Source organism: Delftia sp. NA_296.1, assembly GCF_052692095.1.
This window is the reverse complement of sequence record NZ_JBQZGF010000011.1, coordinates 1-56,255: the sequence shown is the minus strand read 5'-3', so window position 1 is coordinate 56,255 and position 56,255 is coordinate 1. Positions and strand designations below refer to the sequence as shown.

The following is a 56,255-nucleotide window of genomic DNA, read 5'->3' as shown; positions in this document are numbered from 1 at the left end:
CGATGTCCCAGCCGCCTTCCGGGTCCCGGGCCAGGTCGGGCACCTGGCCTGCCACCTGGCCCGGCACATCGGGCGCCAGATCCTCGGGCAGCCGGCCCAGGCCAGATGCGCCGGACAGCAGCCGCCGCCAGGCCAATTCAGTGCCCCGCCCCAGCGGCGAGACCATGCCCATGCCCGTGATGACCACGCGGCGAGGCAGGTGGGCCGCCGTATGGACCGTATGGGCCGTATTCATGAGCCGCTCCTGGCACACCGTGCGGAGGTCGGAGCGGTCCCAGGCAGCAGGCTGCGCAGAAGTGAACAGGCATTCATCGGTTCTTCCCTGTAGAGTGCACAGCCCCTGCAGAACATGGCGCACAGGCCATGGCAGGGGCTGATTTATGATGATGGCCGTCATCATAAACGTGTTTTGATAACGACCACAATCATTGGACAGCGCACATGAAAGTCACGAAAGCCCAGGCCGCGCAGAACCGGCAGGACATCCTCGAAGCCGCCGCGCGGCTGTACCGCGAGCACGGGCTGGACGGCGTCGGCGTGGCCGAGGTGACGCGCGGCGCGGGGCTCACGCACGGCGGGCTCTATCGCCACTTCGAATCCAAGGATGCGCTGGTGCGCGAGGCCTGCGCACGCGCCTTCGACTGGTCCATCGCGCCGCTGGACGGCCTGCAGGGTGAACAGGCCGGCAGCCTTGCCGCGCGCGTGCAGTCCTATCTGTCGCCGCAGCACCGCGACAGCCCCGGCGAGGGCTGCCCCGCTGCCGCGCTGGCCGTGGACGTGGCCCGGGCAGGCGGCGATCTTTCAGCGGTGTTCGCCGAAGGGGTGGAACGCAACATCGGCAGATTTGCGCGCGTGATCGGCACACTTGGCGACGATCAGGCACCCGATGCCACACAGCGCGCCCAGGCCATGGCCATGCTCAGCAGCATGGTGGGCGCCCTGGTCCTGGCACGCGCCACGGTCGCAGCCAATCCAGCCTTGTCCAACGAGATTCTGAAAACGGTGCAAGCCCACCTTCTTGCGCCCGAGGGCCAGGCCCGTTGACCCGCTCCGCCTGCGCTATACGTCCTGCGAATGCAGCGGCATGGCCTGCTCGATCAGGCTGGCGTGCAGGGCAGCGCCCAGCGGCAGCACTTCGTCGTTGAAGTCATACCGGCTGCTGTGCAGCGGCACCCCGGGCTGGGCGCCCGTGGATTGCCCCAGGCGCAGGTAGGCACCGGGCTTGTGCTGCAGCATGAACGAAAAGTCCTCGGCCCCCATGCTGGGCTCCAGCTGCCGGTCCAGGTTCTCCACCCCCACCAGCGACTGGGCCACATCGGCAGCAAAGGCGGCCTCCGTGGGGGAGTTGATGGTGGCGGGATAGATGCGCTCGTAGTTGACCTTGGCCGTGGCACCCAGCCCCAGCGCCACCGCGCTGCACAACTCCTGCAGGCGCTGCTCGACACGGTCCTGCACGGCGGGGTCGAAGGTCCGCACGGTTCCCACCAGCGTTGCCGTGCCCGGCATCACGCTGAAGGCGCCCAGGTCCCCGGCCTGCACGGCGCACAGGCTGATGACGGCACTGTCGATGGCGCGTACATTGCGCGAGACGATGCTCTGCACCGCCGTGGTGATGTGCGCGGCCGCCAGCACCACGTCCACCGTCTGGTAGGGATGCGCACCATGGCCGCCGCGCCCCGTGATCTCGATGGTGATGCGGTCGGCAGCCGCCATCATCGCGCCCATGTTGATGCCCACCGTGCCCGCACGCATGGCGGGCCAGTTGTGCATGGCATACACGGCCTGCATCGGAAAGCGGTCGAAAAGGCCATCGGCAATCATGGCCCGCGCGCCGCCGCGCCCTTCCTCGGCAGGCTGAAAGACCAGCACGGCCGAGCCGTCGAAGCGCCGCGTCGCGGCCAGGTAGCGGGCGGCGCCCACCAGCATGGTCGTATGGCCGTCATGCCCGCAGCCGTGCATCAGCCCCTGCTTGCCGGACTTCCAGGGAAATTCGTTGTGCTCGACCATGGGCAGTGCGTCCATGTCGGCACGCAGGCCCACCATGGCGCCCGAACTGTGGCCCTGCCCGCGGATCACGGCCACCAGGCCCGTGGTGCCCAGGCCTTCATGGATCTCGTCCACACCACACTGGCGCAAGGCCTCCTTGACGCGCGCCGCCGTGAAGCGCTCCTCGAATCCCAGCTCCGGATGCGCATGCAGCTCGCGGCGCAGCGCCGTCAGCTCCGGGTGGTACTGGGCGATCTGGGCAAAGGCCCGACCGCCTGCCTTGTATCGAGTGGCTTCCATAGCCTTGGTTCTTTCGCTTCGTTGGCCTGCGCATTACCTTAACGCAGGAAATCGCGCCCGCCCACCGTCAGCCCATCGACAGGAAACAAAAAGGCCTCCCGAAGGAGGCCTTTCGTTGCGCAGACGCCGCGTGCTCAGAAGCGATGGCGCAGGCCGACGGTGAAGCCCGTGCGCTTGGTGGCGCCATTGGCGTCCAGCATCACGCCCGAGCCACCGCTGGTCTTGGTGTGGTCCAGGGCCACATAGGCATCGGTACGCTTGGAGAAGGCGTAGTCGACCACCGCCACCAGGAAGTCTGCCTTGCCATTGAAATTGCCCGTGCCCGAGCCCGACTGCTTGGCATGGTAGTAATGCGCGCCCACATTGATCTGGGGCGTGATCTGGTAGCCGAAGCCCATCTTGTACATCTGGCGCTTGTTGGCGTCGCCGGCCACGAAGCCGCCGTTGGACGAGCCTGTCCAGAAGGAGTTGAGGATGGCCTGGTCGAATCCACCGCCTGCGGTTGCCGCCGGGAACGCGTCCTTGCGCTTGTTCAGGCCGTAGCCCAGGTTGACGTACCAGGGACCCACACGGTACGAGCCGCCCAGGGTATAGGCATCGACCTTGGTGCCGGCCGGCAGCGTGGTGCCCAGGTAGCCGGCGCCTGCGGAGATGCCGCTTTGCGAATAACGCAGATAGCCGCCGGCCGTCTTGATGGCGCCACCAGGGGCCACGCCGGTGCCGACCTTGTCGAAGGTGTTGTTCTCGTCGAACGAATACTGCAGGGCGCCGCGCACGGGGCCGAACTCGGCCAGGTACTTGACCATGTTGCTGGCGCGCGCGCCCATGGACATGCCGATTTCAGGCTTGTAGGCCTCCATGTACGGCGAGTACGGGAAGGAGGCATAGGTGGAGGTCACCAGGTCGAACAGCATGTTGTACTGACGACCCAGGGTGATCTGGCCGAAGCTCTTGCTGCGCAGGCCCACCCAGGATTGCTGGAAGTAGCTGGCTGCAGCCTGCTCGCCGGTGTCGGTGAGGAAACGGGCTTCCAGGTTGGCAATGGCTGCCAGACCGCCGCCCAGGTCCTCGGTGATGTTGATGCCCCAGCGGCTTTGCGACATGCCGCCGCCGATCATCTGGGTCTTGCCGCTCTTGGTCGGGCCTTCATTGGTGGTGTGGCGCACGCCGGCATCGACGATGCCGTACAGCTGCACGCTGCTTTGCTGGGCGAATGCTGCCAAGGGTGCCGTTGCTGCCAACACCGCCAGTGCCACGCTCTTTTTCACGAATGAAGAATTCATTGTGTTGTCTCTCTCTTGTTAACGATTGGTTGGTGGAAATTTCATTCTAGAAACGCTTTTCCCGCCTCGTCACCGTTGGCACAAGCACAACACAGGTCTTTCCCTAGCACAAAACAAAAGAGCCAGTCCGAAGACTGGCTCTTTTTTGCTTCAAATGGCAACTGGCTTACGCCAGCCGTTCATTAGAAAGCGTGGCGAATGCCGACTTGCACGCCAGTCTGGCTTTCGCCAGCTTGCACGCCACCAGCGTACACGCCCTTGGCTTGCAGGCCCAGGGTCGAAGCATCCTTGTTCTTCAGGAATGCCAGGTTGCCGTACAGAGCGGTGCGCTTGGACAGGTTGTGGACGTAGCCCAGAGTGATCTGGTGAGCCTTGGAGTCGATGGCCTTTTGGTCGTACAGAGCGTATTGCAGCTTGACTTCGCCCACGCCGCCGACGGGAGCCGAAGCGCCCAGCATGTAGGAGTTGGTCTTGATGTCGCCGCCGATGTCACGCTTGAACTTGGTCTGTTGCAGCAGGCCGCTCAGCTTGGCAACGCCGAAGTTGTACGAAGCACCCAGGGTGATTTCGTCACGGTCGGTAGCCAGGCCGCCAACGGCAGTCTTTTGCTGGGCCAGGCCCAGGCTGGCGCTCAGGGGGCCGTTGTCGTATGCAACGTAACCGCCGATGTAACGGCCGACGCTGTCAGCAGTACCGATGGTTTGCTTTTCGTCGAAAGCGTAGCCAAAGCCGGCGTTGAAACCGCCGAAGTTGGGGGTGTAGTACGAGATCAGGTTGTTAGCGCGGATGCCGTTGTCGTCGGCGCCTTGGCCAGCTGCCCAGTTACGGAAGCCCATGAATTGGCCGATACCGGTGGCGCTGAACAGGTCGTAGGAGGTCAGCTTTTGGAAGGTCGGGACTTGGTCACGGCCCAGGCGCACTTCACCGAAGTTGCCCGACAGGCTCACGGTGGAACGACGCTTGAAGTTGAAGCCGCTGGCGTTGCCATCGTCACCGAAGATTTCGCCTTCCAGCCAGAAGCCAGCCTTCAGACCACCACCCAGGTCTTCCGTGCCGCGCAGGCCCAGACGGCTCGTGGAAGCGCCGCTGGTGCCCAGGCCGTAACGGCTGTCGCCAGCTGCGTCCTTGTTCACGTAGGCAACGTTGGTGTCCACGATACCGAACAGGGTCACGGAGGATTGAGCCATTGCGGCGCCGGAAGCAGCCAGCACTGCCAGGGCAATCAGAGATTTTTTCATTACGAGTTACTCCAAGGTTTAGAAGGGCGCCGGTCGTGAGGAAGAGAGGCTTGGCCTGATGCTCCACCGGTTTCCCGCGCCAACCTCCTGGTGGGGAAGTTAGGGCCTATTGCACCAGACCACCGCTGCCCATGCAAAGAAATTCACCCACAAACGGGCATTACCCCCCGTTTTTCGTTGCACTGCCGCAACAAACCTGCAAGCCAACACAATCAGGCCCAACCCGAACATCGCGCCGGCCTTGTTGCGCTTGCACAAAGAGAGGGCATGGCGTCCTGGTGTACCGTTCAGACCCTGAATTTGCCAAGATTTTCCGCTCTAGGGACCGCCCATGGACAAGATACTGACTGCCGCCGATGCGGCGCTTCGCACCCTGTTTGCACAGCCTTCCGCCGCCGAACGCTCCCCGGCCGCCGGCATCGCGGAGGGAGAGCTGACCGAGGCACAGCGTCGGCTGTCGGGCGCCTTGATGCGCGTCAATCACGTCGGAGAGGTCTGCGCCCAGGCGCTGTACAACGCCCAGGCCATGGTGACGCGGGACATGGTGCTGCGCGAGCACCTGCTGGAGGCAGCGCGCGAGGAGACCGACCACCTGGCATGGACCCGCGACCGGCTCAACGCCCTGGGCGACCGGCCCAGCCTGCTGAACCCGCTGTGGTTTGCCGGCGCCTTCGCCATTGGCGTGGTGGCGGCCAAGATCAGCGACGCGGCCAGCCTGGGGTTTGTGGTGGAGACGGAGGCGCAGGTGTCCGCCCATCTGGAAAGCCACCTGGACCTGCTGCCCGAGGAAGACCGCGCCTCGCTGGCCGTGGTGGCCCGCATGAAGGATGACGAGGAACGCCATGCCGCCGCTGCGCGCGAAGCCGGTGCCCTGGAATTGCCGCCCCCCGCCCGCGCCCTGATGCGCCTGGCAGCCAAGGTGATGACGACAACAGCCCACCGCATCTAAACCTTCAGAAACATCTGAAACAGCATTCCATCCAAAAAAAGCGGGCCTTGCCCGCTTTCTTCATTTCAGGAGGGGCGCCGAGGCGCAAGCCCAGCCATCTGCGGCATCAGGCCTCGACGATGTCGAATCCCGTGGTGATCTCGGCCGTCTTGCCCAGCATGATGGTGGCCGAGCAGTATTTGTCATGGCTCATGGCGATGGCACGTTCCACCGCACCCGTGGGCAGACCCGTACCGCTGACGGTGAACTGCATGTGGATCTTGGTGAACACCTTGGGGTCCGCATCGGCGCGCTCCGAGGTGAGCTTGACGCTGCAGCCTTTGACGGCATGCCTGCCGCGCTTGAGGATCAGCACCACGTCATAGGCCGTGCAGCCACCGGCGCCGGCCAGCAGCATCTCCATGGGGCGGGGTGCCTGGTTCTGCCCCCCGTTGGCGGGGTTGGCCGCATCCGGCGCCCCATCCATATTGACCACATGGCCGCTGCCCGTTTCCGCCACGAAGCCCATGCCCGAGCGCATGCCGGTCGTGCCGCCTGTCCAACTCACTGTGCATTCCATTGTTGCGCCCTCAAAAAACTGTTGCTATTTTGCATCAACTACACAAAAACCCTGATTTTGTTGCAACGCAGCACCTGTCGTGCATACAATGCACCCAAGCGTTATCTGAAGGGTTAACCCGGACACCCCTCCAGATGGACTGCAGATTGTGAACCAACTTCGCTCTGCATCGCACCAGTTGTCTCCTCCACCTCCTCTATTGGTGGATTCAGCCCCCGGCTTTACAGCCTGGGGCTTTTTTTTGGTTTCGTCGCTCCCGGCCTGTGCAGGACGCTGCACTGCAGCATGATTCACAAGCGCCTATGATGGCCGCCTGACACCGACGGGCCGCCTCCCGGCCTGCTGCTCTCCAGCCTTTCGCCGACGATGAACCACCCCCTGACCCCTGCCGACTACCTGACCAAGATCCTTACCGCGCGCGTCTATGACGTGGCCGTGGAGTCGGACCTGGAGCCCGCCAAGGCGCTGAGCCGCCGCCTGCACAACAAGGTGCTGCTCAAGCGCGAGGACCAGCAGCCGGTATTCAGCTTCAAACTGCGCGGCGCCTATAACAAGATGGCGCACCTGTCGGCCGAGCAGCTGGAAAAGGGCGTGATCTGCGCCTCGGCCGGCAACCATGCGCAAGGCGTGGCCCTGGGCGCACGCAAGCTCGGCTGCCGTGCCGTGATCGTGATGCCGACCACCACGCCCCAGGTCAAGATCGATGCGGTGCAGGCGCTGGGCGGCGAGGTGGAACTGGCCGGCGAAAGCTATTCCGACGCCTACAAGCACGCCGTCAAGCTGCAAAAGGAAAAGGGCCTGACCTTTGTGCACCCCTTCGACGATCCCTACGTGATCGCCGGCCAGGGCACGATTGCCATGGAAATGCTGAGCCAGCTCCAAAAGCTGGGCAGCCCGCGCCTGGACGCGGTCTTTGTCGCCATCGGCGGCGGTGGCCTGATCTCGGGCGTGGCCAACTACATCAAGGCCGTGCGCCCCGACGTGAAGGTCATCGGCGTGCACACCAAGGATTCGGACGCCATGCTGCAGTCCGTGCGCGCCGGCCACCGCGTGGAGCTGGCCGACGTGGGCCTGTTCGCCGACGGCACGGCCGTCAAGCTGGTAGGCGAAGAAACCTTCCGCATCGCCCAGGGCCTGGTGGACGACTACGTGGTGGTCGATACCGATGCCGTCTGCGCCGCGATCAAGGACATCTTCGTGGACACGCGCTCCATCGTCGAGCCGTCCGGCGCCCTGGCCGTGGCGGCCATCAAGCAGTACGTTGCCAAGCACAAGACCAAGGGCGAGACCTATGCCGCCATCCTGTGCGGCGCCAACATGAACTTCGACCGGCTGCGCTTCGTGGCCGAGCGGGCCGAGGTGGGCGAGGAGCGCGAGGCCCTGTTCGCCGTGACCATCCCCGAGGAGCGCGGCAGCTTCAAGCGCTTTTGCGAAGCGGTGGGCAAGCTGCCCGGCGGCCCGCGCAACGTGACCGAATTCAACTACCGCATCAGCCACGAGAACAAGGCCCATGTCTTCGTGGGCCTGACCACGGCGGCACGCGGCGAGTCCGAGAAGATCGCCAGGAACTTCGAGAAGCAGGGCTTCGAGGCGCTGGACCTGACCTTCGACGACATGGCCAAGGAGCATCTGCGCCACATGGTCGGCGGCCATTCGCCGCTGGCGCAGGAAGAGCGCCTGCTGCGCTTCGTCTTCCCCGAACGCCCCGGCGCACTGTTCAAGTTCCTCAGCCTGATGGCGCCGACCTGGAACATCTCGCTGTTCCACTACCGCAACCAGGGCGCCGACTACGGCCGCATCCTGGTCGGCATGCAGGTGCCCGCCAAGGATGGCAAGAAATTCGACGCCTTCCTGAGCAATCTTGGCTACCCCTGGGTCGAGGAAACCGCCAACCCGGCCTACCAGCTTTTCCTCAAGTGACGGACCTGGCGGGCCGGCACTGACACGCCCATGCAGCCGCTTCGCCACTTTGTCCTGGCCGTCCAGTTCTTCAGCCGCATCCCGGTCACGGGGCGGCTGGCCGCCTGGGCTGGCTGGAGCCCCCAGCTGCAGCACGCCAGCGTTGCCCATCTGCCCGGCGTCGGCTGGCTGGTGGGCGCATGGGGCGCAGCGTGCCTGATGGCAACGGGCTGGCTGCTGGCGCCCAGCCCCTGGATGCCGCTGGTTGCCGCCGTTCTTTCCACCGTGGCCACGCTGTGGCTGACCGGGGGACTGCACGAAGACGGATTGGCCGATGTGGCCGACGGCCTGGGCGGCTTTGTCCCGCCCGAGCGCGCGCTGGAAATCATGAAGGATTCGCGCCTGGGCGCCTACGGCGCCATGGCGCTGGTGATGGCGCTGCTGGCCAAGCTATCCCTGGTCGCGCTGCTGGTCGACATCCGCGTGCAATGGGCGGCCTTGCTGCTGTGCAGCATCCATGTGCTGTCGCGCATGGCGCCGCTGGCCCTCATGCAATGCCTTCCCTATGTGGGCCAGGCCGCCCACTCCAAGGCCTTGCACGCCGCGGGTCGGCCATTGGCTGCCAGGGGCCTGGTCGCGGCAATCCTCTGGTGCCTGCCCGCCCTGGCGCTGACAGGCTGGCTGGGGGGCCTGCCGCTCGTCATCGGCCTGGTCCTGCCCGGCGCCCTGGCCACGGCCGCCATGGTGCGCTGGCTGCGCCGCCGGCTGGGCGGCATGACGGGGGATTGCCTGGGCGCTGCCCAGCAGGTTTGTGAACTGGCCATGCTGCTGGGAGCCGCCGCCGTACTGGTGCGCGTGCCATGAACTCCGTCTGCGCCAACCCGGCGCCACGCCTTTGGCTGGTACGCCATGCCCGCCCCCTGGTGGCGCCCGGCATCTGCTATGGCCGACTCGACATGCAAGCCGACGCCCAGGCCACGGCCGATGCGGCGCAGGCCCTGCACCTCGCCCTGCCTGCGGATTGCCGGCTGGTGCATTCGCCCCTGCGCCGATGCCGTCAATTGGCACAGGCCCTGCAGGCACTGCGGCCCGGCCTGGCATCGGCAGCGGACAGCCGCCTGCTGGAGATGGACTTCGGCGAGTGGGAAGGCCAGCCCTGGGATGCGTTGGACCGCGGCGCCATCGATGCCTGGGCGGCAGACCTTGCCGGGCACGCGCCGGGCCGGGGAGAGTCCCTGGCGACCATGCTGCGCAGGGTGGATGAGGCCTTGCAGCAGGCGAGCAGGGGTTCGGTGGGCGATGGCGCCGCACGCGACACCGTCTGGATCACCCATGCCGGCGTGGCGCGCTGCGTGCAATGGCTGATGCGCGAAGGCAGCGCCCTGCCCCAGGCGGCCCAATGGACGCTGCCCGCGCCTGACTTTGGCGGCTGGCTGGCGCTGGACCTGCCGTTGCCGCGTTGACCGGGATCAGCGCTTGTCGGGCAGGGGAATCTGCAGCGTGATGGAAGCCGGGCCATCGACCCTGGGGCCCAGGCGCGCCTCGCGGCCCGACACCGACTGCAGCACCACGCCGTCTTCCACGGCGCGCCCCACGCGGAAGGGCTTGGCCGGCTGGTTGCCCACGGCGATGACCGCCGCTCCGCCGCCGCTGTCGCGCCCGGCCAGCACACCGACCAGCGCATAGCGCGAGACCACAGGCGCTGCAGCGGGGGCAACGGCGCCCTGCGCGGCCGCCACGCCTCCCAGCGCCTGCGCCAGCGCGGGCGCATCGACCTGCAAGGGCTCGGCGGGCGCGGGTGGCACGGGCGCTCCCGCGCCGCCGTTGCCCAGGCGCATGGCCCAGAAAGCCACGACGCCGGCAGCCAGCAGCCAGAGCACGAATGTGGCCGCCTTGACATGCCAGGTCCGGGCCTGGCCGCGGTTCAATGAAAGTGTCACCATCGCGCGATTATGATGGAGCGATATGTCCAATTTGCTGCACCGTTCCATGACCAGCCTTCCCCGCCGTCCGTTGCCTGCCCTGCGCACTGCCGTCCAGCGCGGCTTCACGCTGATCGAGCTGATGGTGGTCCTGGTCATCATCGGCGTGCTGGCGGCCCTGATCGTGCCCAATGTGCTGGACCGCGCCGACGATGCCCGCGTCACGGCTGCACGCACCGACATCACCAACATCTCCCAGGCGCTCAAGCTCTATCGCCTGGACAACCAGCGCTACCCCACGGCCGAGCAAGGCCTGCAGGCCCTGATCGTCCGCCCCACGAGCGGACCGCTGCCCAACAACTGGAAGCCCTACCTGGAAAAGCTGCCCAACGATCCTTGGGGCCGCCCCTACCAGTACCTGAATCCTGGCATCAAGGGCCCCATCGACATCATGTCCTTTGGCGCCGACGGCCAGGCCGGCGGAGAGGGCAAGGATGCCGACATCGGCAGCTGGCAATAAGTCGATGGCCCGGGCGACGGCCCGCAGGGGCCGCGCCGCACCGCACCACAGGCCCGCACTCCCAGCGGGCCTGCCTGCTCTCATGCCCCGCCAGACCGCTCCCTCCTCCCTGTCCACCCCTTCGCGCGGCTTCACCCTGCTGGAGCTGATGGTCGTCATCAGCATCATGGCGATTGCCGCCGCAGGCGTGAGCCTGTCGCTGCGCGACAGCGGACAGGCGCAGCTGGAGCGCGAGGCCGAACGCCTGGCCGCGCTGCTGGAGTCGGCCCGCGCCCAGGCCCGTGCCAACGGCGTGCCCGTGCGCTGGCGGCCCATGCCGCAGGGCTTTCGCTTCGAGGGACTGCCGGCCAGCGCACAACTGCCTTCCCAGTGGCTGCAGCCCGGTGTGCAGGCGCAGCCGGCCACGCCGCTGGTGCTGGGCCCCGAGCCGCTGATTCCACCCCAGTCCGTCACGCTGACGCTGCGCGACTCCACCAGCCCGCCGCTGCGCGTGACCACGGATGGACTGCGCCCCTTTGCCGTGCAGTCCCTGCCATGACAGCCCTCCACGGACCGCGCCGAAAGCACGGTGTCCCCAGGCGCCCGGCACGCGGCTTCACGCTGATCGAGGTGCTGGTGGCCCTGGGCATCGTGGGCATTGCGCTCATGGCCGGTCTGCAGGCCACATCGGCCCTGACACTCAATGCCGAGCGCCAGTCCGAGGTGCTGCTGGCCCAGTTGTGTGCGCAAAACGAGCTGGTGCGCATGCGCCTGTCGCGCCAGATGCCGCCCGTGGGCGACAACAGCCTCACCTGCGAGCAGGGCGGCCGGCAACTGCAGGTCAGGCTCAGCGTGCGGCCCACGCCCAATCCCAGCTTCCGCCGTGTCGATGCCCTGGTGGTCACGGCAGAGCATCCCGTGCTGCGCGTATCCACCATCGTGGGACGCTTCTGAATGCGCTTGCGCCACCCTTCCCGCACGCACGGCTTCACCCTGGTGGAGCTGATGGTGGCCATCGCCGTCATGGCCCTGCTGGCCCTGGTGAGCTGGCGCGGACTGGACAGCATGGTGCGCTCGCAGGAGACCATTCGTGCCCGCAACGAGCAGCAGATGGTGCTGCAGACCGTCATAGCCCAATGGAATGCCGACCTCGAAGCGCTGATGCCGCTTGAAAACACACAGGTCATCGACTGGGACGGCCAGGTGCTGCGCATGACCCGCAAGAGCAGCGCCGCCGTGGACGACGGCGCCGTGGTCGTCGCCTGGGCGCGCCGCCAGACGGCCGGACGCGACCAGTGGCTGCGCTGGCAGTCGCCGCCGCTGCGCACGCGCGCACAGTGGCGCGATGCCTGGAACCAGGGATCGCAATGGGGGCGCAACCCCTCGGACGACCAGCGCCGGCGCGAAACCGTGCTGATGCCCCTGGACCAATGGCGCCTGTACTACTACCGCGACAACGCCTGGAGCAATCCGCAGTCCAGCGGCTCGGACAACGGCACGGGCACGGTCAACCCGCCGTCCGGCGGCACCAACAGCAGCGCGCAGCTGCCCACGATTCCCGACGGCATCCGCGTCGAACTGACCCTGCCGCCCGACAGTGCCATTCCTGGCCGCGTCACCATGGACTGGGTCAACCCCTTGCGCTCCAACAGCCGATCATGATGCGCGCACCCCGCCCCCTGCCCGGCCGCCGCCGCCACCGTGGCGTGGCCCTGCTGGCCGCCATGCTCACGGTGACCCTGGTGGCCACGTTCGCCGCCACCGCGCTGTGGCAGCAGTGGCGCAGCGTGGAGGTCGAGACCGCCGAGCGCAACCGCATGCAGGCCGCCTGGATCCTGCTGGGTGCGCTGGACTGGTCGCGCGTGGTGCTGGCCGAGGATGCGCGCACCAGCCTGCAGGTGGACCATCTGGCCGAACCCTGGGCCGTGCCGCTGCAGGAGGCGCGCCTGTCCACCTTTCTGGCGGCGCAGAACAACGTCAGCCAGGTCGATGACGGCATGGCCGACATGCAGGACGCCTTTCTCTCGGGCCAGATCATCGACCTGCAGTCGCGCCTGAACCTGCGCAACCTGCTGAGCGCCCCCGACAAGCCCGAAACCCTGCGCCCGCTGTCCCGCCTGCTGGAGCGCCTGAACCTGCCCCCTGCCTATGCCACGCAGATCGTCCAGGCCCTGCGCGCAGCCGCCACCCCTGGCGAGGGCGCGCAATTGCTGATGCCGCGCACGCTGCGCCAGTTCGGCTGGCTGGGCCTGCCGCCCGAGGTCGTCGCGCGCCTGGAGCCCTACATCACCCTGCTGCCCGAGAACACGCCCGTCAACCTCAACACCGCCAGCGCCGAAGTCATCTGGGCCAGCGTGGAGGACCTGACCTGGTCCCAGGCCAGCCAGCTGGTGCAGTTGCGCGCATCGCGCCCGCTGCGCAGCCTGGCCGATGCCTCCAACGCGCTGGGCCTGCCGCAGAAATTCGAAGGACAGAACCTGTCGGTGGCCACCAGCTTCTTCGAGGCGCGTGGCCGCATGCGCCTGGGCGAGATCGTGGCCAGCGAACGCTCCATGTTGCGTCGCAACAACATGACAGTCACTACCATCTGGCGTGAGAGGGGGGACTGGGGATTGCCCGAAGCTCCCGCGCCATGACAGATGGCTGTCACACTCGCCCCCTACAATGCCCGCTTCCGCCCATGAGCACCTTGATTCTTCATCTGCCTGCGGGCCCCGCTGGCGAATACGCCTACGCACTCAGCAGTGACGGCCTGCGCGCCGACCGGCATGGCCACGCCGCCGCAGGCCTGCTGCCCGATCCTGGCCGCACCGGCCAGACGGTTGCCGTGGTGCCGCACCAGGCCTTGTCCTGGCATCTGGTCAGCCTCCCCCATGGCGTGCCTACGGGAAGCCGGCGCGGACATGTGCGCCTGCGCGCCGTGCTCGACGGGCTGCTGGAAGAGCGCCTGCTCGACGAGCCCTCCCAATTGCACCTGGCCCTGCAGCCGCAGGCACGCGCAGGCGAGCCCTGCTGGGTTGCCGCCTGCAACAAGGCCTGGCTCCATGCCCACCTTCAGGCCCTGGAATCCGCAGGGCGGCCCGTGGGCCGCATCGTGCCGGAATGCCCGCCCCAGGCCACGCCCCAGCTCTGGGCCGTGGGCTCACCCGAATCGGCCTGGCTGCTGGCCACCGGCCTGAGCACCGCCGCGCAGGGCATGGACTCGCTGGCCTGCCTGCCGCTGCGCACCGACAGTGCCGACCCCGCCATGCTGGCCGCCCTGCTTCAGGCCCTGCCTCCCGACACCCCGATCCAGGCCGACCCGGCGCTGGCCCGCGCCGCCGAGGCCCTGCAGCGCCCCGTCAGCCTGCTGACGGACGCCCAGCGCGGCCTGGCGGCCCGCGCACAAAGCTGGGATCTGGCGCAGTTCGACCTGGATCTGGGCGGCGGCAGCCGCACACGCCGGCGCATGCTCGACGGCTGGCAAAGCTTTCTGCGCGCGCCGCAATGGAAGGCCGCGCGCTGGGGCGCCGTGCTCGCCCTGCTGGCCCAGGTAGTGGGCCTCAATGCCTGGGCCTGGACCGAGAACCGCGCCATCGCAGCCAAGCAGGTCCAGGTGCGCTCCACGCTGGCCACCAGCTTCCCCCGCGTGCCCGTCATCGTCGACGCGCCCGTTCAAATGCAGCGCGAAGTCGCCACGCTGCGCCAGACCGCCGGCGCGCTGACTCAGGGCGACCTGGAGCCCCTGCTGGCCGCCGCATCCCGGGCCCTGCCCGCTGGACAGTTGCCCCAGGCCATGGACTACCAGGACCGGCAGCTGCGCCTCAAGGGCGTCTCCCTGGAGGCCGAGGCACTGGAGCAGGCACAACAACATCTGGCCGGCAGCGGCCTGCGACTGCAGCGCGACGGCGCCGACCTGCTGCTTGCCCAGGAGGCCCGGCCATGAACATGCGCGCATCCCGCCAAAGCCTGGCACCCCTGCGCGCGCGCTGGAATGCCATGGCGCCGCGTGAACAGAACATGACCCTGCTGGCCGGTGGCGTGGTGGCACTGGCCCTGCTGTGGTGGGTGGCACTGGCCCCCGCCCTGCACAGCCTGCGCACCGCGCCCGAACGCCATGCCCAGGCCGACCGCCAGTTGCGCCAGATGCAGCTGCTGCAGGCCGAGGCCGAGCAGCTGCGCGGCAACGCACGCCCCGTGGTCGGCGATGCCAAGGCGCTGCTGCAAAGCTCGCTGTCCGCCGAACTGGGCGCCTCCGCCCAATTGAACTGGATGGGCGACCGCGCACAGATCACGCTCAAGGCCGCACCCGCCGCCGCGCTGGCGCGCTGGCTGGCCCAGGTCCGCAGCAACACCCATGCCGTTCCGGCCGAGATGAAGCTGGCCCGCAGTGCCTCTGCAAGCACTGCCGCCGCCTCCGGCGCAGCAGGCGCAGGCGCTGCCGATGCCGTGCGCTGGGATGGCAGCCTGGTGCTGGACCTGCCCGTCGATCCGTCGCGGGCGCCTTGAGCATGCAACGCAAGCCCCGCTCCCAGCCAGCCCTGCGCGCACCGCGCGGCTGGGCGCTGGCCGGTGCCCTGTGCGGCCTGGTGGCCACCACCGTCGTCTGGGCGCCCGCCGCCTGGCTGGCGCGCGGCGTGGATTCGGCCACGCAGGGCCAGGTGCTGCTGCAGCAGCCGCGCGGCACGCTGTGGAATGGCTCGGCCTCCCTGGTCTTCACCGGAGGCGCCGGCAGCCGCGACCGCACGGCCCTGCCCACACGGCTGGAATGGACGCTGCGCCCGCGCCTGGACGGAGCCCGCATACAACTGCGCAGCGAATGCTGCACACCCACTCCCGTGGTGCTGGACCTGCTGCCCCGCTGGCAGGGCCTGAGCGCCGTGGTGCATGACAGCGACACGCGCTGGCCTGCCTCCCTGCTGTCCGGTCTGGGCACGCCATGGAACACGGTGGACCTGCAAGGCCAGCTGCGGCTGGCCACGCAGGCCCTGCAACTGCAGCTGCTGTGGCAATCGGGCCGCTGGCGCAGCGAAGGCAGCACGCGCCTGGAGGCGCTGGCCGTATCCTCACGCCTGTCACCGCTGCGCCCGCTGGGCAGCTACCGGCTGGACATCCTCGGGGGCGACAGCCCGCAGCTGCAGCTCAGTACCCTGACCGGCGACCTGCGCCTGAGCGGCCAGGGCCAATGGGTGGGCCAGCGGCTGCATTTCCAGGGCGAGGCCTCGGCCAGCCCGGAGCGCGAAACCGCGCTGTCCAACCTGCTCAACATTCTGGGACGGCGCCAGGGGCCCCGGTCCATCATTTCCTTTGGTTGATCCATGACTCAGCAGCACACGACCCCGTTCTGGCGCAACACCCTGCACACGCTGGCCGTCAGCGCCATGCTGGCCTGCACCGCTGGCACCGCCCAGGCCCAGCAGACCAATGCACCGGCCGGCGCCACGCCCAGCCTGCGCCCCGGCGAGCCTGTGACACTGAATTTCTCGGGCGCCGACATCGAGGCCGTCTCGCGCGCCATCGGCGCCATCACCAACCGCAACGTGGTGGTCGACCCCCGCGTCAAGGGCCAGATCACGCTGCTGACCGACAGGCCCGTGCCGCCTGCCACCGCCTACCAGCAGTTCCTGGCCGCGCTGCGCCTGCAGGGCTTCACCATTGTCGAATCGGCCGGCCTGTACAAGGTCATCCCTGAAGCCGACGCCAAGCTGCAGGCCAGCGAAGTGGCCGTGGGCGCGAGCCGCAGCAGCGCGGGCAGCCAGATCGTCACCCAGATCTTCAAGCTCAACTACGAGAACGCGGCCAACCTGGTGCCCGTGCTGCGCCCGCTGATCAGCCCCAACAACACCATCAACGTCAACCCGGGCAACAACTCGCTGGTCATCACCGACTACGCCGACAACCTGCAGCGCATCTCGCGCATCGTGGCGACCATGGATGTGTCCAACGCCACCGATGTCGAAATCATCCCGCTGCGCCATGCCGTGGCCACCGACATGGTGGCCCTGGTCTCGCGCCTGATCGAAGGCGGCACGGCCAGCCCCGGCGGCCTCACCGTGACCGCCGGCGGCGCCAATATTCCGGGCCAGAGCGACAACGCCTTCAAGACCTCGCTGATGGCCGAGCCGCGCAGCAACTCCATCGTGCTGCGCGCGGCCAACCCCGCACGCCTGGCCCAGGTGCGCTCGCTGATCGCGCGGCTGGACCAGCCCGCCATGAACGGCGGCGGCGACCAGGGCAACATCCATGTGGTCTATCTGAAGAACGCCGACGCCGTGGCGCTGGCCGCCACCTTGCGCGCGGCCATAGGCGCCCAGGCCACGGCCGCGGGCACGGCCAGCGGCCAGCCCGGTGCGGGCGGCACCACGCCGCAGGGCGGCGGCATGTCCTCCATTCCCACCTCGCAGCCCGTGGTCTCGCGCGACTCCAGCGGCACGGCATCCATGGGCATGGGCTCGTCCTCGGGCCTGGGCAGCGGCGGTGGCGGCGGCGCCCTGGGCGTGGCCCAGCAACCCTCCACGGGCGGCATGATCCAGGCCGATCCTTCGACCAACTCGCTGATCATCACGGCCCCGCCGCCCGTCTATCGCCAACTGCGCGCCGTGATCGACAAGCTCGACGGCCGCCGCGCCCAGGTGCTGATCGAAAGCCTGATCGTCGAAATCAAGGACAACCGGCTGGCCCAGTTCGGCATCCAGTGGCAGGCCATGCTCAGCAACAACGGCCGCGTGATTGGCACCCTGGGCACGAACTCCAATGTGGCGGGCGCCAACATCCTGAACCTGCTCGGCCTGGTCAAGGATGGAGGCCTCGACGGCAGTGCCATCACGGGCGACACGCTGACCAGCCTGAGGGGCACCAACCTCGGCTTCACGCAGCGCGTCAACGGCAAGGACACTCTGGGCTTTCTGGCCAACTTCCTGCAAAACAGCGGTGACGCCAACATCCTGTCCACGCCCAACCTGATGACGCTGGACAACGAGGAGGCGCGCATCATCGTGGGCCAGAACGTGCCCATGGTCACGGGCTCCTACGCCAGCAATTCCACGGGCGGCACGGTCAACCCGTTCACCACTGTGGAGCGCAAGGACGTGGGCCTGATGCTGCGCGTGCGCCCGCAGATCAACGAGAACGGCACGGTGAAGCTGGCCGTGTTCCAGGAGGTCTCCTCGGTGGACGAGTCCACGCGCAAGGACACCAACGGCCTGACCACCAACAAGCGCTCCATCGAGTCCAACGTGCTGGTCGAGGACGGCAACATCGTCGTGCTCGGCGGCCTGATCGACGACAACTACTCCCAGGCCGAGGACCGGGTGCCTCTGCTGGGCGACATCCCCGTGGTCGGCAACCTGTTCCGCAACACCAACCGCAAGCGCAACAAGACCAACCTGATGGTCTTCCTGCGCCCCGTGGTGATGCGCGATGCGACTGCGACCAACCAGGTCTCTTCCGAGCGCTACGAAGCCATCCGCGCGCAGCAACAGAGCCTGCAGCCCGAGCCCAGCGCCCTGCTGCGCTCGGTCAATGCCGCGCCCGTGCTGCCCACGCTGACGCCGCAGCCGGACCCCGGCTCGTTCACCAACCCGGCCGCCATCGTCAACGTGCCGGGCGCAAAGCCCGAGCTGATCGACTTCACCCAGCCGCAGCCCGCCGCTCCCGCCGTGCCGGCAGCCCCCGGCGCGCTCTGAGGCAGGAAGGCCCCATGCGCTATCCCCTGCCCTATTCGTTTGCGCGCACCAGCCAGCTGCTGATCGAGGACGACGGCCACGAGCCCCTGCTCTGGCACGGCCCCTCGCCCGACTGGCAGGCCCTGTCCGAAGTCCAGCGCAAGCATGCGGTGCAGCGCTGGCAGATGCTGGATGCGGGCACGCTGGCGCACCGCATCAGCGCCGCCTATTCGCAGGGCGAGTCCAGCGCGGCCCTGGTGGTCAGCGAGGTCGAGTCCGACGCCGACCTCTCGCGCATGATGCAGGAGCTGCCCGCCGTCGAGGACTTGCTGGAGACTGCGGACGACGCGCCCATCATCCGCATGCTCAACGCCCTGCTCACGCAGGCCGCGCGCGACGGCGCCAGCGATATCCACATCGAGCCCTATGAGCGCCACTCCAGCGTGCGCTTTCGCGTGGACGGCGACCTGCGCGAGGTCGTGCAGCCCAACCGGGCCCTGCACGCGGCGCTGATCTCGCGCCTGAAGATCATGGCCGACCTGGACATCGCCGAAAAGCGGCTGCCCCAGGACGGCCGCATCAGCCTGCGCCTGGGCACGCGCGCCATCGACGTGCGCGTCTCCACCCTGCCCAGCGCCCACGGCGAGCGCGCCGTGCTGCGCCTGCTGGACAAGAGCGAGAGCAAGCTCAGTCTGGAGGCCGTTGGCATGCAGGGCGAGACGCTGAGGCGATTCACCCACATGACGGCCCAGCCCCACGGCATCGTGCTGGTCACCGGCCCCACGGGCTCGGGCAAGACCACCACGCTGTACGCGGCGCTGTCGCGCATGGACGCCAGCCACAGCAACATCATGACGGTGGAAGACCCCATCGAGTACGAGCTGGCCGGCGTGGGGCAGACGCAGGTGAACGCCAAGATCGAGCTGACCTTCGCCAAGGCCCTGCGCGCCATCCTGCGCCAGGACCCGGACGTGATCATGATCGGTGAAATCCGCGACTTCGAGACCGCGCAGATCGCCATCCAGGCCTCGCTGACGGGCCACCTGGTGCTGGCCACGCTGCACACCAACGACGCATCCAGCGCCGTCACCCGCCTGATCGACATGGGCGTGGAGCCGTTCCTGCTGTCGTCCTCCCTGCTGGGCGTGCTGGCACAGCGCCTGGTGCGCAAGATCGACACCACCGAGCCCAGCGGCTACCGGGGGCGCACCGGCATCTTCGAGATGCTGGTGGTGGACGACACCATCCGCGCGCAGATCCACCGCCAGGCCAGCGAGGCCGAGATCCGCGACACCGCGCTGGCCTCGGGCATGCGCCTGATGCGCGACGACGGCGAGCGCCTGGTGCGCGAGGGCATCACCACGCCCGAGGAAGTGCTGCGCGTCACGCGCGACTAGGCGCAGGCGGCCACGCCCGACCCTGCGCAGCACGGGGCATCCCCGTTTGCCACAATGGTCGGCATGTTGGAATCCCTACGCGCCTGGAGCGCTCCCTATGGCGGCGACCTGTTCCTGTGGGTCGCCACGCTGAGCCTGATCAGCTATATCGCCCTGTGGTGGTTCAAGTCCCGGCTGTCCACCAGCCAGCTGCGCCGCGTCATCCGCCTGTCGGCGCTGGTGGCGCTGCCGCTGTCCTGGCTGGCCATCCAGCAGGGCGAGAACCATCTGGCGGCTGCCATCCTCCCCCTGGTCTGGTGCGTGGTGCTGGGCATCACCTGCGCACGGGAAATGTCCAGAAGAAACTGAGTGCGCGAACGCGCACCAGGAATGCCCTGGCGCGGCAAGGCCCGCGCCGCCCACACCCACCGTGAACTGGAAGTTGGAACCTGCCATGACATCATTCAATGAAGTCCGTCTGTCCATGCTCGACCTCGTGGCCGTGCGCGAAGGCGGCACCGTCGCCGAGGCCCTGGACATTGCGCTGGCCACGGCCCGCAAGGCCGAGGCACTGGGATTCGAGCGCTACTGGCTGGCCGAGCACCACAACATGCCCGGCATCGCCAGCTCGGCCACGGCCGTGCTGATCGGCCACATCGCAGGCGGCACCTCGAAGATCCGCGTGGGCTCGGGCGGCATCATGCTGCCCAACCATGCCCCGCTGGTGGTGGCCGAAGCCTTCGGCACGCTGGCCGAGCTGTACCCGGGCCGCATCGACCTGGGCCTGGGCCGTGCGCCCGGCACCGATGGCGCCACCATGCGCGCCCTGCGCCGCGACCGCGTCGAGACCGAGGAAGACTTCCCCCGCGACGTGATGGAGCTGCAGCGCCTGCTGGGCCCGGCCACGCCCGAGCAAAAGCTGGTGGCCACGCCGGGCGCGGGCACCAACGTGCCGATCTGGCTGCTGGGCTCCAGCCTGTTCTCGGCCCAGCTGGCCGCCCACCTGGGCCTGCCCTACGCCTTTGCCTCGCACTTCGCGCCGCGCATGCTCTACCAGGCCGTGCAGCTGTACCGCAGCCTGTTCAAGCCGTCGGCCCAACTGGCCAAGCCCTACGTGATCGTCGGCGCCCCCGTGATCGCCGCGCCCACCGATGACGAGGCCGAGTACCTGGCCAGCAGCACCTACCAGCGCGTGCTGGGCATCATCACGGGCCGGCGCGGACTGCTGCCGCGCCCCATCGAGAACTATGCGACCCAGCTCGGCGAGCAGGAGCGCCGCGCCATCGGCGACTTCCTGGCCGTGGCCTCCATCGGCGGCCCGGACAAGGTGCGTACGCGCCTGCAGAAGCTGCAGGCCGACACCGAGGCCGACGAGCTGATCCTGGTCAGCGACGTGTATGACCGCGACCTGCGCCTGCGCTCGCTGGAGATCACGGCCGGCGTCATGGGCCGCTGAAGGCATGAGCCGCTCCGCCCGGCTGCTGCAGCTGATCGACCTGCTGCGCCGCGCGCGCCTGCCACAGGCCGGGCCGGTGCTGGCCCGGCAGCTGGACGTGAGCCTGCGCACCCTGTACCGCGACATTGCCACCCTGCGCGAACAGGGTGCAGCGATTGCGGGCGACCCGGGCGTGGGCTATGAGATGCGGCCCGGCTTTCTGCTGCCGCCGCTGATGTTCACGCCCGATGAGCTGGAAGCCCTGCTGCTGGGCGCGCGCTGGGCCAGCCGCCAGGCCGACCCCGAGCTCGCCCAGGCCGCCACCGCCGCGCTGGACCGCATACGCAGCGCGCTGCCGCTGGAGCTGCGCATCGAGGTGGACACCAGCGGCCTGCTGGTGCCGCCCATCTGCCACGAATCCGTGACCGAGCCCTGGCAGACCGCGCTGCGCCTGGCGATACGGCGCCAGCACCGGGTGCTGCTGCACTACACGGATGAGAAGGGCCAGCCGACCGAGCGCCAGATCTGGCCTTTTGCCATGGCTTTCTTCGATCAGCGGCGCATTCTTGCGGCTTGGTGCGAACTGCGCCAGGACTTCCGCCATTTCCGCGCCGACCGCGTGCGCTCCGTCACCGATCTGCAGGAACGCTATCCCGACCACCGCAGCGGCCTGATCGAACGCTGGTCGCGGCAACTGGGCTACACGGTCCGCTGACACCACTGCTGACAAAAACTGTCAGCATGGCCTCCTACAGTCGCTCCCATGGCCTTCTCGCCATGCATTCGAACCACTGGGAGCCTTCATGAACGACTCGATCAAGCCGCTGCGCTTTTACTTCCACCCCCGCTCGCGCGCCGTCATCGCGCGCTGGATGCTGGAGGAATGCGGCGCCCGCTATGAGCCCGTGCGGCTGGAATACGGCAGCACCATGAAGGCTGCCGACTACCTGGCCATCAATCCCATGGGCAAGGTCCCCGCCCTGGTGCACGGCGAGACCGTGATCACCGAACAGGCCGCCATCCTTGCCTATCTGGCCGACATCTTCCCCGAACGAAGGCTCGCACCGGCCGTGGACAGCCCGCTGCGCGGCGTCTACCAACGCTGGATGTTCTTCCTGGCCGGCCCCGTCGACGCCTTGATAACTGCCAAGAGCCAGGGCCACCTGGAGCAGCAGACGGCCGACCAGGCCATGTCCGCCGGCTATGGCCGCTATGACGACGTGGTGCAGACGCTGCGCCAGGCCGTGGCCGGCAGGCGCTACCTGTGCGGCGACCAGTTCACCGCGGCCGACGTGCTCATGGCCAGCTACCTGCGCTGGGGCACGATGATGAAGCTGCTGCCCGCGCTGCCCGAATTCAGCGACTACGGCCAGCCGCTGATGGAACGCCCGGCCTCGCTGCGCTCCATCCAGCTCAACGAAGCGGACCTCGCGGCCCAGCCGGCATAAGGACCAGGCAGGGGCTGCCGCCGACTGCGGCGGCGGCCTCGCCATCCAGCCGTCACCGGCAGCGGCTACCATCGGGGGTTGGATCGCCGCCTGGCGTTTCCTGAACGCCATCCCTTTCCCAGCCCTTCCCGACTCCCGCCGCGCATGCCTGCCTTTTCCTTCGAAGCCCTGGATGCACAAGGTCAGACCCGCAAGGGCACGATCGAAGCCGACAACGCGCGCGCCGCGCGCAGCCAGCTGCGGGCCCAGGCCCTGGTGCCCATGGCCGTGGAGATCGTGGCCTCGGGTTCTGCGTCCGGCCCGCAGGGCGGCGCCTCGCGCTGGCTGACCCGCCCCGTCCTTGGCTCCACGGGGCTGACCGTTTGGACGCGCCAGATGGCGGGGCTGGTCGGGTCAGGCCTGCCCATAGAGCGCGCCCTGGCCGCGCTGTCCGAAGAAGCCGACGACCCGCGCCAGCACCACCTCGTGGCCGCGCTGCGCGCCGAGGTCAACGCAGGCTCCACCTTTGCCCGCGCCCTGGCCCAGCACCCGCGCGAGTTCTCCGACATCTACTGCGCCGTGATCGGCGCCGGCGAGGCCAGCGGCAGCCTGGGCCCGGTGCTGGAGCGGCTGGCCGACGACCTGGAATCGCGCCAGGCCCTGCAGTCCAAGCTCATTGGCGCAGCCCTGTACCCGGCCATCGTGACCCTGGTGGCCATTGTCATCGTGCTGTTCCTGGTCAGCTACGTGGTGCCCCAGGTGGCCAGCGTGTTCGCCGGCACCAAGCGAGCCCTGCCCTGGCTCACCGTGGCCATGCTGGCGCTCAGCGACTTCGTGCGCAGCTATGGCTGGGCCGCGCTGATCGCCCTGGTGCTGGGCGCCGTGGGATTCCGGCTGTCCATGAAGAACCCCGCGCTGCGCGAGCGCTTCGACGCCTGGTGGCTGCGCCTGCCGCTGATCGGCCGGCTGGCGCGCAACTACAACGCGGCACGCTTTGCCGGCACGCTGGCCATGCTGGCGGGCGCAGGCGTGCCCATTCTCAAGGCCTTGCAGGCCGCAGCCGAAACGCTGGGCAACCGCGCGCTGCGTGCCGATGCCATGGACGCGCTGGCCCTGGTGCGCGAGGGCGCGCCGCTGGCCTCGGCCCTGGCGCAGAAAAAGCGCTTCCCGGGCCTGATCTCCATGTTTGCCCGCCTGGGCGAGCAGACCGGCCAGCTGCCCGTGATGCTGCAGCGCGCGGCCAACCAGCTGTCCACCGAGGTGCAGCGCCGCGCCATGCACCTGGCCACCATCCTGGAGCCGCTGCTGATCGTGGCCATGGGCATGGTCGTGGCCCTGATCGTGCTGGCCGTGCTCATGCCCATCATCCAGCTCAACCAGTTCGTCAAATAGCGAAAAGCGCCAAGCCATGTCCGTGACCCTGCAAGACAAGCTGGTCGTCGCCATCTCCTCGCGGGCGCTGTTCGACTTCGAGGAGGAGAACCGGCTGTTCGACGCCGGTGACGAGCAGGCCTACATGCGCCGCCAGCTGGACTTGGTGCACCAGCCCGCACGCCCGGGCATCGCCTTCCCGCTGGTGCGCAAGCTGCTGGCCTTCAATACGCCCGAGGTGCAGCGCGTGGAGGTGATGATGCTGTCGCGCAACGACCCGGCCAGCGGCATGCGGGTCTTCGCCTCGGCCAAGGCGGCCGACATGCACATAGAGCGCGGCGTGTTCACGCGCGGGCGCGATCCGTTTTCCTACCTGCGGCCACTGGGCGCCCACCTGTTTCTTTCGGCCAACGAGGTCGATGTGCGCAGGGCGCTGTCCATCGGCTTTCCTGCCGCGCGCGTGATGGTCGATTCCACGCCCGCAGGCGACCGCTACCCGCAGGAGGTGCGCATTGCCTTCGACGGCGATGCCGTGCTGTTCTCCGACGAGGCCGAACGCGTCTACCAGCAAGGCGGGCTGCCGGCCTTTCTGCGCCACGAGGTCTCCCATGCCGCCACGCCGCTGGCGGAAGGGCCGTTCAAGCCGCTGCTGGTGGCGCTGCACCGGCTGCAGCAGCAGGCGGACTCGTCCCAGACCATGCGCATTCGCACGGCCCTGGTGACGGCGCGCAGCGCACCGGCGCACGAGCGTGCCATCCGCACGCTGCTGGAATGGGGCATTGCGGTGGACGAGGCCATGTTCCTCGGCGGCCTGGAAAAGGGCCCGTTCCTGCGCGAGTTCGAGCCGGACTTCTTCTTCGACGACCAGACCGGCCACGTCAACTCGGCCGCGCGCCATGTGCCGGCAGGCCATGTGAGCAGCGGCATCTCCAATCCGGACACCGATCCGCCGAAGTAAACAATTGCAAAGGGCGGGCCAGCCGTGCTTGCAAATGCCGGTTCCGTGCCCAAATAAAGCCCATGCATTTTCCCCTCATGAACCGCTCTGCCCTGCTGCGCCGGCCACCGCTGCTGCAGGCCGCCGTCGTCGTGCTGCTGACCAGCGCTTTCATGCTGCCCGCGCGCGCGCAGGCGGCAGAAAACGCAGCCACCGAGCAGGCAACGGCCAGCCCGGCGCCGCTGACCAAGGGGGAGATCAAGGCCCAGCGCGAATTCAAGATGCTGGACTTCAACAAGGACGGCAAGCTCAGCCGTGCTGAAGTGGCGCTGTTCCCGCGCCTGTCGGCGGCCTTCGACGAGGCCGACACCGACAAGGACGGCTACGTCTCCTATGCGGAAGTGCAGGCCTTTGCCGTCAAGTACCGCGCCGAACGCGACAAGGCAAAGGCCAAGGCGCAGGCCGAAGAGGCAAAGGCCGCCGAGCGTGCGGCAGCCGAGCATGCTGCAGCCGCACCCGCTGCCAGGGACAAGAAGGAAGGCGAAGGCTCAAAGGACTGAACCTTCTTGCCGCGCCCCTGACACTCAAAGACCGCCGGTACGCTTGACCTTGGGTTCCGAATAGGTCAAAGGCTCATCGCGCACCTGCATCTTGTTGCGGGCCACATCGTCGGCCTTGCTGACCTCCTGGGCCTGCTCCACCGCCATGGCGCTGGCACGCCACATGGACTGGATGAACTCGATGAGCTGCTTGGAGATCGGCTCCTTGGGCGGCTCCTCGACCTCTTCCTTCTGCTTGATCTCCTCGGCCAGCGTCCAGTCGCGGTTTTCCTGGTCCACCACGGACGGCTTTTCAGGATCGCGCACCACCCGGCCTTCGCCGATGCGGTCCGTGGATTCGACGGCGTTGGTGGCGTTCACAGGACGCACGGGCACCGCGCCCGACGCACCGGTGGAGTACAGATCGGCGCTTTGCGGGCGCCACGGTATGGGTGATCGGTCAACAGGTGGAATTGGCATGGCTCGACCCTCTTGCTGGATGTGTGCTGTGGGCGGGAATTTCCCGCCGTCGCCTCATCATCGACAGAAGCTGAAAGAACTGAAGCGCTTTTTTTGAAAGACGCTTCGGCCTGCCTCAAACCAAGGGTAAACCCCTTATTCACCCCGACCAGGCGCTAGAGGAAGCGCTCCAGCAGCTTGCGCGAGGTGCGGTCCAGCGCCGTGCTGTCGGGCACGCTGAACTGCACGCCGTCCTGGCTGGTGATCATCAGGTGCGTGCGGCCCGACAGGCGCCGGATGTCCTCTTCGGCCTTGAGCACGAGCTGCACGGGGCCCCGGTCGGTCTCCAGGTCCCAGGTGCTGGGCGTGGAAAAGCCGGACACCTTGTGGATGCGCTGGATGACGGGCACGAACTCGCGCACGGCCAGGTCTTCCTCGATCAGCGTGCGGGCCTGCGCCGGCAGGTGGTCCATGTGGTCCACCCACAGCGCCTCCTTTCCATCGACGGAGACCAGGGACAGGCCTTCCAGCGGCGCGGCAATGGGAAAGGCGCGCACGGGCACCACGGATTCGTGGCGCGTGCCGTCGGCCAGGATCAGCACCAGGCGGCCATGGGCGTTGCGCTCCATGCGCACACCGCTCAGATCGGCGCCGGCAGCGGAATGTTGGGCGTTGGACATGGCTTACTCCTCGATGGTGGTTGCGGCCAGGGTCAGGCCTGCGGCCTGGGCATCCTCTTCGGCGCGCCGAGCCTGGGCCTGGTACAGGCGCCAGTAGGCGCCCTGCTTTTCCATCAGCTCGTCGTGCGGACCCACTTCCACGATCTCGCCCCGGTCCATGACCACGAGGCGGTCGGCCTTGCGCAGTGTGGACAGGCGGTGGGCAATGGCAATCGTCGTGCGGCCCTGCACCAGGTTGTCCAGCGCCTTCTGGATTTCCTTCTCGGTCTCGGTGTCCACAGCCGAGGTGGCCTCGTCCAGGATCAGGATGCGCGGGTCGATCAGCAGTGCGCGCGCGATGGAGATGCGCTGGCGCTCGCCGCCCGACAGGCCCTGGCCGCGCTCGCCCACCAGGGAGTCGTAGCCGTGCGGCAGGCGCAGGATGAATTCATGGGCGTGGGCCGCACGGGCCGCCGCCACGATTTCCTCGCGCGTGGCATCGGGCTTGCCGTAGGCGATGTTCTCGGCAATGGTGCCGAAGAACAGGAAGGGCTCCTGCAGCACCAGGCCGATGTTGCTGCGGAAGTCCGAGACCTTGAGCCTGCGGATGTCCACGCCGTCGAGCTGGATGGAGCCCTCGCTCACGTCATAGAAACGGCTGATCAGGTTGACCAGGGTGCTCTTGCCCGAGCCGCTGTGACCCACCAGGCCGATCATTTCACCCGGGCGAATCTGCAGATCCAGGTTCTTGATCACGGCGCGGCTGCCGTAGCGGAAGCTCAGGTTGTCCAGCGTGATGGCGCCCTGCACGCGCGGCAGCTTGACCGGGTTGACCGGGTCGGGCACGTTGCTCACGTGGTCGAGGATGTCGAAGATGCGCTTGGCGCCGGCCGCCGCCTTCTGCGTGACCGAGACGATGCGGCTCATCGAGTCCAGGCGGCTATAGAAGCGGCCGATGTAGGCGATGAAGGCCGTCAGGATACCGACCGTGATCTGGCCGCCAGCCACCAGCCAGATGCCGAAGCCCCAGACCACCAGCAGGCCGATCTCGGTCAGCAGCGTCACCGTGGGCGTGAACAGCGACCAGGTCTTGTTGACCTTGTCGTTGGCCTGCAGGTTGACCAGATTGGCCTGGGCGAAGCGGTCGGCCTCGCGCTTTTCCTGGGCGAAGGCCTTGACCACGCGGATGCCGGGGATGGTGTCGGCCAGCACATTGGTCACTTCGGACCAGACGCGGTCGATCTTCTCGAAGCCCGTGCGCAGGCGGTCGCGCACCAGGTGGATCATCCAGGCGATGAAGGGCAGCGGCACCAGGGTGACCAGGGCCAGCCACGGATTGATGGAGAACAGGATGACCGAGGTCATCACGATCATCAGCACGTCGGTGGCGAAATCCAGCGCATTCAAGGATAGAAACAAATTGATGCGATCTGTTTCCGCCCCGATGCGTGCCATCAGGTCGCCCGTGCGCTTGCTGCCGTAGTAGTCCAGCGACAGCGTCAACAGGTGGTTGTAGGTGGTGGTGCGCAGATCCGAGCCAATGCGCTCGGAGACCTTGGCCAGCACGAAGGTGCGCGCCCAGCCCAGGCCCCAGGCCACCAGCGCCGCCGCCAGCAGGCCGCTCAGGTAGAAGACCACCAGGCTGCTGTCGATCTGCTGCCCGTTCTGGAACGGGATCAGGATCTTGTCCACGATGGGAATCGTCAGGTAGGGCGCCACCAGGGTGGCGCCCGTGGAGGCCAGCGTCAGCAAAAAGCCCAGCAGCAGCTGGTGCCGGTAGGGATGGGCAAAGCGCCACAGGCGCAGCAGCACCCAGGTGGAGGTCTGCGGACCCTGCTGGCGCGCGCAGGCCGGGCATTCGTCGGCCTCGGGCGGCAGCTCGGCCTGGCAGGCCGGGCAGCGGGGCACGTCGTCCTCGGGCTCGGCGAAGTCCTCGCCGCGTGCCAGGCGCTCGCGCTCATGGTCGAACTGCTGCAGCAGGCGCAGCACGGCCGCCTGGTGGCGCAGCGTGAAGCGCCACAGCGCCAGCCGCGCCGCAGGGCCGTGCAGTTCGAGGTTGCCAACGCCGCCGTGGTCCAGCGTGCGCAGATTCTGATCAATGGATAGTGCCCACTCACTCCACTGCTGATCTGCAGGATCACAGGCGAGGAGCCGCTGGTTGGTCAGCACAACCCAGCCTTCGCCGAAGCGCATATCGAGGGTCAGGTCAACCGGGACGAGGGCCAGCACGTTTTCATTGGAAGCGAGCCTGGCTCGCAGCCCAGCCCCGCGGGGGCTGGCAAGGAAGGCCGAAACGTCCACAGAATGGTGTTCTTGCATGTTGAGTTGTTTTTCCCGCCCCTGGCGGCTCCTGGTGTCATGCGGGCAACCGCAGCTCCCCGGTGGATATCCCGCGCTTTGCACGGCATACCCTGCTCAACGCGCCAACCCTGGTTTAGGCTGACAGCACTGCGCATGGGCTTTCTGAGCGCACAATCCTCTCCCATTCTCCGGCGATCCGCACCCGGGTCGTCGCTCACGCTTACCCGTTGATCGACATGGCGAAATTCAAAGACATCCAACTCTTGCGCACCACCTACCTGCGTGGACCCAGCGTCTGGACCTACCGTCCCGTGCTGGAGGTCTGGCTGGATCTTGGTGAGCTGGAGGACTATCCCTCGAACAAGCTTGACGGTTTCAACGAGCGCCTGACGGCCTGGCTGCCCGACCTGATCGAGCATCACTGCGGCGTGGGCGAGCGCGGCGGCTTCATCCAGCGCCTGGAAGGCGGCACCTGGTGCGGCCATGTGCTGGAGCACATCATCATCGAGCTGCTGAACCTGGCGGGCATGCCGGCCGAGTTCGGCCAGACGCGCGAGATTTCCCAGCGCGGCATCTACCGCATGGTCTTCCGCTGCCCCGAGGAAACCGTGGCGCGCACGGCCCTGGCCTACGGCCATCGGCTGATCATGGCCGCCATCAACGACGAGCCCTTCGACCTGAAGGCCGCCGTCAAGGCCATCAAGACCGAGATCAACGACCGCTACCTGGGCCCGAGCACGGGCTGCATCGTCGATGCTGCAGGCGAGCGCCGCATTCCCCACATCCGCCTCAATGACGGCAACCTCGTGCAGCTCGGCTATGGCGCCGCGCAGCGCCGCATCTGGACCGCCGAGAGCGACCAGACCAGCGCCATTGCCGAAGGCATTGCCCAGGACAAGGACTTCACCAAGCGCCTGCTGGCCGCCTGCGGCGTGCCCGTGCCCGAAGGCCAGATCGTCAACAGCCCCGAGGAAGCCTGGGAAGTGGCGCAGGACATCGGCTTTCCCGTCACCGTCAAGCCCTCGGACGGCAACCACGCGCGCGGCGTGACGCTGGACCTGCGCGACGAGGCCGACATCAAGACCGCCTTCGCGCTGGCCCAGCCCGAAGGCTCGGACGTGATCGTCGAGCGCTTCATCGACGGCACCGAGCACCGCATCCTGGTCGTGGGCGGCAAGGTCGTGGCGGCCTGCCGTGGCGAGACCGTGAGCGTGGCCGGCAACGGCAAGTCCACGCTGCGCGAACTGGTCGCCGTGGTCAACCAGGACCCGCGCCGCGGCCCCGAGCAGGAATACCCGCTGGACTGGATCAACCTCGAAGCCCCGGCCGTGAAGCTGGAACTCAAGCGCCAGAACGTCACGCCCGACACCATTCCCGCCCAGGGCACCAGTGTGCTGCTGCAGCGCAACGGCAACATGGCCATCGACTGCACGGATGAGGTCCATCCCGAAGTGGCCTACATGGCCACGCTGGCCGCCAAGATCGTGGGTCTGGACATCGCGGGCATGGACATGATCCTGCAGGACGTCTCGCGCCCCATGAAGGAGCAGGGCGGCGCCATCCTCGAAGTCAACGCCGGCCCCGGCCTGCTGATGCACCTGAAGCCCACCAGCGGCGCGCCGCGTCCCGTGGGCATGGCCATCGCCGACCACCTGTTCCCGCGCACCGAAGAGGGCACGGGCGCAGGCCGCATCCCCCTGGTGGGCATTGCCGGCACGCGCAACAACGGTTTCACGGCCCGCCTGGTGGGCTGGCTGCTGCAGCTGTCGGGCAAGCTCACGGGCGTGGCCAGCAGCGAGGGCATGTTCCTGTCCAACCGCCAGACCCAGAAGACCAACACCGCCAACTGGGCCGGTGCCCACCGCCTGCTGACCAACCGCCTGGCCCAGGCCGCCGTCATCCAGACCACGGCCCGCTCCATCCTGGAGGAAGGCCTGGCGTACGACCGCTGCCTGGTCGGCGTGGTCACCGACATGGACGGCTTCGAGCAGTTGCCCGACCATGACGTGCACGAGCAGTCGCAGATGACGCGCGTGATGCGCACCCAGATCGACGTGGTGCTGGACGAAGGCGCGGGCGTCCTCAATGCCGACATCGAACAGGTGGCCGACCTGGCCCGCCTGTGCGACGGCGAGGTGCTGTTCTATTCGATGCAGGCAGACAGCCCCGTGGTCGCGGCCCACCGTTCCGAGAGCGAAGGCCGCGCCGTCTTCGTGCGCGGCAACCAGGTGATCCTGGCCACGGGCGCTGCCGAGCGCGTGCTGGGCACGCTGGACGCACTGAGCCTGCCCGGCGGCCTGCGCCCGGACACGCCGGCCCTGCTGGCCGCCATTGCCGCCGCGTGGTCCATGGACATTGCCCCCGACCTCATCGTCGCCGGCATCAAGACCTTCGACTACACGCCGGCCGCCGCAGCCACCGCCGCCTGAGCCCGACCACACGATGACATGCAGGCAGGCCCGGCGACGCGGGCCTGCCCTCCGAAAGAAGACACTATGCAGATCACCCGCATCCGAGCCCTGCGCGGCCCCAATCTCTGGACCCGCAGCACCGCCATCGAAGCCATCGTGCAATGCGAGCCCGGCGAGTGCGACTACTCGGCCCTGCCCGGCTTCGAGGACCGGCTGCGCGCGCGCTTTCCCAAGATCGGCACGCTGCAGCCGCACGGCGCCGACCAGCGCCTGTCGCTGGCCCAAGTGCTGGAAGTCGCGGCCCTGTCGCTGCAGGCCCAGGCCGGCTGCCCGGTGACCTTCAGCCGCACGCATGAAACCGTGGAGACCGGCACCTACCAGGTGGTGGTGGAGTACACCGAAGAGGCCGTCGGCCGCCTGGCCATGGAACAGGCCGGCGAACTGCTGCAGTCGGCACTGGCCGATACGCCCTTCGACGCCGACAAGGTGGTGGCCCAGCTGCGCGAACTCGACGAGGACGAGCGCATCGGTCCCTCCACCGGCTCCATCGTCGATGCGGCCGTGGCGCGTGGCATTCCCATCCGCCGCCTGACCTCGGGCTCGCTGGTACAGCTGGGCTGGGGCTCCAAGGCGCGCCGCATCCAGGCCGCCGAGCTGGAGCAGACCAGCGCCGTGGCCGAGTCCATCGCCCAGGACAAGGACCTGACCAAGCGCCTGCTGCACGCCGCCGGCGTGCCCGTGCCGCTGGGCCGCCCCGTCAAGGATGTGGAAGAAGCCTGGCTCGTGGCCCAGGAGGTGGGCCTGCCCGTGGTGGTCAAGCCCCAGGACGGCAACCAGGGCAAGGGCGTGGTGGTCAACATCACCACGCACGAACAGCTCAAGGCCGCCTTCGCCACCGCCTCGGAATTCGGCGACGACATCATGGTCGAGCGCTTCCTGCCCGGCCATGACTTCCGCCTGCTGGTGGTCGGCGGCCAGCTGGTGGCCGCTGCGCGCCGCGAGCCGCCCCAGGTGCTGGGCGACGGCCAGCACACCATCCGCGAGCTGGTGGACATCGTCAACCAGGACCCGCGCCGCGGCTCGGGCCACGGCACGGCGCTGACCAAGATCCGCCTGGACGACATCGCCATCGCGCGCATCGCCACCGAAGGGCTCACGCCCGAATCCGTGCCGGCCCAGGGCCAGCGCGTGGTGCTGCGCAACAACGCCAACCTGTCCACGGGCGGCAGCGCCACCGATGTGACGGACGACGTGCACCCCGACATCGCCGCGCGCGCCGTGGAGGCCGCCCAGACCATCGGCCTGCACATCTGCGGCGTGGATGTGGTCTGCGAGACCATGCTGCGCCCGCTGGAAGAGCAAAACGGCGGCATCGTCGAAGTCAACGCCGCACCGGGCCTGCGCATGCACCTGGCGCCGTCCTTCGGCAAGCCCCGCAACGTGGGTGTGCCCATGGTCGATGAACTGTTCGCGCCGGGCCAGGACGGCCGCATCCCGCTGGTGGCCGTCACCGGCACCAACGGCAAGACCACGACCACGCGCCTGATCGCCCACCTGTTCACCTCGCATGGCTGGCGCACGGCCATGACGAACACGGACGGCGTCTACGTCAACGGCCGCCAGATCGACAGCGGCGACTGCTCGGGCCCGCGCAGCGCGCGCAACGCCCTGGCCCACCCCGAGACCGATGCGGCCGTGCTCGAATGCGCACGCGGCGGCATCCTGCGCGAAGGACTGGGCTTCGACCGCTGCCAGGTGGCCGTGGTCACCAACGTGGGCGCGGGCGACCACCTGGGCCTGAACTACATCACCACGGTGGAAGACGTGGCCGTGCTCAAGCGCGTCATCGTGCAGAACGTGGCCACCGACGGCTATGCCGTGCTCAACGCGGCCGATCCGCTGGTCGCCGCCATGGCCTCCACCTCGCCGGGCAAGGTCATCTATTTCGCGGCCGACCGCCACCACCCCGTGATGGCCACGCACCGTGCCCAGGGCAACCGCGTGGTCTACGTGGACGGCGACAGCATCGTCGCGGCCGAAAGCTCGTGGCGCGAGACCATCGCGCTGCGCGAGATCCCCATCACGCGCAACGGCACCATCAGCTTCCAGGTGGAGAACGTCATGGCCTCCATCGCCGCCGCCTGGGGCGTGGGCATGCCCTGGCAGACCATCCGCCGCGGCCTGGCCGGCTTCGTCAACGACAGCGACAACGCGCCGGGCCGCTTCAACGTCATGGACTACCGTGGCGCCACGCTGATCGCCGACTACGGCCACAACCCCGACGCCATCCGCGCCCTGGTCCAGGCCGTGGATGCCATGCCGGCCCAGCGCCGCAGCGTGGTCATCAGCGGCGCGGGCGACCGCCGCGACCAGGACATCACCGAGCAGACCCAGATCCTGGGCAAGGCCTTCGACGACGTCATCCTCTACCAGGATGCCTGCCAGCGCGGCCGCGCCGACGGTGAAGTCCTGGCCCTGCTGCAGCAAGGCCTGCAAGGCGCACCGCGCACCGACTACGTGACCCAGATCCAGGGAGAGTTCAACGCCATCGACCATGCGCTGGCGCGGCTGACGCCCGGCGACCTGTGCCTGGTGCTGGTGGACCAGGTGGAAGAAGCCCTCGAACACCTGCGCCGCCATGTGGCGGGCGAGGCCTGACATGAACGGCCGGGCCTTGCTCACGGCCGCCCTGGCCACGCTGCTGCTGGGCGCCTGCGGTGCGCGCGCCGAGCAGGTGGGCGCGGTGGACACGGTGTTCAAGTTCATAGGCCCGGACCACAAGATCGTGGTCGATGCCTATGACGATCCCAAGGTGGCGGGCGTGACCTGCTACGTCTCGCGCGCCAAGACCGGCGGCATCAAGGGCGGCCTGGGCCTGGCCGAGGACCGCGCCGAAGCCTCGATCAGCTGCGTGCAGACCGGGCCCATCCAGATCCCTGCGCCGCTCAAGCAGCAGGACGAGGTGTTCACCGAACGCATCTCGCTGCTGTTCAAGCGCCTGCGCGTGGTGCGCATGGTCGATGCGCAGCGCAACACCCTGGTCTACATGACCTACTCGGACCGCGTGATCGAAGGCTCGCCGCAAAACAGCGTCACGGCCGTGCCCGTGCCGCGCAGCACGCCGATTCCGATGGGCAAATAACCCGCCTCAGTCCTGGGCCTGTTGGCGGCAGGCCTGCACAAAGGCCGCCAGCGCCGGCGAGCGGCGCTTGCCCGCCCGCTGCACCAGCGAGAAATCCCGCCACATGCGCGGCAGCGTGGTCGGCAGCACGGCCAGCTCTCCCGAGGCGACCAGGGCCTGCACCAGCACGCGCGACAGGCAGCTGACGCCCAGGCCCTGGGCCACGCAGCGCGCAATCGCCTCCGAACTGCCCAGCGTGGCGGCGGCCGGCAACTGGTGCAGATGCGGCAGCAAGGCATGCTCCACCATCTCGCGCGTGCCCGAGCCCGGCTCGCGCAGCAGCCAGCGCGCACCGCGCAAGGCGGCCACGCCCAGCGGGCGCTGGCCTGCGGCCTGCACCAGCGGGTCCTGTGCTGCAGCCACGATGACGAGTTCGTCGCGCATCCAGGGCTCGACCTCCAGCCCGGGCCAGTGGCTGGTGCCCTCGATCAGGCCCAGGTCCACGTCCAGCGATTCCACGGCCTGGCCCACCTCGCGCGTGTTGGCGATCTGCAGGTCCACGCTCAGGTGCGGATGGCTGCGCGCCAGGTGCGCGAGCACGGCTGGCAGCGCATAGGTGCCTATGGTGGTGCTGGCTGCCACGCGCAGACGCACGGGCAGGCTGGCGGCCCGCACCGAAAACGCCTGCTCTATGCCCCTGGCCTGCTCCAGCAGCGCCAGTGCCTCGGGCAGCAGGGCGCGCCCCGCGTCGTTGAGCGCCAGCCGCCGGCCCACGCGCTCGAACAGCTGGGCGCCCATGGCCTGCTCCAGCTGCTGCAGCGCGGCGCTGGTGGCCGACTGCGACAGGGCCACGGCGTCGGCCGCGGCCACGGTGGAGCCCGCCTGGGCGACGGCGCAGAAGATTTCAAGTTGGCGCAGGGTGAGGTGCAGCATGGCGTGCAGTCTGGACGAGGCATCAACCTGTTTCCCCGGTTGGTGCTACAAAAACTATTCGTTATACGAATATAGCCAAGAAATCTAAAGTGCCTCCCATGCACCGCGCTCCTGACGCGGCGCGCAGGCACCATGAACACCACATCCCTCCCACGCCCCTCCCATCCGTCCGGCTGGCTGCGCCAGTTGACCGAGCTTGCGCCCGGCCTGCTGCTGGCCGGCGCCATTGCCGCAGCCGCCACCTGGGGCGCACGCCAGCCCCTGCTGGCCGGCTCGGGCCTGAGTGCGCTGACGCTGGCCATCTGCATCGGCCTGGTCATCGGCAACACCGTCTATCCGCGCCTGGCGCCCAGCTGCCATGCCGGCGTGGGCCTGGCCAAGCAGCGCCTGCTGCGCGCGGGCATCGTGCTCTACGGCCTGCGGCTGACCTTCCAGGACATAGGCCATGTGGGCATGGCCGGCGTGGTGGTCGATGCCCTGGTGCTGGGCAGCACCTTCTTGCTGGCGCAGTGGTTGGGTCGCCGCGTCTTCGGGCTGGATGCGCGCACCACGGTGCTGATCGGCGCGGGCAGCTCCATCTGCGGCGCCGCTGCCGTGCTGGCCACCGAACCCGTGATCAAGGGCCGCGCCGAAGACGTGGCCGTGGCCGTGGCCACCGTGGTGGTCTTCGGCACCGTGGGCACCTTCCTCTATCCCGCGCTGTTCCACTGGAACGCCGCCCACGGCTGGCTGGACATGTCGCCTGCGCAGTACGGCCTGTACGTGGGCTCCACCGTGCACGAGGTGGCCCAGGTCGTGGCTGCCGGCGAAGCCATTGCCCCCGAAGCCGCCGACGTGGCCGTGATCTCCAAGATGGTGCGCGTGATGATGCTGGCCCCCTTCCTGCTGCTGCTGTCCATGGCGGTGGCGCGCGGCAACCGCAGCAGCCAGGTGAGCGACGGCCAGCCGCGCCGCATCACCATCCCGTGGTTCGCGCTGGGCTTCGTCGCCATGGCCGGCGTGAACTCGCTGGGCGTGCTGCCTGCTGCCGTGGTGCAGGTGGGCGTGCAGCTGGACAACGCGCTGCTGGCCGTGGCCATGGCGGCCCTGGGCCTGACCACCCATGTCCGCGCCGTGCGTGCCGCAGGCACGAAGCCCCTGCTGCTGGCCGCCTTGCTGTTCGCATGGCTTCTGGTGGCGGGCCTGCTCTTCAACCGCTGGGTGCCGGGCCTGCTCTGAAGCCGTCCGCATCCATCGACCGGCCCTGCAAAGCATCGTCTTGCAGGGCCTTTTTCATGGACTGCCCGCCCCTGAACAAGGGGATACCCTTGAATCAACTGCAGGCACAATTAATTTGCAATGCAAATTAATTGCATTGCAAAGATAATCGAGGCATGTCCTTTGCCTCTGCCCCTCCCCGCGCCCGTCTCGGCTTTCTCATGGTCACCCTGGTACGCCAGTGGCGCCGCCAGGTCGAGGAGCAACTGCTGGCCGACGGCCTGACCGATGCCACCTGGGCACCGCTGATCCACCTGCGCGCCTGGGGCGACGGCGTCACGCAAAAGGAACTGGCCGAGCGTGTGGGACTGGACGGCTCCAGCCTGGTGCGCCTGCTCGACATTCTGGAAGGCCACGGCTGGGTGGAACGCCGCGCCGACCCCGGCGACCGGCGCAGCAAGCGCATCTTCCTGACGGACGAAGGCAACGGCGCCGTGGACCGCGTGCGCGCCACCATGCTGCAGGCCGAGCTGGCCATGCTGCAGGACCTGGACGATGCCGAGGTCGAGGCCATGCTGGCCGGCATGGCCAAGATCCAGGCGCGCATGGCCGCGCTGCGCACGGAAGGCGCGCCATGAGCGCCCTCCACGATGCCTATGGCCGCCTGCTGCAGGCCTCGGTCCGCTGGGGCTTCGACCCGGTGCGCCTGCGCCAGCATCTGCGCACGGCCTTTGCCGCCTGCCTGGCGCTGCTGGCTGCCTGGCAGCTGGGGCTGGAGCATCCGCAGTGGGCTGCCATGGCCACCTGGGCCGCATCCCAGCCGCTGCGCGGGCAACTGCTCGAAAAAAGCTTTTTCCGGGTCGCAGGCACCGTGGCCGGCACGGCCGTGGGCGTGGGCCTGGTGCTGCTGGCCCAGGGAAACCTGCTGTGGCTGGTGTTGGGCCTGGCCGTGTGGCTGGGCCTGTGCGCGGGCGTGGGCAATCTGCAGCGCAGCTTCGTGGCCTACGGCACCATGCTGTCCGGCTATTCGGCGGCCATGGTCGCGCTGCTGGACTTCGCCCATCCCGACCAGGTCTTCGCCCTGGGCTGGGACCGGCTGTTCACGGCGCTGACCGGCGTATTCGCAGCCCTGCTCGTGGGCTGGCTGTTCACGCCCAAGGGCAGCGGCATTCCCGGCAATGCCGAGGTGCGCCAGCTGTTCGCGCAACTGCTGCGCGACTTGGCCGACAGCCTGCAGGCGCGCGGCCGTTCGTCCCTGGGCTCGCAGGAGATCGCTGCCCGCCTGCTGGCCATGGCGGTGATCGAGGAGGGGCTGGACGCGCACGCCGCCGGTTCGCAGCGCTCGCGCGAGGCCGTGCACGCGCTGCGCCGGCTCATGAATGCCCAGATCTCGGCCCTGCTGTGGCTGCGCGATGCACCATCACAGGAGCCGCCTGCGGCCTTTGGCGAGGCGCAGGCACTGGCCGCCGCGCAGGCGCTGCGCGAAGCCGCCGTGGCGCTGGAGACCCGCGTGCAATTGCACGAGGCTGCGGCGGCCCTGGTGCGCGCACGCGAGGCCGCCGCGTCCTGGCCCGGTGCAGCCGACATGCTGGCCCCGATGGGCTTTGCGCTGCAGGCCCACCTGGCCGCCACCCATGACGTGGCCCTGCCGCCCGGCCACCGCGCCCGCCAATGGCCCGTGGTGCTGCACAGCGACTGGCTGGGCGCGCGCCGCGCCATGCTGCGTGCCAGCGCGGCCATCGCCATCGTGGGCCTGCTGTGGGTGGTGACGGGTTGGAGCGGCGGTGCCTACATGCTGCTGGGCATGTCCATCATGCTGACCGTGTTCTCGGGCTTCGAGAACCCTTCGGCCACCATGCGCCATGTGACCCTGGGCCAGGCCATGGGCGTGCTGGTGGCCCTGGCCTGCCAGTGGCTGGTCTGGCCGTTCGCCAGCAGCCAGGCGGGCCTGGTGTGGCTGATGCTGCCCTTTGTCTACGTGGGCGCACTGCTGTTCTCGCACCAGCGCACCGCGCTCTCGGGCTATGACTGCAACATGGTGCTGCTGCTCCTGCTGCAGCCCCACTTTCCGCAGACGGCCAGCTTCGGCCATGCGCTGGCCCTTGGGTTGGCCGTGGTGTCCGGGCCGCTGGCTGGCTGGGCGGCCTACCGCTTCATCCTGCCGGTCACGCTGCAGGGCCGGCTGCAAAGCCTGCGCTCCATGATGGTCCACGAGCTGCAGGACATGGCCGCCACGCCCGGCCATGCGCGCGATGGCCGCATCTGGCGCGCCCGCCTGTACCACCGGCTGCTGCGCCTTGTGCGCATGTCGGAGCAGGCCGGAGGGCAGCTGGGTGCGCAGGCAGCGGAGTGCGGCCTGGCCGCCCTGCATGTGGGCCGTGCCATCCAGGCGCTGCATCAGCTGTCCGGGGAAGCGGCCCTGGGCGACGGCACCGCCCGCGCCGTGCGCGCTGCGCTGCTGCGCCTGCAGCGGCTGCAGCAGGCGCCCGGCCAGTGCCCGCCGCTTTTGCGCGCGCTGGCGCAGCGCGTGGCCGAACGCCATCCCGACCAGGCGCGCCAGCTGCGCCATGCCTCGCATGAGATCGCGCAGCATGAAGCCTTCTTCCGCAACGCCGGCTGAAGCACGGACCCATGCCAGAATGGCCAGCCCAGGCCGGCAGCGCCCCACGCTCTCTGTCCCCCTGTTGCAAGGAAAGCATCCATGTCGTGGAGCGACACCACCATCACCTCACAGCGCCTGGCGCTGCGCCCCTTCACTGCCGCCGATGCCGATGAGGCCTTTGCCTGCATCACGCCCACACTGACGCGCTACCTGTCCTTCGAGCCGGCGTCGACGCCTGCCGAGTTCGAGGCGGTCTGGCGCGGATGGCTGCAAGAGATCGCGGCCGGCACGGACTTCAACTTCACGCTGCGCGAGCGCACGTCAGGCCGATTCACCGGCCTGCTGGGCCTGCACCGCGCGCGCGACGCCGAGCCCGAGCTCGGCATCTGGATACGCGAGGACATGCATGGCCAGGGCTACGGCCGCGAAGCCGTGGCCGCGCTGGCAGCATGGGCCCGAGCGACCTTTGCGCCACAGTCCTTGCGCTATCCGGTGGCCGAGCCCAATACCGCCAGCCGGCGCATTGCCCAGGGGCTGGGTGGCGTGGAGGTTGAGCGCCAGAGCCTTTCAAAGTACGTGCTCGTCGTCTACCGCATACCAGGGGTCGCCACGTCGGGCGTTGCCGCCCCATGAAAACAAAGGCCGTCCCACTCGCGTGGGACGGCCTTGTCCATGGGGCAGATGCCTGTCTTACACCGCCGCGATCGACACGGCCTTGGCGACCAGATAGGCCTCCAGCGCCTCGGGGCCGCCCTCGGAGCCATAGCCCGAATCCTTGACGCCGCCGAACGGCATCTCGGCCGAAGCCACGGCCGGCTGGTTGATCCACAGCATGCCGGTCTCGACCTGCTGGGCCAGCTGGTGTGCCGTCTTGATGGAGCGCGTGAACGCATAGGCCGCCAGGCCGTAGGACAGGCGGTTGGCCTCGGCAATGGCCTCGCCCAGATCGTCAAAGCCGCGGATCGCGGCCACGGGGCCGAAGGGCTCCTGGTTGAAGATCTCGGCGCTCAGCGGCACGTCGCCCAGCACCGTGGGAGCGAAGAAGTTGCCCGCGCCGCCCAGCGAGGCACCGCCCGTGAGCAGCTTGGCGCCCTGCTTTTGCGCATCCTCGATCAGATGGGACAAGGCCGTGACGCGGCGCGGATTGGCCAGCGGGCCCATCTGCGTGCCCTGGACCAGGCCATCGCCGACCTTGAGGCCTTCGGCATGGGCGACCATGGCGCGCGTGAATTCCTCGCGCACGCTGTTGTGCACCAGAAAGCGCGTGGGCGAGATGCAGACCTGGCCCGCGTTGCGGAACTTGGACGCGCCTGCGGCCTTCACGGCCAGGGCCACGTCGGCATCCTCGGCCACGATGACCGGCGCGTGGCCGCCCAGCTCCATGGTCGAGCGCTTCATGTGCTGGCCGGCCAGCGCCGCCAGCTGCTTGCCCACTGCGGTGGAGCCGGTGAACGTGACCTTGCGGATCACGGGATGAGCGATCAGGTAGGAGGAAATCTGCGCCGGATCACCGAACACCAGGCCCACCACGCCGGCCGGCACGCCGGCATCGACAAAGCACTTGAACAGGGCTGCGGGCGCAGCCGGCGTTTCCTCGGGCGCCTTGCACAGGAAGGAGCAGCCCGTGGCCAGCGCCGCGCCGATCTTGCGCACGATCTGGTTGACGGGGAAGTTCCAGGGCGTGAAGGCGGCCACGGGGCCCACGGGCTCCTTGATCACCAACTGCTGCACCTCGGGGCGGCGCGAGGGCACGATGCGGCCGTACACGCGCAGCGCCTCGTCGGCAAACCATTCGATGATGCCCACGCCGGCCAGGATTTCGCCCTTGGCCTCGGCCACGGGCTTGCCCTGCTCCTGCGTCAGGAGCGCGGCAATCTCGTCGGCGCGCTCCTTGAGCAGGGCGGCGGCACGGCGCATGGCCGCGCCGCGCTCATGGGCGGAGACATTGCGCCAGACCTCGAAACCGCGCTGCGCTGCGGCCAGCGCACGGTCCAGGTCGGCCACGTCGGCATGGGCCACATGGCCGATGACTTCGCCGCTGGCCGGGTTGCGCACGGGAATCTTCCTGCCGCTGGCGGCGTCCTGCCATTGGCCGTCGATCAGGAGTTGGGTGTCGGAGTAGGAATGGCTCATGCTGGATCAGATCCTTGGTAGATGACAGGGGGCAGATGTGTGGGGCAGGCACGGCCCTTGCAGTGTCCGCACCCGGCTGCCGCTGCAGCGCAGCGACCATTCTAGGAAGCGCCGGACGGCGGTGCCGTCACCGGGCTGTCACGCACACAACACCTAAAATGCCCGGGTTTCGCAATATCCACCAATCCGTTGAGAGGGAGCTCATGACCGATCTTTTCGACACCACTGCGCGCAGGGGTTTGCGCAGTGTCGCGCTGGCGCTCGCCCTGGCAGGCAGCCTGGGGCTGGCATGGGGACAGGCGCCGGCCAGCGACGCGCCGCAGTTCATACCCCGCATGAGCGTGGACTCGCGCGTCCAGCCGCAGGACACGCCTCGGGAGTTCCTGGCTTCACGCAGCATGTCTTCCCGTGCGGCCGTCACCCCCACGCCGCTGCGCGTGGAACTGGGCGCATGGAAGGAATACCGCGCCGCATCGGCACCGGCAGGCGGCGCAATGCAGGTGGGCGCCCAGCGGTTGAGTGAACAAACGGCCACGGTGGACGCACTGGCATCGCAACTGCAATGGAGCACCACCGCCTCCGGCGCACGCGTGGCGGCCATCAGCGTGCGCTCGGAAGGCGCCTATGGCATACGCCTGGGCGTGGAAATGAACCAGTTGCCCGGCAACGCGCTGCTGCGCGTCTATGCGCAGCAAAACCGCGCAGGCGCCTACGAGATCGCCGGCCAGCGCATTCTGCAGGTTCTGCAGGCCAACCTGGACGCGGGCGACACAGGCACCGACGGCCGCACCTGGTGGACTCCCGACACGGGCGGCGACGAGGTGACGCTGGAGATCGAACTGCCCCCGGGCGTCCCGGCCGACACGTTGCGCATCGCCATCCCGCGTGTGATGCATGTGCATGAGAACCTCTCGCTGCCGCTGGAAGGCGAGATGCAGTTCTCGGCACAGCTCAACGAATCCCTGCCCTGCCAACTGGATTCCACCTGCTACGACGCATACAGCTCGCAACGCAACGCCGTGGCCCGCATGCTCTACATCAAGGATGGGATGGGCTATGTCTGCTCGGGCACCCTGCTCAACGACACGGCGAGCTCCGGCACCCCCTACTTCGTCACGGCCAACCATTGCATCAGCAGCCAGACCGTGGCTTCTACGCTGGAGACCTCGTGGTTCTATCGCACGCCCTCGTGCAACAGCCGCACGCTGTCATCCGGGAACAAGGTTCTGCGCAACGGCGCAACCTTGCTCTACGCAACGGCAACCTATGACGGTGCCCTGATGCGCCTCAACGACACGCCTCCCGCTGGCGCAGTCTTCTCCGGCTGGACCACGCAGACGCTGACGAGCGGTGCCAGCGTCGTGGGCATACACCATCCCCGTGGCGACCTGCAAAAGATCAGCTTCGGCACGGTCTATGGCTCGGTCGCATGCGAGCCGTCGAGTGAAGGCACGATGCTTTGTTCCAACGACAGCAAGGGCAACGGCGGCTTCAACCTTGTGACCTGGAACCAGGGGCTGACGCAGCCGGGTAGCAGTGGCTCGGGTCTGTTCCTGCAGGGACGGCTGGCGGGCACGCTCTATGGGGGTGACGACCAAACCTGCTCTGCATCTGGCGGCACCTCGATCTACGGGCGCTTCGACCTGCTGTACCCCGCTCTCCAGAAATGGCTGGCAGCCAGTGCGACCACGGCGCGCAGCCCTGTATACCGCTTCTACAACGCGCATACGGGCGCCCACTTCTACACAGGCAGCGTTGCCGAGCGCGATTACGTGATCGCCAAGCTCCCGGAGTTTCAATACGAGAACGTGGCTTTCTATGCCTCTGCCCAGCCCCAGCAAGACCTGAGCCCCGTCTTTCGCTTCTACAACCAGGATTCGGGAGCGCACTACTACACCATCAGTGAAAGCGTTCGCGACTACGTCCACCAGACCTTTGCCCGTTTCATCTACGAAGGCCCGACCTGGTACGCACAAAAGAATGCCGTCGCAGGCAGCGTGCCCGTCTACCAGTTCTACAACCTGGACTCCGGAGCCCACTTCTATACAGCCAACGCCAGCGAACGCGACTATGTGATTGCCACCTTCGCCCGCTTCCGCAACGAAGGCATCGCCTATTACGTCTGGACATCGCAATAAGCCCAGCACTACCCGCACCGGCGCACTGCACAGCAGTGCGTCCCCAAGAAGAAGGCCCCGCACTGCGGGGCCTTCTTCTTGGGACAACAGCCCTCACCCCACCAGCACCAGCCCCGGCGGCAGGCTATCCCCAAAGCTGCGCTTCGCATCCTGGGCGTCCATCCGCTGGACCTGTTCCACCAGGTCGATCCAGCGCTGCGGTGCACCGGCGCCGCGCAACCGCTCCAGCACCAGGGCGCGCTGGGCATCAGACAGGTCCAGCGCACGGTCGCCCGTCATGCGGGCCATCTGCACGGCGGCGAACATGGCGGTTTCGTTGCGGCGCCAGTCCTGGGCCAGGGTGGCGTCCAGGAACTCCTGCGCAGCCTCGGGCGGCATGACGCGGTGGGCGTTGGCGGCCAGCGGCATGCGCGCGGCCAGCCGGCCTATGGCCCACCAGGTCTGCACGGATTCACCGGGGTGTTTCAGCCGCTGCAGCATCCACTGGCCCATTTCCTGGCGGTACTGCCAGGGCACGGCCTCCATGGCGGCGAACAGGCGCAGCATGTCGTCGTAGCTGCCATGGGCGGATTTCCCCTGGCTGCGCTGCGTGGTCTGCTGCACGGCCTTTTGCATGTGGCCGGCAACCTCTTCCAGCAGCTCCATCTGCCGGGCCTCATCCAGGCCCGCGGCCACGCGGCGCCAGAACACCCACCATTCGGTGCGGTTGGCTGCCTCGCCGCCATGGCCCAGGCCCTGGCCATGCAGTTGCCAGACCTGCTGCATGCGCCAGCCGTCCAGCTCGGCGCCCACGCCGGGGCGCAGGCACCAGCCTGCCAGGTTCAGCCAGACGCGCTCGTGCTCGGCCGTGCGGCGGCGGCGCCTGGCGCGGGCCAGCAGGGCGTCGAACAGTGCGCGCAGCAGCGGCAGATCCCAGTCCTCGCGCGGGCCCAGCCGTCGCTCCAGCGACTGGCGCAGCTGGCGGACCTCCTTGGCCGTCACCTCCTGCGCCTGGCTGCCGAAGATGCGCTCGATCAGGGCCACGGCGTCGGCCAGCCGGCCCTGCCGGGCAGAACGATCGCCGGTGTCCTGCCCATCTGCGGCCAGCGCACCGCGCACGCTGAACGGCAGCAGCCACTGGCGCTGCGCATCGTCGGCGGCCACGCAGCGCACCTCCAGCGTGCCGACCTCGGTCATGCAGGCCTGCAGTTGCACCTCGACCTGGGCCTTGTCCCGGCCCTCGGGCGCAGGCAGCACGGTGGACAGGGCGGGCAGCTCGACCCAGCCCTCGCCGTCGAGCGCCGCGATGCGGCCGGCCTGCGCAGGCGCGGCGGCCAGGCTGTTGGCCACCAGGGAAAAGCGCACGGCCTGGCCCAGGCGCAGCGCAAAGCGCCGGCCGGAGAGCACGATGCGCACGCCCTCTTCCGTGCCGCGCGGCAGCAGGCAGATGCCCTGTGGTGCGGCACCCGCCTTCTCAGGCAGGACCAGCCAGTAGCTGCGCGGCGAGCCACCGCCGATGCGCGGTACCGGGGCGGGCACAGTCCGGGCATCTTCCGATTCCGGCAGATCCTCAGACGGACGGCTCTGGACATGCATGGCCAGGCCATGCGCCGCCGCGCCGCGTGCCACGGCCCAGTCGGGATGCGGGTTGTGCAGCAGGCGCAGCGGCTGGCCGCGCCAGGCCTGCAGTTGCGCCACCAGCCGCTGGGCCAGCGCATGGGCGTGGAAGACGCCGCCATTGAGCAGGACCGCATCGGGCAAATCCCCAGCCGCGTGCTGCGCGAGGAACTGCGCCAGGTGCCGCGTGATCGCCGCATCGGCAGGATATGGGAGCCCCAGGCCGCGCAAAGCGCCCTGGCGCCGGGTGGGCAGATCCTGCAGGCCGGCCAGCGGCATGAAGCCTTCGACCACGGCCTCGCGCACCTCGTCGCGGCGCAGCATGGCCGTGCGCGTCTGCGCCAGCAGCTTCGATCCGCCGCCCAGCAGGGTCACGGCCACGGACTCGGGCGCCTCGCTGGCCAGCAACTGTTCCTTGGCCATGCGGCAGCGCTGCACCAGTTGGGCGAAGCGTGCGGCGGGCAGGCGCTCGCCGGGCGGGGCGAACTGCGGCTCCAGCCGATGGGCCAGCGCCAGGTCCATGTTGTCGCCGCCCAGCATCAGGTGCTCGCCCACGGCCGTGCGTGTCAGCACGGGCAGGCCTCCAGCTTCACCGGGCTGCACGCGGATCAGGGTCAGGTCGGTGGTGCCGCCGCCCACATCCACCACCAGCACCAGGCGGCAGTGCGCCAGCTCGGCGGCCAGATGCTCGCCCTGCAGCACCAGCCAGTCGTGGAAGGCGGCCTTGGGTTCCTCCAGCAATTGCACCGCAGGCAGGCCGGCCAGTTGCGCGGCCTCCAGCGTCAGTGCGCGCGCGCCTTCGTCGAACGAGGCCGGCACGGTCAGCACGACCAGTTGGTCCCGCAGCGGCGCGCCGGGGTGCGTTCGGTCCCAGGCCTGCCGGACATGGTCCAGGTAGCTGGCCGAGGCCTGCAGCGGAGACAGCCGGGCCACCTCTTCAGGCGCACCCCAGGGCAGGATGGCCGCCGTGCGGTCCACGCCCGCATGCGAGAGCCAGCTTTTGGCGCTGGCCACCAGGCGCGACGGCACGGCCGCGCCCAGGTCACGCGCCCAGCGGCCATTGACGGCGGGCGCTTGCGCATTGGCGCCCAGTGCCGCCCAGGGCTGCTGCCAGGCATCGCCCAGTTCGCCGGGCGCCGCCTGGTAGCGCGCCGAGGGCAGCAGCACCTGGGCCGCCACCTCGCCAGCCGAGACGCGCTGCGCCACGGGCAGCAAGGCGATGTCGGCCGCCGTGCCGCCCACGGGCACATGCGCCACCACGGTGTGGCTGGTGCCCAGGTCGATGCCCACGATGTGGGCGGCGTCGGGAGCGAAGGGGGCGGCGGAGGCGGGGGCGGCAGTATCAGGCATATCGGCAGTCATACAGGGCACGGTGCGCGGCCCGGACCGGGCCTGCCGCCGGGACGGGCTACGCTACATCGGCCCGCACGTCGAACTCCACCTTCCAGCGTTCGTCGCCACCCACGGGCACGGCGTTGAGCTCCAGCGTGCCGATGTCGGTCACGCGCGCATGCAGGGTGACGGGCACGATCTCGCCGGGCGCACGGCCTTCGGCGGGCAGGTGGGCCTCGATTTCCTGCAGCTCGACCAGTTCCTCGGGACCCCAGAAGTCCAGCACGGTGCCGACCTGGTCGGCGCGGCGCACGGAGGAGCCGAAAAAGCGCAGGCGCACGGGCTCGCCCACGACCAGGCCGAATTCCTGGGTGTCCAGCGCCACCTCGGTGCCCTCTTCCATGCCGAAGGGCGCCAGGCACAGGGCCGAGATGGGCGGCTCCATGCCGGGGATGGCGGGCATGTTGCTTTCCACGCCCACGTAATAGCTCTGCGCCGTGCCGCCACGGATGCGCACGCCACGGCCCGCAGCCGCCACATGGCCGAAGTAGGCGGCGCCGCGCGCCACGGCCAGGTCCAGGTTGGCGCCATCCAGCAGGCGCGCGGGTTGCGCGCCCTCGCCGGCCAGCCAGCCGTTGACGACTTCCAGGATGCGCTGCTCGATCTGCGGCGCCTTGAGCACGCCGCCGTTGAACAGGATGGCCGAGGGATGCAGGAAGGACGCGCCCTCGGGCTGCGTGCCCTTGAGGCCTTCGATCTGCTCGGTGGCGCCGGCCTGGCGCGAGAGGAAGGCCGCCAGGTGGCGCGTGACGGCCGCGTCCTGCGCATACGGCAGGCCCAGCTGGGTCAGCGCGGCGCGCGCGCGGGTCTGGGGCTTGTCGGCGACGGCTGCGCGCGGGAAGAAGCCTTCCACCAGCATCTGCAGCACCTCGTCACGCGTGACCTCGGTGCGGATGCTGCCGCCGATGAGCTTGCTGCCCCGGCTGGGCACGACCACGGGCACGGACTGCAGCGTGGCATCGGCCAGCAGTTGCTCCTTGGCCTGGCGGCAGCCATGGGCCAGGGCGCGGGTCTGCCAGGCGTCGAGCTGCTTGCCCTCCTGGGCCAGCTTGCGCGCCACGCCGTAGGCCAGGGCCAGGTCCATGTTGTCGCCGCCCAGCAGGATGTGCTCGCCCACGGCCACGCGCTGCAGCTCCAGGCCGCCGTCCTTTTCCAGCACGGCGATCAGCGACAGGTCGGTGGTGCCGCCGCCCACGTCCACGACGAGGATGATCTCGCCGCTTTGCACCTGCTTGCGCCACTGGCCGCCGCTGGCCTGGATCCAGCTGTACAGCGCAGCCTGGGGTTCCTCCAGCAGCGTGAGCTTCTGGAAGCCCGCGGCGCGGCAGGCCTCGGCCGTCAGCTCGCGCGCGGCCGGGTCGAACGAGGCGGGAATGGTCACCGTCACGTCCTGGGCGTCGAACGGCGCCTCGGGATGGGCCTGCTCCCAGGCCCAGCGCAGGTGCGACAGGTAGCGGATGGAGGCGGTCAGGGGCGAGACGCGGTGCACCTCCTCGGGCGCATCGGCCGGCAGCAGGGGCGAGCGGCGGTCCACGCCCGGATGGCACAGCCAGCTCTTGGCGCTGGACACCAGCCGGATCGGCGTGGCCGCGCCGCGCGATCGCGCGAACTCGCCCACCACGAAGTCCTGGCTGGCGCCCCAGGGCAGGGCCATGTCGGCCGCAGTCAGCTCGCTTTCATGCGGCAGGTAAAGGAAGGACGGCAGCAGCGGGCGCGCCTCCACGCTGGAGGGGCCGGTGAGCTGGGGAATGTCCAGCACGCCCTGCTCCACCTTCTCGCCATCGCTGGCCTGGCGGTCCACGTAGGAGAGCGCGCAATGCGTGGTGCCCAGGTCGATGCCGATGCTGTAGCGCGCCTGAGAGGATTGACGGGACTGGTCCATGCTCACAGCTCCACCTCGGCCTGGGCCACGATGGCGGCGGCCTTGTGATCGGTGAGCTGGGGCAGGCGGACATCGTCCACGCGCCAGCCGCGGTGGCCCAGCGTGCCCGTGAAGGGTGCCTGGCCGACCACGTTGCCCGTCAGGCGCACGGCGGCGGCATCAAAGCCTGCGGCCAGCGTGACGCGGCTGCCTTCGGCCTCGGCACGCACGGGGGCGATGCTGAAATGCTCGCGCAGCACCTTGCGGCAGCCTTCGTGCACCACGCGCGCAGCGGCGCCGATCTCGGCGTCGGCATAGCCGGCCACGTCTTCCTGCACGAAGTCCACGAAGCGCGCCTCGCGCTGCAGCAGGCCCAGCAGCTGCAGGGCGGCGGTGCCAGCGGGTGCGGCCGGCTCCACGATGGTCTTTTCGACGATCTTCTCGACCGGCACCTCGACACGCTTTTCAACCACTTTCTCGACCACCTTTTCGACAGGCACCTCGACACGGACCTCGACGATCCGGTCCACGGGCACCTCCACGCGCACCTCCTTGGGTGCGGGCGGCGGCACGTCGGCGGCCAGCGGCTCGCCGTCGCGCAGGCGGGACACATCGGCGGCCAGGGGGCCGTTGCCGAGGATGGCGAAGAAACTGCCGATCGCGATGGCGATGCGGCTCAGGAACGAGGGGGGAGTCTTGGAATTCATGGGCTTCTCTTGGCGAGAGGACCCTGCCGGGCCGATCGCCGCGCAGCAGGGCAACCGGGCGCCGATGGTCCTCCACCGGGCGCCCGCAGGGTCCGTGATGTTACCCAAAGCAACGAAGCCCCGTCCTGTACACGGCCCCATGCCCCCGTGCGCAAATGGCCTCGCGGCATAATCGCGGCTGCTCCTGCCCCTGTCCATGGCCCATACACGCCTTTTCCGCCACGCCCCGACCCGCTGCACCGCCTTGCGCGCGCAGCGGCCGCAGCGCGTGCACGGCGTGCCCACGGCCTTCATCAGCCTGTGCGGCTTCACGGCCCTGCTTTCCGCCGCCGTGCGGAAAGCCTGAGGTCCACCCCCAGCTTCCCGCACGGCCCCCGCAGCGAATCCCGCATGCGAAGCGCATGCCAGGAGCTGCCGGCCCACGCCCCGCATCTCCCTGGCCTGCACGCCTTTTCGGCCGCGCCGCCGCATGGCGCAGCCGCCTTGACCCCGGAGCCGATGATGGACATGGAACTCTCCCAAAACTTTCTGCGTGCCAAAAGCCCCTGCGCGGCGGGCTTTCGCTGGTTCGTGCGCAACCGCCATGACGGCAACGACTACCAGCGCGTGCTCGACGCCCTGGTGGGCGATGGCCGCGTCGAGGATGCGCGCTGGCTCATGAACCAGTTCGGCCCCACCGATGCCATGCTGGAGGTCGATCACCTGGAGGCCGATGCCCTGGTGTTCGCGGGCAGCGTCGTCGTGCATGGCGAGCTGCGCGTGCCCGGCCTGCTGGCCGTGGGCCGCACGCTGCAGGTCGGCGCCGGCATCCACGCCGGCCGCATCGAGGCCGGCCAGGACCTGCACAGCGGCGGCGCCATCTTCTGCAGCGGCCCGCTGCAGGCCGGCGGCCTGGTCAAGGCCGCCTGGAGCGTGGACGTGCACGAGGAACTGCGCGCCGAAGACGTGCGCGCCGGCTGGGAGCTGCGCTGCGGCGCCGACCTGCGCCTGGGCGGAGGGGCACAGGCTGGCCAGGACATCGAGGTGCAGGGCGCCATCCGCTGCGGCAAGGGCCTGCGCGCGGGCGGCAGCATCCGCGCCAGCGGCCTGATCGAGCTGGGCCACGGCCTGTACGCTGGCGCCGACGTGGAAGGCGGCAGCCACATCGAGGTGGACTGGGGCATGCGCGCGCTGGGCGACATCCGTGCGGCCTGCAGCATCCGCGCGGGCGAGACCCTGCATGCCGAAGGCGAGATCGCGGCCGGCCCCGGCTACGGCATCTATGCGGGCATGAACGTGCAGCAGGATGCCTGGCCGTCCTGTGCCTGGGTGCATGCGGCGCAGCGGCCCCCAGCCCTGCTCAGCGGCTGGTGGGAAGAGGCAGCGGCACCGGCCTGATGCCCGCAGGGACACGCCGGCCTGCGCCCCCGCAGCGCAGCGCCGCGATGCAAAATACCCGCTTCGCCGCCGACCGGGCGGCTCCAAGGAATCCCACATCGTGTTCACCGGCATCATCCAGGCCGTGGCAAGCATTGCCGCGCTGCGCGACCAGAACGGCCTGCGCACCTTCACCCTCGACTTTCCCGAAGGCTTCTGCCAGGACCTGGCCATCGGCGCCAGCGTCTCCACCGACGGCGTGTGCCTGACGGTGACCGAGATCCTCTCGCCCACGCGCGCCACGTTCGATGTGATGCTGCAAAGCCTGAACATCACCACGCTGGGCGGCTATGCCGAGGGCGGGCGCGTCAATGTGGAGCGCGCGGCAAAGGATGGCGCCGAGATCGGCGGTCATCCGCTGTCGGGCCATGTGGATTTCACCTCGCCCGTGCTGGAAGTGGCCTCCAGCGACACCAACCACCGCATCCGCTTCGGCATTCCCGAGGGCTTTCGCCACTATGTGTTCGCCAAGGGCTACATCGCCATCAACGGCGCCAGCCTCACGGTGTCCGAGGTGGACCGCCAGGCGGGCTGGTTCGAGGTGTGGCTGATCCCCGAGACGCGCCGCATGACCGTGTTCGAGTCCAAGGGCGTGGGCGACCTGCTCAATGTGGAGATCGACCGCAGCACCCAGGTCGTGGTGGACACGGTGCGCGAGACCGTGCAGCAAAGCCTGGGCCGCCTGCAGCCCGTGCTAGAAGCCTTGCTCAAGGAAAAAGGCCTGAGCCTGGACGACTTCATAGACGTCCCCAAGCTGCCCGGCTGACTGCCTTCGTCGTTCAACGCCCCGCCGCCAGCGGCGGACTGAAACGCCGCAGGCGCAGCGCGTTGCTGAGCACGAAGACGCTGGACAGCGCCATGGCCCCGGCCGCGAACACGGGCGACAGCAGCGTGCCGTTGACGGGGAACAGCAGCCCCGCGGCCACGGGGATCAGGGCCACGTTGTAGGCAAAGGCCCAGAACAGGTTCTGCCGGATGTTGGCCATGGTGGCCTTGGACAGCGCGATCGCATTGGGTACGCCGCCCAGGTCGCCCGACATCAGCACCACGTCGGCCGCCTCGATGGCGATGTCCGTGCCCGTGCCGATGGCCAGGCCCACATCGGCCTCGGCCAGGGCCGGCGCGTCGTTGATGCCGTCGCCTACATAGGCCAGCGTGCCGTGTTCGGCCTTCAGGCGCTTGACGGCATCGACCTTGCCGCCGGGCAGCACCTCGGCCACCACCTCGTCGATGCCCAGCTGCCGCGCAATGGCCTCGGCCGTGCGGCGGTTGTCGCCGGTAATCATGGCCACCTTCAGGCCCAAGGCGTGCAGGGCGGCAATGGCGGCCGGCGTGCTGTCCTTGATGGGATCGGCCACGGCGATCATGGCGGCCAGGCGTCCGTCCAACGCGGCATACAGCGGCGTCTTGCCTTCGTCGCCCAGGCGCGCGGCCTCGTCTGCCAGCGTGTCCACCTGCAGGCCCAATTCGCGCATGAAGCGGTCGGCACCGATCTCCACGCGCACGCCGTCCACCTGGGCGCGCACGCCAAAGCCTGTCACCGATTCAAAGCGATCAACAGCACCCAGCGGCAGATCCTCGGCCTTGGCAGCATCCACGATGGCGCGTGCAATCGGGTGCTCGGAGCGGTCCTCCACGGCCGCCACCAGCGCCAGCACGCGGCTGCGCTCGCCCTCGAAGCCGGGGGCCAGCACCAGGTCGGTCAGCTCGGGGCGGCCGCGCGTCAGCGTGCCGGTCTTGTCCACGGCCACCACGCGGGCGTCCTTGAGGGTCTGCAGGGCCTCGCCCTTGCGCAGCAGCACGCCCATCTGCGCGGCCCGGCCCGTGCCCACCATGATGGAGGTGGGCGTGGCCAGGCCCATGGCACAGGGGCAGGCGATGATGAGCACGGCCACGGCATTGACCAGCGCAAAGCTCAGTGCGGGCGACGGCCCCCAGGCCAGCCAGGCGCCGAAGGTCAGCAGGGCCACGGCCATCACGGCCGGCACGAACCACATGGTGACCTGGTCCACCAGCGCCTGTATGGGCAGCTTGGAGCCCTGGGCCTGCTCGACCATGCGGATGATCTGCGCCAGCAGCGTGTCCGCGCCCACCTTGGTGGCGCGAAAGGCCAGCGCGCCGTTCTGGTTCACCGTGCCGCCGACCAGTTCGGCACCCGGGGTTTTCTCGACCGGCACGGGCTCGCCGCTGATCATGGATTCATCGACGAAGCTGCTGCCCTCGATGACCTCGCCATCGACGGGAATGCGCTCGCCGGGCCGCACCTCGATGGTGTCGCCCGCACGCACGGCGGCGATGTCCACTTCCTGCACGGCGCCATCCTTGCGCACGCGCGCCGTCTTGGCCTGCAGGCGCACCAGGCGGCGGATGGCTTCGGAGGTATTGCCCTTGGCGCGCGCCTCCATGAAGCGGCCCAGCAGGATCAGCGCCACGATCACGGCCGCCGCCTCGTAATACACATTCACCGTGCCGGCCGGCAGCCACTGCGGCACGAAGGTGGCCACCAGCGAATAGGCAAACGCCGCCGAGGTGCCCACGGCCACCAGCGAATTCATGTCGGGCGCGCCGCGCAGCAGCGCGGGAATGCCCTTCTGGAAGAAGCGCAGGCCCGGCCCGAACAGCACGATGGCCGACAGCAGGCACTGCAGGTACCAGCTGTTCTGCGTGCCGATGGCCTGACCCACCCAGTGGTGGAAGGCCGGCACCATGTGGCCGCCCATCTCCAGCACGAACACCGGCAGCGCGAACACCGTGGCCACGACCAGCGAGCGCTTGAGCGAGGCCCGCTCGCGCGCCTGGCGCTGCTCCGTGCCGTCTTCGGCCGGCGACTGCGCAGCGCCGCCTTCACTGGCCGGGTTCGCGCTGGCGCCCAGCGGACGCGCTTCGTAGCCTGCCTTCTGTACCGCAGCCACCAGGGCCGCCATGTCCACGCTGCCCGCCAGCGTCACCAGCGCACGCTCGGTGGCCAGGTTCACGCTGGCCGATTGCACGCCCTCCACCTTTTTCAGCGCACGCTCCACGCGGCCCACGCAGGAGGCGCAGGTCATGCCCTCCACCTCCAGTTCCACGCTGGACTGGGGCACCTCGTAGCCGGCCTTCTCGATGGCTGCAATGGCGGCCGGCAGATCGGCCGCGCCCTCGAAGCGGATGCTGGCCTTTTCGGTGGCCAGGTTGACCACGGCCTCCTGCACGCCCGGCAGCTTCTTGAGCGCGCGTTCCACACGCCCCACGCAGGAGGCGCAGGTCATGCCCTGAACGGGCAGGTCTATGGCCATGCCGGCCTTGGTCGATGCATTCATTGCCTGACTCCTTTGTTCTCGCATGCAGGCACTTTAGAGATTGCCACCATGTCAAGGTCAAGCCCCGTGCAAGGCGATTTCATCGCCGTGTCATCAGCCTTGCCCAGCATCGGCGGCCGTGACAAACCGATACAGAGAGAACCCGTTCATGTCCTTGACCTCCCATCGCCCCGCCCTGCGCCCGCTGGCCGTGGCCCTGGCTGCCTCCGCCCTGATCGCCGGTTGCGGCGGCTCCGGCAACGACACGCCCGCAGGCCAGCCGCTGGAGCTGCGCATTCTGCACATCAACGATCACCACTCCACGCTGGAGTCCAAGAGCAAGACCCTGCAGCTGGACGCCGGCACGGGCAAGGCCGAAGCCGTGGCCGTGGACGCCGCAGGCTTTGCGCGCGTGACCCAGGCCATCGAGGAGCTGGCCGCGCAGTCGCCCAACGTGCTCAAGCTGCACGCCGGCGACGCGCTCACCGGCACGCTTTACTTCAACCGTGCAGGCGCCGACGGCGAGGCCGATGCCGCCCTCATGAACACCGTCTGCTTTGACGCCTTCACGCTGGGCAACCACGAGTTCGACAAGGGCGACAGCGGCCTCAAGTCCTTCCTGGACCGCCTGCGCGCCGGCACCTGCAAGACGCCCGTGCTCAGCGCCAACGTGCGCTTTGGCGCCAACTCGGCCCTGAACGCGGCCAAGGCGCCCGGCTATGTGAACCCCTCCACCGTGGTGGAGCGCGGCGGCCAGAAGATCGGCATCGTCGGCCTGACCATTGCGGGCAAGACCAAGGCATCGTCCAGCGCCGATGCCGACACCACCTTCGAGGACGAGGCCACGGCGGCCCAGCGCGAAATCGACGCGCTGCGCGCCAAGGGCATCAACAAGATCATCGTCATGAGCCATGTGGGCTATGAGTACGACCGCCAGATCGTGCCCAAGCTCAGCGGCGTGGACGTGGTCGTGGGCGGCGACTCGCACACCCTGCTCGGCCCCGACGTGCTCAACACCACGGGCGTGGGCACGCCCGGCGGCGCCTACCCCACGCGCCTGGCCGACAAGGACGGCAGCCCCGTCTGCGTGGTCCAGGCCTGGGAGTACGCCCAGGTCGTCGGCGACCTCAAGGTCCAGTTCGACGCCGACGGCCGCGTCACCCAGTGCACGGGCACGCCCCATGTGCTGATCGGCGACAGCTTCACCATCGCCGGCAAGGCCGCCACCGATGCGCAAAAGACCGCTCTCAAGGCCAGTGCCGCCGCCACCGGCGTGCTGCGCGTGACCACGCCCTCGGCCAAGGCCACCGCCGCGCTGCAGCCGTTCAAGGACAAGGTCGCCCAGTTCAACCTCAAGCAGGTCGCCACCGTGCCCCAGGAACTGTGCTCGCGCCGCGTGCCCGGCGGCGTCGGCACCATGAACTACAGCCAGTCCAGCGCCGCCTGCAATGCCGAAGGCAGCGTCAGCGTGCGCGGCGGCGACATCCAGCAGCTCGTGGCCCAGGCCTACCTGGAAGAAGCCAACCGCCACTACGGCGGCGCAGACATCACCCTGCAAAGCGGCGGCGGCGTGCGCATCCCGCTGCTGGGCCAGACCACGGCCGCCCAGGTCATCCAGGTCCTGCCCTTCGGCAACAAGCTGTTCCGCCTGGACATCACCGGCACGGAAGTCAAGGGCATGCTCGAAGACGGCCTGCAGGCCGTGTATGGCCCCAGCGGCACAACCGGCCCCTACCCCTACACGGGCGGCCTGCGCTTTGACGTGAATGCGGCAGCGGCGGCCGGCCAGCGCGTGTCGGGCATCGAGGTGTATGACAACGCGAGCAAGACGTGGAAGCCGCTGGATACGGCGCGCACGTACAAGCTGTTCGTGCTGAGCTTCAATGCCACGGGTGGCGATGGCTACAAAACGCTGGCGGCCGTGCCTGATGCGCGCCGTCTGGACATTGGCGTGCTCGATTCCGATGTGTTCTTCAACTACATCGAGAGGCAGCCGGTGGATGCGGTGTCTGGTCTGCCGCTGCTGTCGCGGCTGCCGGCGGATCTGTACAGCACGCGTAGTTTTCAGGGTGGGCGCTGATTAGTTCACGCTCTTTTTTGAGACCCTGCCGGGGGGTGTTTTTCGAGGCCGGGTCTCGGCCCGGCGGCCGACCTACTTTCCTTTGTTTCGCCAAAGGAAAGTAGGCAAAGCAAAGGCGACCCGGATGTCCGCGACCCCTTCGCTTCGCTGCGGGGCAACCTGCGTCGTGGCGGTTGCGGGGTTCGCTGCGGAACTCGCTGCGTTCACTGCGTGAACTCCGCTCAGACAACCGCAGCGAGTCAGATCACGAAGCAGTCCTGTCCTTCGGCAGGACTGCAACCCCGCAACCACCACGCCGCAGGCGCTGACATACGGGGAGTTGGTACGGGCCTTCGCTTCGCTCGGCCCCTGGTTTGAAGCCGAGCGGAGCGATGGCGCCGGGTGTTGGCTGTTGGCTGTTGGCTGTTGGCTGTTGGCTGTTCCCCAGCCTCCCCCCTTCTGCCCACGCCTGCGTTGGGCGGGATGCGGGGTGGCAAGCCTGCCGAAGGACAGGCTTGCTTCGTTGTCTAGCTCGCCGTGATGTTTGAGTGAAGCGCGCAGCGCGCAACGAGTTTCACGGCGCACCCCGCATCCCGCCCAACGCAGGTCGCCCGCAGCGAAGCGAAGGG

49 protein-coding genes (1 of these 49 running past the window's edge) are annotated in these 56,255 nt (G+C 68.7%); 34 read left to right on the top strand and 15 right to left on the bottom strand.

Annotated features, from left to right (window positions below; all coding sequences use genetic code 11):
• Window positions 1-235 carry the 5' end (the start) of a beta-ketoacyl-ACP synthase II gene (gene fabF / locus ACUTR7_RS23920; protein ID WP_445609970.1) on the bottom strand. The gene continues 1,073 nt to the left of window position 1, outside the view, so only the first 235 of its 1,308 coding nucleotides appear in the window; it begins with the start codon at window positions 233-235; its stop codon lies off the left edge, out of view.
• A gap of 206 nt (window positions 236-441) precedes the next feature.
• On the opposite strand from fabF, the gene ACUTR7_RS23915 reads away from it, so the two are divergent.
• Window positions 442-1,044, top strand: a complete 603-nt coding sequence (locus ACUTR7_RS23915) for a TetR/AcrR family transcriptional regulator (protein WP_445609969.1) — start codon at window positions 442-444, stop codon at window positions 1,042-1,044.
• 15 nt (window positions 1,045-1,059) lie between these two features.
• Here the strand turns inward: ACUTR7_RS23915 and ACUTR7_RS23910 are convergent, their stop codons facing one another.
• The 3 genes from ACUTR7_RS23910 to ACUTR7_RS23900 form a co-directional block, all read right to left on the bottom strand.
• On the bottom strand, window positions 1,060-2,286 hold the full coding sequence (locus ACUTR7_RS23910) for a M20 aminoacylase family protein (protein WP_012207476.1): 1,227 nt from the start codon (window positions 2,284-2,286) through the stop codon (window positions 1,060-1,062).
• Window positions 2,287-2,420: 134 nt separating this feature from the next.
• A complete protein-coding gene (locus tag ACUTR7_RS23905; RefSeq protein ID WP_043822103.1) occupies window positions 2,421-3,569 on the bottom strand; it encodes a porin in 1,149 nt (382 codons plus the stop codon).
• Between the two features lie 182 nt (window positions 3,570-3,751).
• Entirely contained in the window at window positions 3,752-4,807 is a 1,056-nt protein-coding gene (locus ACUTR7_RS23900) for a porin (protein WP_071956829.1), read from the bottom strand.
• 331 nt (window positions 4,808-5,138) lie between these two features.
• Between ACUTR7_RS23900 and coq7 the strand changes: the two genes are divergently transcribed.
• A complete protein-coding gene (coq7, locus tag ACUTR7_RS23895) occupies window positions 5,139-5,756 on the top strand; it encodes a 2-polyprenyl-3-methyl-6-methoxy-1,4-benzoquinone monooxygenase (RefSeq protein ID WP_445609968.1) in 618 nt (205 codons plus the stop codon).
• Between the two features lie 106 nt (window positions 5,757-5,862).
• On the opposite strand, the gene ACUTR7_RS23890 is transcribed toward coq7, so the two are convergent.
• Window positions 5,863-6,315 (bottom strand): OsmC family protein, encoded by a 453-nt coding sequence (locus ACUTR7_RS23890; RefSeq protein WP_012207481.1) that lies wholly within the window; start codon window positions 6,313-6,315, stop codon window positions 5,863-5,865.
• Between the two features lie 366 nt (window positions 6,316-6,681).
• Here ACUTR7_RS23890 and ilvA point away from each other — a divergent pair, with 366 nt between their 5' ends.
• The 3 genes from ilvA to ACUTR7_RS23875 are packed head-to-tail and all read left to right on the top strand — an operon-like array spanning window position 6,682 to window position 9,677.
• On the top strand, window positions 6,682-8,235 hold the full coding sequence (gene ilvA, locus ACUTR7_RS23885) for a threonine ammonia-lyase, biosynthetic (RefSeq protein ID WP_013800662.1): 1,554 nt from the start codon (window positions 6,682-6,684) through the stop codon (window positions 8,233-8,235).
• A gap of 30 nt (window positions 8,236-8,265) precedes the next feature.
• Window positions 8,266-9,078 carry an adenosylcobinamide-GDP ribazoletransferase gene (locus ACUTR7_RS23880; protein WP_445609967.1) on the top strand — a complete coding sequence of 271 codons (813 nt, stop codon included), beginning with the start codon at window positions 8,266-8,268 and terminating at the stop codon, window positions 9,076-9,078.
• Window positions 9,075-9,677 carry a histidine phosphatase family protein gene (locus tag ACUTR7_RS23875; protein ID WP_445609966.1) on the top strand — a complete coding sequence of 201 codons (603 nt, stop codon included), beginning with the start codon at window positions 9,075-9,077 and terminating at the stop codon, window positions 9,675-9,677. The genes ACUTR7_RS23880 and ACUTR7_RS23875 overlap by 4 nt, the downstream gene beginning before the upstream one ends.
• 6 nt (window positions 9,678-9,683) lie before the next feature.
• Here ACUTR7_RS23875 and ACUTR7_RS23870 read toward each other — a convergent pair whose 3' ends face one another.
• Window positions 9,684-10,157, bottom strand: a complete 474-nt coding sequence (locus tag ACUTR7_RS23870; RefSeq protein ID WP_034397087.1) for a type II secretion system protein N — start codon at window positions 10,155-10,157, stop codon at window positions 9,684-9,686.
• A gap of 22 nt (window positions 10,158-10,179) precedes the next feature.
• On the opposite strand from ACUTR7_RS23870, the gene gspG reads away from it, so the two are divergent.
• The 17 genes from gspG (at window position 10,180) to ACUTR7_RS23785 (ending at window position 25,384) form a co-directional block, all read left to right on the top strand.
• Complete coding sequence (gene gspG / locus ACUTR7_RS23865; RefSeq protein WP_012207486.1) at window positions 10,180-10,656, top strand: type II secretion system major pseudopilin GspG; 477 nt, start codon at window positions 10,180-10,182, stop codon at window positions 10,654-10,656.
• Between the two features lie 82 nt (window positions 10,657-10,738).
• Window positions 10,739-11,194 (top strand): GspH/FimT family pseudopilin, encoded by a 456-nt coding sequence (locus ACUTR7_RS23860; protein WP_013800658.1) that lies wholly within the window; start codon window positions 10,739-10,741, stop codon window positions 11,192-11,194.
• A complete protein-coding gene (gene gspI / locus ACUTR7_RS23855; protein WP_445609965.1) occupies window positions 11,191-11,589 on the top strand; it encodes a type II secretion system minor pseudopilin GspI in 399 nt (132 codons plus the stop codon). The genes ACUTR7_RS23860 and gspI overlap by 4 nt, the downstream gene beginning before the upstream one ends.
• On the top strand, window positions 11,590-12,297 hold the full coding sequence (locus ACUTR7_RS23850) for a prepilin-type N-terminal cleavage/methylation domain-containing protein (RefSeq protein WP_013800656.1): 708 nt from the start codon (window positions 11,590-11,592) through the stop codon (window positions 12,295-12,297). It abuts the gene before it with no gap.
• Complete coding sequence (gspK, locus tag ACUTR7_RS23845) at window positions 12,294-13,271, top strand: type II secretion system minor pseudopilin GspK (protein ID WP_043822088.1); 978 nt, start codon at window positions 12,294-12,296, stop codon at window positions 13,269-13,271. Before ACUTR7_RS23850 ends, gspK begins: the two co-directional genes overlap by 4 nt.
• Window positions 13,272-13,315: 44 nt before the next feature.
• Window positions 13,316-14,560 (top strand): type II secretion system protein GspL, encoded by a 1,245-nt coding sequence (gspL, locus tag ACUTR7_RS23840; protein ID WP_096914023.1) that lies wholly within the window; start codon window positions 13,316-13,318, stop codon window positions 14,558-14,560.
• Window positions 14,557-15,123 carry a type II secretion system protein GspM gene (gspM, locus tag ACUTR7_RS23835; RefSeq protein WP_097201360.1) on the top strand — a complete coding sequence of 189 codons (567 nt, stop codon included), beginning with the start codon at window positions 14,557-14,559 and terminating at the stop codon, window positions 15,121-15,123. Before gspL ends, gspM begins: the two co-directional genes overlap by 4 nt.
• Window positions 15,124-15,125: 2 nt before the next feature.
• Window positions 15,126-15,929, top strand: coding sequence for a type II secretion system protein N (gspN, locus tag ACUTR7_RS23830; RefSeq protein WP_065346788.1), 804 nt, complete (start codon window positions 15,126-15,128; stop codon window positions 15,927-15,929).
• A gap of 3 nt (window positions 15,930-15,932) precedes the next feature.
• Window positions 15,933-18,299 carry a type II secretion system secretin GspD gene (gene gspD / locus ACUTR7_RS23825; protein WP_063328353.1) on the top strand — a complete coding sequence of 789 codons (2,367 nt, stop codon included), beginning with the start codon at window positions 15,933-15,935 and terminating at the stop codon, window positions 18,297-18,299.
• A 14-nt stretch (window positions 18,300-18,313) separates the two neighbouring features.
• Window positions 18,314-19,675 (top strand): GspE/PulE family protein, encoded by a 1,362-nt coding sequence (locus ACUTR7_RS23820; RefSeq protein ID WP_013800651.1) that lies wholly within the window; start codon window positions 18,314-18,316, stop codon window positions 19,673-19,675.
• Between the two features lie 63 nt (window positions 19,676-19,738).
• Window positions 19,739-20,023, top strand: a complete 285-nt coding sequence (locus tag ACUTR7_RS23815) for a hypothetical protein (protein ID WP_223275171.1) — start codon at window positions 19,739-19,741, stop codon at window positions 20,021-20,023.
• Between the two features lie 85 nt (window positions 20,024-20,108).
• Entirely contained in the window at window positions 20,109-21,110 is a 1,002-nt protein-coding gene (locus ACUTR7_RS23810; RefSeq protein WP_445609964.1) for an LLM class flavin-dependent oxidoreductase, read from the top strand.
• Window positions 21,111-21,114: 4 nt separating this feature from the next.
• Window positions 21,115-21,804, top strand: a complete 690-nt coding sequence (locus ACUTR7_RS23805; RefSeq protein WP_013800648.1) for a helix-turn-helix transcriptional regulator — start codon at window positions 21,115-21,117, stop codon at window positions 21,802-21,804.
• Between the two features lie 88 nt (window positions 21,805-21,892).
• Entirely contained in the window at window positions 21,893-22,537 is a 645-nt protein-coding gene (locus ACUTR7_RS23800; protein WP_445609963.1) for a glutathione S-transferase family protein, read from the top strand.
• Between the two features lie 144 nt (window positions 22,538-22,681).
• Window positions 22,682-23,908, top strand: coding sequence for a type II secretion system inner membrane protein GspF (gene gspF / locus ACUTR7_RS23795; protein ID WP_238001825.1), 1,227 nt, complete (start codon window positions 22,682-22,684; stop codon window positions 23,906-23,908).
• A 16-nt stretch (window positions 23,909-23,924) separates the two neighbouring features.
• Entirely contained in the window at window positions 23,925-24,845 is a 921-nt protein-coding gene (locus ACUTR7_RS23790) for a 5'-nucleotidase (RefSeq protein WP_013800645.1), read from the top strand.
• 62 nt (window positions 24,846-24,907) lie between these two features.
• Window positions 24,908-25,384, top strand: coding sequence for an EF-hand domain-containing protein (locus tag ACUTR7_RS23785; protein ID WP_445609962.1), 477 nt, complete (start codon window positions 24,908-24,910; stop codon window positions 25,382-25,384).
• A gap of 24 nt (window positions 25,385-25,408) precedes the next feature.
• Here ACUTR7_RS23785 and ACUTR7_RS23780 read toward each other — a convergent pair whose 3' ends face one another.
• The 3 genes from ACUTR7_RS23780 to ACUTR7_RS23770 form a co-directional block, all read right to left on the bottom strand.
• Window positions 25,409-25,843, bottom strand: coding sequence for a hypothetical protein (locus tag ACUTR7_RS23780; protein WP_012207503.1), 435 nt, complete (start codon window positions 25,841-25,843; stop codon window positions 25,409-25,411).
• Between the two features lie 155 nt (window positions 25,844-25,998).
• The gene (locus ACUTR7_RS23775; protein ID WP_013800643.1) at window positions 25,999-26,502 is read right to left on the bottom strand and encodes a cyanophycin metabolism-associated DUF1854 family protein; all 504 of its coding nucleotides are present in this window, start codon (window positions 26,500-26,502) and stop codon (window positions 25,999-26,001) included.
• 3 nt (window positions 26,503-26,505) lie between these two features.
• Complete coding sequence (locus ACUTR7_RS23770; protein WP_063328359.1) at window positions 26,506-28,800, bottom strand: cyanophycin metabolism-associated ABC transporter; 2,295 nt, start codon at window positions 28,798-28,800, stop codon at window positions 26,506-26,508.
• Window positions 28,801-29,018: 218 nt separating this feature from the next.
• Here ACUTR7_RS23770 and ACUTR7_RS23765 point away from each other — a divergent pair, with 218 nt between their 5' ends.
• The 3 genes from ACUTR7_RS23765 (at window position 29,019) to ACUTR7_RS23755 (ending at window position 34,335) form a co-directional block, all read left to right on the top strand.
• Window positions 29,019-31,211 (top strand): cyanophycin synthetase, encoded by a 2,193-nt coding sequence (locus ACUTR7_RS23765; protein ID WP_063328613.1) that lies wholly within the window; start codon window positions 29,019-29,021, stop codon window positions 31,209-31,211.
• 66 nt (window positions 31,212-31,277) lie between these two features.
• A complete protein-coding gene (cphA, locus tag ACUTR7_RS23760; protein WP_445609961.1) occupies window positions 31,278-33,851 on the top strand; it encodes a cyanophycin synthetase in 2,574 nt (857 codons plus the stop codon).
• 1 nt (window position 33,852) lies between these two features.
• A complete protein-coding gene (locus tag ACUTR7_RS23755; protein ID WP_180318779.1) occupies window positions 33,853-34,335 on the top strand; it encodes a CreA family protein in 483 nt (160 codons plus the stop codon).
• Between the two features lie 6 nt (window positions 34,336-34,341).
• Here ACUTR7_RS23755 and ACUTR7_RS23750 read toward each other — a convergent pair whose 3' ends face one another.
• Window positions 34,342-35,247 (bottom strand): LysR family transcriptional regulator, encoded by a 906-nt coding sequence (locus tag ACUTR7_RS23750; protein ID WP_043822067.1) that lies wholly within the window; start codon window positions 35,245-35,247, stop codon window positions 34,342-34,344.
• A gap of 132 nt (window positions 35,248-35,379) precedes the next feature.
• Between ACUTR7_RS23750 and ACUTR7_RS23745 the strand changes: the two genes are divergently transcribed.
• The 4 genes from ACUTR7_RS23745 (at window position 35,380) to ACUTR7_RS23730 (ending at window position 39,679) form a co-directional block, all read left to right on the top strand.
• The gene (locus tag ACUTR7_RS23745) at window positions 35,380-36,465 is read left to right on the top strand and encodes a YeiH family protein (protein ID WP_096914032.1); all 1,086 of its coding nucleotides are present in this window, start codon (window positions 35,380-35,382) and stop codon (window positions 36,463-36,465) included.
• Between the two features lie 155 nt (window positions 36,466-36,620).
• Window positions 36,621-37,082, top strand: a complete 462-nt coding sequence (locus ACUTR7_RS23740; RefSeq protein WP_012207511.1) for a MarR family winged helix-turn-helix transcriptional regulator — start codon at window positions 36,621-36,623, stop codon at window positions 37,080-37,082.
• Window positions 37,079-39,064, top strand: a complete 1,986-nt coding sequence (locus ACUTR7_RS23735) for an FUSC family protein (protein WP_445609960.1) — start codon at window positions 37,079-37,081, stop codon at window positions 39,062-39,064. Before ACUTR7_RS23740 ends, ACUTR7_RS23735 begins: the two co-directional genes overlap by 4 nt.
• Before the next feature lie 81 nt (window positions 39,065-39,145).
• On the top strand, window positions 39,146-39,679 hold the full coding sequence (locus ACUTR7_RS23730; protein WP_202758550.1) for a GNAT family N-acetyltransferase: 534 nt from the start codon (window positions 39,146-39,148) through the stop codon (window positions 39,677-39,679).
• Window positions 39,680-39,736: 57 nt separating this feature from the next.
• On the opposite strand, the gene ACUTR7_RS23725 is transcribed toward ACUTR7_RS23730, so the two are convergent.
• On the bottom strand, window positions 39,737-41,179 hold the full coding sequence (locus ACUTR7_RS23725) for an NAD-dependent succinate-semialdehyde dehydrogenase (protein ID WP_012207514.1): 1,443 nt from the start codon (window positions 41,177-41,179) through the stop codon (window positions 39,737-39,739).
• 203 nt (window positions 41,180-41,382) lie between these two features.
• On the opposite strand from ACUTR7_RS23725, the gene ACUTR7_RS23720 reads away from it, so the two are divergent.
• Window positions 41,383-43,317, top strand: a complete 1,935-nt coding sequence (locus ACUTR7_RS23720; RefSeq protein WP_445609959.1) for a trypsin-like peptidase domain-containing protein — start codon at window positions 41,383-41,385, stop codon at window positions 43,315-43,317.
• Between the two features lie 93 nt (window positions 43,318-43,410).
• On the opposite strand, the gene ACUTR7_RS23715 is transcribed toward ACUTR7_RS23720, so the two are convergent.
• From ACUTR7_RS23715 to ACUTR7_RS23705, 3 genes are read right to left on the bottom strand one after another with little or no spacing between them, the layout of a single operon-like run.
• On the bottom strand, window positions 43,411-46,263 hold the full coding sequence (locus tag ACUTR7_RS23715) for an Hsp70 family protein (protein ID WP_445609958.1): 2,853 nt from the start codon (window positions 46,261-46,263) through the stop codon (window positions 43,411-43,413).
• A 58-nt stretch (window positions 46,264-46,321) separates the two neighbouring features.
• A complete protein-coding gene (locus ACUTR7_RS23710) occupies window positions 46,322-48,187 on the bottom strand; it encodes an Hsp70 family protein (RefSeq protein WP_445609957.1) in 1,866 nt (621 codons plus the stop codon).
• A 2-nt stretch (window positions 48,188-48,189) separates the two neighbouring features.
• Window positions 48,190-48,873 (bottom strand): DUF2760 domain-containing protein, encoded by a 684-nt coding sequence (locus ACUTR7_RS23705; protein WP_034397107.1) that lies wholly within the window; start codon window positions 48,871-48,873, stop codon window positions 48,190-48,192.
• Window positions 48,874-49,069: 196 nt separating this feature from the next.
• Between ACUTR7_RS23705 and ACUTR7_RS23700 the strand changes: the two genes are divergently transcribed.
• From ACUTR7_RS23700 to ACUTR7_RS23690, 3 genes are all read left to right on the top strand, one after another.
• A complete protein-coding gene (locus tag ACUTR7_RS23700; protein WP_013800628.1) occupies window positions 49,070-49,219 on the top strand; it encodes a hypothetical protein in 150 nt (49 codons plus the stop codon).
• A 155-nt stretch (window positions 49,220-49,374) separates the two neighbouring features.
• Window positions 49,375-50,250, top strand: coding sequence for a hypothetical protein (locus ACUTR7_RS23695; protein ID WP_445609956.1), 876 nt, complete (start codon window positions 49,375-49,377; stop codon window positions 50,248-50,250).
• Between the two features lie 100 nt (window positions 50,251-50,350).
• Window positions 50,351-51,055, top strand: a complete 705-nt coding sequence (locus ACUTR7_RS23690) for a riboflavin synthase (RefSeq protein ID WP_034364447.1) — start codon at window positions 50,351-50,353, stop codon at window positions 51,053-51,055.
• A 13-nt stretch (window positions 51,056-51,068) separates the two neighbouring features.
• Here ACUTR7_RS23690 and ACUTR7_RS23685 read toward each other — a convergent pair whose 3' ends face one another.
• The gene (locus ACUTR7_RS23685; RefSeq protein WP_445609955.1) at window positions 51,069-53,588 is read right to left on the bottom strand and encodes a heavy metal translocating P-type ATPase; all 2,520 of its coding nucleotides are present in this window, start codon (window positions 53,586-53,588) and stop codon (window positions 51,069-51,071) included.
• 148 nt (window positions 53,589-53,736) lie between these two features.
• On the opposite strand from ACUTR7_RS23685, the gene ACUTR7_RS23680 reads away from it, so the two are divergent.
• Complete coding sequence (locus tag ACUTR7_RS23680) at window positions 53,737-55,647, top strand: bifunctional metallophosphatase/5'-nucleotidase (RefSeq protein WP_445609954.1); 1,911 nt, start codon at window positions 53,737-53,739, stop codon at window positions 55,645-55,647.
• Window positions 55,648-56,255 lie beyond the last annotated feature (608 nt).

What these genes read in the sequence shown, in the direction of transcription:
- ACUTR7_RS23915 (WP_445609969.1), top strand. Translation starts at nt 442, where the DNA reads ATGAAAGTCACGAAAGCCCAGGCCGCGCAGAACCGGCAGGACATCCTC.
- ACUTR7_RS23910 (WP_012207476.1), bottom strand. Translation starts at nt 2,286, where the DNA reads ATGGAAGCCACTCGATACAAGGCAGGCGGTCGGGCCTTTGCCCAGATC.
- ACUTR7_RS23905 (WP_043822103.1), bottom strand. Translation starts at nt 3,569, where the DNA reads ATGAATTCTTCATTCGTGAAAAAGAGCGTGGCACTGGCGGTGTTGGCA.
- ACUTR7_RS23900 (WP_071956829.1), bottom strand. Translation starts at nt 4,807, where the DNA reads ATGAAAAAATCTCTGATTGCCCTGGCAGTGCTGGCTGCTTCCGGCGCC.
- coq7 (WP_445609968.1), top strand. Translation starts at nt 5,139, where the DNA reads ATGGACAAGATACTGACTGCCGCCGATGCGGCGCTTCGCACCCTGTTT.
- ACUTR7_RS23890 (WP_012207481.1), bottom strand. Translation starts at nt 6,315, where the DNA reads ATGGAATGCACAGTGAGTTGGACAGGCGGCACGACCGGCATGCGCTCG.
- ilvA (WP_013800662.1), top strand. Translation starts at nt 6,682, where the DNA reads ATGAACCACCCCCTGACCCCTGCCGACTACCTGACCAAGATCCTTACC.
- ACUTR7_RS23880 (WP_445609967.1), top strand. Translation starts at nt 8,266, where the DNA reads ATGCAGCCGCTTCGCCACTTTGTCCTGGCCGTCCAGTTCTTCAGCCGC.
- ACUTR7_RS23875 (WP_445609966.1), top strand. Translation starts at nt 9,075, where the DNA reads ATGAACTCCGTCTGCGCCAACCCGGCGCCACGCCTTTGGCTGGTACGC.
- ACUTR7_RS23870 (WP_034397087.1), bottom strand. Translation starts at nt 10,157, where the DNA reads ATGGTGACACTTTCATTGAACCGCGGCCAGGCCCGGACCTGGCATGTC.
- gspG (WP_012207486.1), top strand. Translation starts at nt 10,180, where the DNA reads ATGTCCAATTTGCTGCACCGTTCCATGACCAGCCTTCCCCGCCGTCCG.
- ACUTR7_RS23860 (WP_013800658.1), top strand. Translation starts at nt 10,739, where the DNA reads ATGCCCCGCCAGACCGCTCCCTCCTCCCTGTCCACCCCTTCGCGCGGC.
- gspI (WP_445609965.1), top strand. Translation starts at nt 11,191, where the DNA reads ATGACAGCCCTCCACGGACCGCGCCGAAAGCACGGTGTCCCCAGGCGC.
- ACUTR7_RS23850 (WP_013800656.1), top strand. Translation starts at nt 11,590, where the DNA reads ATGCGCTTGCGCCACCCTTCCCGCACGCACGGCTTCACCCTGGTGGAG.
- gspK (WP_043822088.1), top strand. Translation starts at nt 12,294, where the DNA reads ATGATGCGCGCACCCCGCCCCCTGCCCGGCCGCCGCCGCCACCGTGGC.
- gspL (WP_096914023.1), top strand. Translation starts at nt 13,316, where the DNA reads ATGAGCACCTTGATTCTTCATCTGCCTGCGGGCCCCGCTGGCGAATAC.
- gspM (WP_097201360.1), top strand. Translation starts at nt 14,557, where the DNA reads ATGAACATGCGCGCATCCCGCCAAAGCCTGGCACCCCTGCGCGCGCGC.
- gspN (WP_065346788.1), top strand. Translation starts at nt 15,126, where the DNA reads ATGCAACGCAAGCCCCGCTCCCAGCCAGCCCTGCGCGCACCGCGCGGC.
- gspD (WP_063328353.1), top strand. Translation starts at nt 15,933, where the DNA reads ATGACTCAGCAGCACACGACCCCGTTCTGGCGCAACACCCTGCACACG.
- ACUTR7_RS23820 (WP_013800651.1), top strand. Translation starts at nt 18,314, where the DNA reads ATGCGCTATCCCCTGCCCTATTCGTTTGCGCGCACCAGCCAGCTGCTG.
- ACUTR7_RS23815 (WP_223275171.1), top strand. Translation starts at nt 19,739, where the DNA reads ATGTTGGAATCCCTACGCGCCTGGAGCGCTCCCTATGGCGGCGACCTG.
- ACUTR7_RS23810 (WP_445609964.1), top strand. Translation starts at nt 20,109, where the DNA reads ATGACATCATTCAATGAAGTCCGTCTGTCCATGCTCGACCTCGTGGCC.
- ACUTR7_RS23805 (WP_013800648.1), top strand. Translation starts at nt 21,115, where the DNA reads ATGAGCCGCTCCGCCCGGCTGCTGCAGCTGATCGACCTGCTGCGCCGC.
- ACUTR7_RS23800 (WP_445609963.1), top strand. Translation starts at nt 21,893, where the DNA reads ATGAACGACTCGATCAAGCCGCTGCGCTTTTACTTCCACCCCCGCTCG.
- gspF (WP_238001825.1), top strand. Translation starts at nt 22,682, where the DNA reads ATGCCTGCCTTTTCCTTCGAAGCCCTGGATGCACAAGGTCAGACCCGC.
- ACUTR7_RS23790 (WP_013800645.1), top strand. Translation starts at nt 23,925, where the DNA reads ATGTCCGTGACCCTGCAAGACAAGCTGGTCGTCGCCATCTCCTCGCGG.
- ACUTR7_RS23785 (WP_445609962.1), top strand. Translation starts at nt 24,908, where the DNA reads ATGCATTTTCCCCTCATGAACCGCTCTGCCCTGCTGCGCCGGCCACCG.
- ACUTR7_RS23780 (WP_012207503.1), bottom strand. Translation starts at nt 25,843, where the DNA reads ATGCCAATTCCACCTGTTGACCGATCACCCATACCGTGGCGCCCGCAA.
- ACUTR7_RS23775 (WP_013800643.1), bottom strand. Translation starts at nt 26,502, where the DNA reads ATGTCCAACGCCCAACATTCCGCTGCCGGCGCCGATCTGAGCGGTGTG.
- ACUTR7_RS23770 (WP_063328359.1), bottom strand. Translation starts at nt 28,800, where the DNA reads ATGCAAGAACACCATTCTGTGGACGTTTCGGCCTTCCTTGCCAGCCCC.
- ACUTR7_RS23765 (WP_063328613.1), top strand. Translation starts at nt 29,019, where the DNA reads ATGGCGAAATTCAAAGACATCCAACTCTTGCGCACCACCTACCTGCGT.
- cphA (WP_445609961.1), top strand. Translation starts at nt 31,278, where the DNA reads ATGCAGATCACCCGCATCCGAGCCCTGCGCGGCCCCAATCTCTGGACC.
- ACUTR7_RS23755 (WP_180318779.1), top strand. Translation starts at nt 33,853, where the DNA reads ATGAACGGCCGGGCCTTGCTCACGGCCGCCCTGGCCACGCTGCTGCTG.
- ACUTR7_RS23750 (WP_043822067.1), bottom strand. Translation starts at nt 35,247, where the DNA reads ATGCTGCACCTCACCCTGCGCCAACTTGAAATCTTCTGCGCCGTCGCC.
- ACUTR7_RS23745 (WP_096914032.1), top strand. Translation starts at nt 35,380, where the DNA reads ATGAACACCACATCCCTCCCACGCCCCTCCCATCCGTCCGGCTGGCTG.
- ACUTR7_RS23740 (WP_012207511.1), top strand. Translation starts at nt 36,621, where the DNA reads ATGTCCTTTGCCTCTGCCCCTCCCCGCGCCCGTCTCGGCTTTCTCATG.
- ACUTR7_RS23735 (WP_445609960.1), top strand. Translation starts at nt 37,079, where the DNA reads ATGAGCGCCCTCCACGATGCCTATGGCCGCCTGCTGCAGGCCTCGGTC.
- ACUTR7_RS23730 (WP_202758550.1), top strand. Translation starts at nt 39,146, where the DNA reads ATGTCGTGGAGCGACACCACCATCACCTCACAGCGCCTGGCGCTGCGC.
- ACUTR7_RS23725 (WP_012207514.1), bottom strand. Translation starts at nt 41,179, where the DNA reads ATGAGCCATTCCTACTCCGACACCCAACTCCTGATCGACGGCCAATGG.
- ACUTR7_RS23720 (WP_445609959.1), top strand. Translation starts at nt 41,383, where the DNA reads ATGACCGATCTTTTCGACACCACTGCGCGCAGGGGTTTGCGCAGTGTC.
- ACUTR7_RS23715 (WP_445609958.1), bottom strand. Translation starts at nt 46,263, where the DNA reads ATGCCTGATACTGCCGCCCCCGCCTCCGCCGCCCCCTTCGCTCCCGAC.
- ACUTR7_RS23710 (WP_445609957.1), bottom strand. Translation starts at nt 48,187, where the DNA reads ATGGACCAGTCCCGTCAATCCTCTCAGGCGCGCTACAGCATCGGCATC.
- ACUTR7_RS23705 (WP_034397107.1), bottom strand. Translation starts at nt 48,873, where the DNA reads ATGAATTCCAAGACTCCCCCCTCGTTCCTGAGCCGCATCGCCATCGCG.
- ACUTR7_RS23700 (WP_013800628.1), top strand. Translation starts at nt 49,070, where the DNA reads ATGGCCCATACACGCCTTTTCCGCCACGCCCCGACCCGCTGCACCGCC.
- ACUTR7_RS23695 (WP_445609956.1), top strand. Translation starts at nt 49,375, where the DNA reads ATGGACATGGAACTCTCCCAAAACTTTCTGCGTGCCAAAAGCCCCTGC.
- ACUTR7_RS23685 (WP_445609955.1), bottom strand. Translation starts at nt 53,588, where the DNA reads ATGAATGCATCGACCAAGGCCGGCATGGCCATAGACCTGCCCGTTCAG.
- ACUTR7_RS23680 (WP_445609954.1), top strand. Translation starts at nt 53,737, where the DNA reads ATGTCCTTGACCTCCCATCGCCCCGCCCTGCGCCCGCTGGCCGTGGCC.